Below are 55289 nucleotides of genomic sequence, written 5' to 3' on the forward strand. Positions count from 1 at the left end.
TTAAAAGCCTTCGTAAATTTGACCATAAAAACACCCCATAAAAGTTGGATTTTTATGTCCAACTTTTATGGGGCAGTTCAATCAGGGCTTTTTGTCATCCAATCAATAGTTTTTCTTTCGGGTAGCGAATCTTGCGGTCGAGTTGGCGCGCGACGGTGAACAAAATCGTGAGCGATCCGACACGACCAAGCAACATCATGAACATAATGAGCTCTTTTCCGCTGTTGTTCAACTCAGCGGTGATCCCGAGCGACAGTCCGACCGTCCCGAACGCGGAAACGACTTCAAACAAGATAGCCGTCGCCGGCAAATGGCCGTTCGTCAAGATCGTCAGCGCGGTAATAAATAAAATAAAGAAGAAACTCGTGATGGCGACCATGTACGCCTTTTTAATCTGGAACACGTCAATCGTGCGTTCCATAATGACCGTTTCTTTTTTGCCGAGCAAAAACGCCCACATGTCGGCCAAGATAACAGCCACGGTCGTCACTTTAATTCCCGACCCTGTCGATGCGGCCCCGGCCCCGATATACATGAGAATCAATATGAGACCGATCGAGACCGGCGCCATCGTCGCGACGTCGATCGTATTGAAGCCGGCCGTCCGCGTCGTAATGGCTTGGAAGAACGTCGCATGAAGCGCTTCGCCGAGCGGACGCCCGTATAGTGCTCCTTCAATCGACACCCATTCGAACAACATAAGGGCGAACCAGGCGATGCCGTTGATGACGAGTAGCGACGCGATCATGATTTTCGAATGGAGAGCGAGCCGTTTCCAACGTCTCACCTCGGTCGCATCGGCAATCGTCGTGAAGCCGAGTCCGCCAATCATGATCAGTATGGAAATCGTGACGACGATGGACGTGTTCTGTTCAAACTTCATGAGGCTATCGGGCCATAAGGAGAACCCAGCGTTATTGAACGCCGAGACGGCGTGGAAGAAGCCGTAGTACAAGGCCTCACCGAACGAGTAGTCGCCGGTGCCATACAGTTCTGCCGTCAAAAAGCAGAGACCGACCACTTGGACGATGACCGTCGTGAAGACGATGTTTCGGACGAGTCGCACCGTTCCGCCCGGTCCTGATAAATTGAGAGACTCTTGGAGCAAGATACGCTGCTTCAAACCGATTTTACGCCCGAGCACGCTTAAAAGCATGAGGGCGACCGTCATGAAGCCGAGCCCCCCGATTTGAATCAACGCGACGATGACAAGCTCGCCGAACGTCGTGAACGACGTTCCGATGTCGACTGTCGAAAGCCCCGTCACCGTCCCGGCCGATGTCGCAATGAAAAGACAGTCGATCCAAGACACCGGTTCACTTTGCGCAAACGGCATATAAAGGAGCGTTGCCCCAATAAAAATCACGAGTAAAAATCCGCTGGCAATAAAGCGGGCCGGCTTCTCGAACACGATTCGGTATAACGCCTCGATTCGTTTCAACCGCCGTTCCCGTATCGATAATGGATGTCGCATCCTCATATCTCCTTCACTGTTTCTAAGCCACATATTACGCCTCGTCATCGAAATTGCCAACTAGAAAAATGTCACGCTAACTCTTTCGTCGTTTTTTTGGTAATATGATAGATAGACTTTATAAACGTTGAGGAGGTTGAATGAAACCGTGGACCCTAGTACGGTAGATCATTCGCTAAAGGATGTCTCGCGAAGGTTGGAGCGTCAGTCACAGTACATGCCCGCCCATCTTTATTTCCAGCTCGAAGAATTGCTACAATGGTCGCTCGATCAACAAGTTGTGAATCAATTGTACGCATTGTTAAAAAAATACGATGTATTAACCGATATAGAGCGTGAAGAACGAAATATCAGCATCCAACTGCTGATTGACGAAAACGGCGCTTAACCATCGGGAACGCATTATGCGGGAGACGAGTTGCGTCTCTCGCTTTTTTTTGATTCCTGTTCATTTAGAAAGGTGGAAAACATAGACATGGATGTCGTCACTTTAGTAGGATTATTACTCGGTTTCTTCACGTTGATTGGCGGGATGATTCTGAAAGGCGCAGGTGTGGCCCCGCTCATCAACCCGGCCGCACTTGTCATCATTTTTGTCGGGACGGCCGCTGCGGTCAGTATCGCCGTCTCAAAAGAGCAACTTCAAAACGTACCGAAGCTGTTCAAAATCTTATTCACAAAACAGAACTTACCTAGCAAGTCTGGGATGTTGACTCAATTCGTCGATTTATCGACACAAGCTCGTAAAGAAGGTCTATTGTCACTTGAGACCGCTTTAGAACAAGTCGAAGAGCCGTTTTTGAAACAAGGCATGATGATGGTCATCGATGGACAACCGTCTGAATATATCGCCGAAGTCATGTCGCGTGATATCGAGAACATGGAAATCCGACATAAAGCGAACGCTGACGTGTTCACACAAGCCGGTACGTACGCACCGACACTTGGCGTACTCGGAGCCGTCATCGGACTCGTCGCCGCCTTGAAAGACTTGTCCGACATCGAAAAGCTCGGCTATGCGATTTCGGCCGCATTCGTCGCGACACTGTTCGGGATTTTCTCGGGATATGTGCTTTGGTTCCCGTTCGCCAATAAGCTGAAACAATACTCAAAGAGCGAGGTGCTCATCAAGGAAATGATGATCGAAGGCATCCTCTCGATTCAAGGCGGCGAATCGCCGAAGACGTTAGAAGATAAGTTGTCTGTGTATTTGTCTCCAAAGGAGCGAGCCGACTATGAAGCGCAAAAAGAAGCATGACCATGAAGAACATATCCCTGAAGGTTGGCTCATCCCTTATGCGGATTTACTGACGCTGCTCCTCGCGCTCTTCATCGTTTTGTTCGCATCGAGTAACGTCGACCAGACGAAGCTCGAGAAGATGTCACGATCGTTCAATCAAGTGTTCTCTGGCGGGACGAGCGTCTTTCAAGCATCGACGGCCTCGAACAGTGATATCAACCGGACGAACAACACCGACACGACGGCGAATCCGCGAACGTATGAACTCGCGAAGCTCGACGAGTTGAAAGAACAAGTGACTCAATATATCGAAGAGAAGGGACTCCAAGACCAGATTGAGGCGACGATCAACTCGAGCGGACTCGTCCTGACGATTCAAGATCGGGCGCTGTTCAGCATGGGCGAGGCGACGCTCGATGCCGAGGCACGTGACGTCGCCCGCTCGATCAGCGGCATTCTCGAGCAGGCCGGCAATCGAGAGATCGTCGTGTCCGGCCATACGGACAACGTCCCGATCAACACGGCTCGCTTTCCGTCGAACTGGGAGCTCAGTTCAGCGCGGGCGACCGCGTTCATGCGCGGCTTGTTGACGAATGATTCCTTAAATCCGAGCCAGTTCACACTCGCGAGCTACGGCGAGTATAAACCGATTGCGACGAACGACACGGATGCCGGCCGCGCTAAGAACCGGCGCGTCGAAGTGTTAATCAAACCGCTCGTCGATTTATCGGAAGGTTCCCCTAAAATGATTGAAACGATCATCTTGCCACAGTAAAAGCCCACTCTGCCGAGTGGGCTTTTGTCATGTTCATCGTGTCCATTCAAAATACTTGCGTGCTAGTTCTGTGAGCGGGCTGTTGAACAGACGTTTGCGCCAGTAAAGGTCGGCCGCTTTTTTGACGGCTTCACTTCGAGACGGATACGGGTAGATCATGCGCGATAACTTCCCGATCTTATCGCCGCGTTGCATCGCGTAGACGACGATTTGCATCCAATCGCCCGCCGTCATCCCGACCGCATGTCCCCCGATGATTTTGCCGTTCTTCCGTGTGATGATTTTGACGAAACCGGTCTCTTGGCGGTCAGCGACAAACCGGTCGACTTCCGACAGCTTCGCTTCAAAGATGTCGACGTCTTCACCGTACTGCTTCCGCGCCTCGGCCTCGGTCAAGCCGACATGAAACACTTCCGGGTCCGTGAAAGTGATCCATGGCATCTTCTTATAATCAACTTTGTTCCACAGGCCGAACAAGGCGTTCGCGACGACCGCTTTGCCTTCTTCACCGGCCGCATGCGTGAACGGGAGCGTGTTGATCGTATCCCCGATCGCAAAGATGTGGGGTTGTGACGTCCGGTACGTCGAAGAGACGTCGACATAGCCATCTTTGACGTGGACGTGGGCCCGATCAAGTCGAAGCGCATCGATACGCGGTTTTCTTCCCGTTGCCATGAGCAGTTTATCCGCCTCGTAGTGGACAGTCTCCCCATCGATTTCAGCGTCGACGCGAATCTTTCCGTTCACCTCTGAAACTTGTTTGACGTCCACCCCAATTTTCAGGCGCATCGCCATCTCGAGTTGCGTGCGTAAAAGCGTCTGCACCGACTCGTCTTCTTTCGGCAAGAACGTATCGAGCGCCTCGAGTACCGTTACTTGGCTGCCGAGACGTGCGAACGATTGGGCGAGTTCGAGACCAATCGTGCCGGCGCCGATGACGATGATACTTTCCGGTAGCGTCTCCTCATGGAAGACGTCTTCGTTCGTTAAATACGACACCGTGTCGAGCCCGTCAATCGGCGGGACCGTCGGTTTCGAACCTGTCGCGATGACGAACTTCTTCCCGATCAAGAGATCGTCCCCGACTTTTAATTCGTAAGGGCTTTGGAACGATGCTTCCCCGATATAGACGTCGACGCCTAATTTTGTGAAGCGCTCCGTACCGTCGTGCTCTTGGATGATCTCGCGGGCCCGGTCGATCCGTGCTTTCGTTGTCTGATAATGCTCGCGCCCGTCAAACTCGGTGCCGAGTACACGAGCGGCCTGCATCATCGAGCTCGCTTCTTTTGAAGCGGCGATGAGCGCCTTGGACGGGATACATCCGACGTGAAGGCAATCCCCGCCGAGATGCTTTTTCTTCTCGACGAGTGCGACTTTCGCGCCAAGGTTGGCGGCTCCGGCCGCGACCGTCATACCGGCCGCGCCTCCCCCGATGACAATCAACTGATAATCCTTCATTTCATCAACCTCCGATATCGTTCACTCACATCTTCCATCCGTCTCCGGTTCACACCAAAATCGGAATGTCCGAGTCGTGCGGCCGAACGAAACTCAATTTGTCTTGTCTCATCGTCAAATAAAAATTCGACGTCGTCTTTAAAACGCATCACTCTCGTCGAGACGACATAACGAAGCATGTCGCTCGTTTCCTCGACAAGTTCGGTCCGAGGCATCTGACCCATGACCATTTTCATCGTCTCGATCGTATGGGCACGGTCGCGTCCATACGGGAGCGGATCCATCTTGAGCGCCGTGATCGACGTTTGAGTCGATACAGCGTTCGGTGTTCCTTTGATCGGTTTCAATGATTTCGTCGCCACGCAAAAACCTCCCTTATTCTACATACAATTACATGTATCCTGAATCAAGGAGGTTTAACCCTCTTAATGTAATTCGCTCGGGTCGAGCGGCAGAAGAACGGTCACCGTTGTCCCTTGGCCGACTTCACTTTCAATGACGAGCTTCCCTTCGTGCGCTTCAATCAATTCCTTGGCAATGGCGAGCCCTAACCCGCTGCTCCCTTTCGTCACTTGTGCCTGGTAGAACATCTCGGTGATGCGCTGTAAATGTTCCTTCGAGATACCAGGCCCCTCGTCGATAATCGAGATGAAGGCGACACGTTCCGACTGGACGAATCGAACCGTCAACGTTCCCCCATCTGGAGAAAATCGAATCGCATTCTCAAGCAAGTTCAGAAAAACTTGCTTCAAACGGTTCTCATCGAACAGTCCGATCGATTTTTGGGGATAGCGTTCGACCAACGTGATCTGTTTATCTTCGAGCGACTGCTTCAATTGCACTGATACTTTTCGCAGCAATGAGACGAGATCGAGCTCTTGGCGGTATAACACAAGCCGGCTCTCCTCGATTTTTGTGTAATCGAGAAGCTGTTCGACGAGGCCGATCATCCGCTCGGTCTCGGAATGGATGATCCCGAGGCCAAGCTCAGTCTCTTCTGACAATTTCTCATTCCCGCCTCGAATCGTCTCGGTCCATCCTTTAATGGATGTCAACGGTGTTCTAAGCTCATGTGACACGTTCGATAAAAATTCGTTCCGTGTCGATTGATGCTGTTGGACTTTCGCCCCTAAATACGTCAGCGTCCGGGCGAGCGCGCCGAGTTCATGTTTTTCATTCGAATACACTTCCACGTCGAAGTCTCCCTGCGCCATCTCATCTGCCGTCTCGATGATGTCACGAATCGGACGGACGAAACGGTCGGCGATGCGGATGACCGCATAGAGCGCAAGCAACCAGATGAGGACACCAATCAAGATGACCGCCATCCATATTTCCCGGATGAGTGTATCCAAGTCTTCTAACGGCCGAGTGAAACTGATGGCAAGTTCGCTCGTCTCACCGGTCATAATCGGGCTCGTCACGGACAGGAAGTGCTCATCCTTGACGTCATAGTCTTGGACGACGGATTCCCCTCTCGCAAGTTGCTCGAGTTGCCGTTCACTGAACAGCGCCTGATGGTCGCGTTGCCCGGTCGTCTTCACAATCTCACCGAAACGATTGACGATCGTCAAATCCGTTCCCGGGTAGCCGAACGTCCGCACGAGAACAGAGAACGCGCTCGGGGTCTCGAATCCGACTTGCGCCTGCGGATACAAGTACGCACTCGTCGTCGCATGGCTGAGAAGTGCTTCAGATTCATATTCATAGTAATAGCGATACGTCCCGTAAGATAGTACGCTCACGAGTAGAATCAAAACGAGCGTCATAACAATCATGATGCGGATGACGAGCTGTTGCTTCATCCGTCATGTCTCCGCCACTTATACCCATGTCCCCACAGCGTCTCAATGAACGCCGGATGGCTCGGGTCGTCTTCAATCTTTTGTCGCAACCGCCGGATGTTGACGTCGACCGTCTTCCGGTCGCCGAAGTAATTGACACCCCACACCGCGTCTAATAAAGCGTCGCGCGACAAGACGACTTCCTCGTTTTGGACGAGATGGCAAATCAAGTCGTACTCGGTTGGTGTCAAATCGATCGGTTGGCCATATTTCGTTACTTGCTTCGCTGCCAAGTCAATGGCGAACGGTCCCGATTTCAAGCGTTTCTTCTCTTTGCGCTTCACTTTTTCAACACGACGGAGCAGCGCTTGAATCCGAGCGACAAGTTCACCCGGGCTGAACGGCTTGGCAATATAATCGTCTGCCCCTCTCCCGAGTCCTTCAATTTTATCTTCTTCAAGTGTCCGGGCCGTCAACATGATGATGCCGACATTCTCATCTAAATCGCGGATGGCCGCACATGCCTCAAACCCATCCATCTCCGGCATCATGACGTCGAGCAAGACGACATCGAACGGTTGACGGTCAAACGCCGTCACGGCTTCGCGCCCATTCGACGCCTCAAAGACATCAAACCCGGCGCGCTTTAAATTTACGATGATGAAGCTGCGAATCGCATGCTCATCTTCGGCTACTAATATCCGATTCATGTTTCCACCTCTTCTGGAGTTCACTTCTCTACATTATAGTTACGTTTTTGCGACAAGGTTGTCAATTGACCTCAAATCGTATTAGGATGGAGTCATTAGATTCCGAAGGAGGACTCATTCCGATTATGAGTTATAAAATGATTGTTTTAGATATGGACGATACGTTGTTGACGAGTGACCATACGATTTCCCCGAAGACGAAGGCTGCGCTTCTTGACGCCCAAGAGCGCGGGCATAAAGTCGTCCTCGCGAGCGGTCGCCCGACATATGCGATGTGGGAAGCTGCCCGTGAACTCGAGCTCGCCAAGTACGGAAGCTTCATCTTATCATTTAACGGTGCTTCCATTATCGATTGTGAGACAGATGAAGAAATCTTCTCGAGCACACTGACGCCCGAGACGGTCGCATACCTCCATGATATCAGTGTCCGGGAGGAAATCGCGATTCATACGTACATCGGTAACGAAATCGTAACCGATCAGCCGAACCCATATACCGATATCGAAGGCGAATTGACAGGCATGCCGGTCGTCCATGTCAATGACTTCAAAGAGACGGTGACGAGTCCGGTCGTCAAATGCCTCATGCTCGCTGACGGGGATACGCTTGCCCCGATCGAGACGAAATTGCAAGTCGAGCTTGAAGGCGAGCTCGCCGTCGCCCGTTCGAAGCCGTTCTTCCTCGAGTTCACCGAGGCCGGTGTGACGAAAGGGACGAGCCTTGCGTTCTTGGCCAAGCACGTCGGTATCGAGCAAGCACATGTCATCGCCTGCGGCGACGGCAACAACGACTTGACGATGATTGAATGGGCCGGTCTTGGTGTCGCGATGGGCAACGCCAATGCGACGGTCAAAGGAAAGGCCGATTTCATCACAAAATCAAATAACGAGGATGGCATCGCGCATGTCATCGAAACGTTCATGAGTGATGTGCTCATTGATCAGTAAATCGTGAAGTAACGCTTCACAAAGGAGGAAGTATGATGAATAAAGGATTGAAACGAGCGGGACTCGGACTCGTCGGGACGGCCGTCGCCGGAGCCGCGTACGTGTTCTTGTCCCCGAAACCGACGTCCCGCCTCGTCAAAACCTCATTTTCCGGTGGGAACGAAGTCGCGATGAAAGGATTTGACGAAGTCGTTCAAAAGACGTCGGTCCGAAAGGACATCGACTATCATTCGTCTTATGAGAACGGGACGTTTGATTTGATTCGCTATGAGGGCGACAAGCAAGTGCCAACCATCTTTTGGGTGCACGGCGGCTCGTTCGTCGGTGGAGACAAAGCAGACGTGTTCAAATATGCCACATCGATCGCGAGCAACGGCTACAACGTCGTCAGCATCAACTACGCGCTCGCACCAGACGTGACGTATCCCGTCCCGCTCCAACAAATCGAAGAGGCGTACGCGTATATCGTCGAGAACAACGACCGCTTCCGGCTCGACCTCGACCGCGTCTTCTTCGCCGGGGACTCGAACGGAGCCCAACTCGTCGCCCAATTCATTGGCATTCAACTGAACGAGAACTACGCCCCGTCAGCTGACGTGCATCAAGTCGTCCCGAAAGAGTCGATTCTCGGTGCGATTCTCTTCTCCGGCCCGTATGATTTGAAACGGACGATTGTCGAGTCTTCGAAAGCGGTCAACCGTTTCTTGTTCAAGCGCATCGGTTGGGCGTACTTCGGGACGTATAATTGGGAGAGCCTCCCTGTCGTCTCCGAGGCGTCCCCGCTCGTCAATGTTCCGGCGACGTTCGTGCCGACATTCATTACGGATGGCAACACCGGCTCGTTCGAGACACAAGCGAAAGAATTCGCGACAATCTTGTCGGGTCGCACTGATGTGACGCGTGTCTTTTATGATCAATCCGAACATGAGCTCGGCCACGGCTATCATTTCGAGATGGACAAGCCGGCCGCAAGCGCGACATATCGCCGACTCATTGCGTTTTTACGTGAGACGTCTGCCACTCGATCACTTTGAACCGAAAACACGACCACCCCTCAATCATGAAGGGGTGGTCGTGTTTTTTATGTCTCTCGTTCAGACGTTCAAAAGCCCGAACGCCCGTCCGATCAGTTCGTTCCGTGACGGGGATGTCGCACGTAACTGTTGGAGCCGTTCAATCAACGCCTGCTTCAACGTCTCGGATTCGACGAGTTCGAGACACTCGATTTGAAGCAACCAGGCGTCCGCGTGCTCTTCGAGGATCGTCGGGACGAGCTCATCGATGGAGGCTCCTTGTTCGCGCAAGTTACGAACACGGTTGAACATCGGGTCGTCATTCGTCCAAACGCGAGCGTCCCGCTCGACGACGACCGGTTTCTCGATGAGGACGAGCTCCTCGACATCGGTACCCGGGAAGACCGATGGGATCGAATCTTGACGGACTTCAAGTGTCGCCAGTTCGATCCGGCGCCCTTCCAGCTCAATGACGACATTTTCTAAACGCAACTCGTCTGCCGTCTCGTTGACGACCTGTCCATCGAGTCGAATCGCTGCCGTCGCCAACACGTCTTGAATCGGGCCGTCGAGAATGAGTAAACCGTGGTTCTCGAGGTTCGTTAATTGTCCGTTGTCGACTTTCACGCAGTCGTTCCATTGGACGAGCGCGCGTCCTCCGCTCCGGGTCAAATGACGGACGACGCCGACCCGGTCCGTCCCGTCCTCGAGACGGACGGTCGCCTGGCTGCCCGAGGCGAGCGCCTTCTCGATTGAGGCGACGCCGCCCTGATGCACGGCCATCCGGCTCTCGAGCTCGTCAAGCGCCTCGGTCAAGGCATCAAAGTCCGGTATGACGAACAGTTCGCGTTGCATATTCGTCACGTCTTGCTTCGTCTCAAGCGCGTGCTCCAAGTTGAACGGGTGTTTCGTGACCGCGTCCGTCAAACAGTGCCGGCTCTCGCCGACTGATGACAACAGCCCGGCTCCGTAAATGAGTGGGTTGTCGACGTCACCGATGAGACCGAACTCGACCGTCCACCAAAAGATACGAGCCACTTGCTGCGCTTCCGAGAATCCGGTCACTTGCGCTTTCGCCGCATGGACGGCCGCTTCAGCCGCAGCGACCTCTTCGTCCGTCGAGTTGGCGTTCTCTTTCACGACGGTCAATCGCTTTAACGCCGCGAACGAGGCGTGTTCCTCACGGTTCATGAACGCTTTCGCCCCGAGCTGTCCGAACCGTTTGACGATGTTTGAGAAATCAGGGTCCATCAACATCGGCGCGTGACCGGCCGCTTCGTGGATGATGTCCGGTGCCGGGCTGTATAAGATGTTTTCGACTTTCCGGATGTCGGTCGCGACCGGGAGCATACCGTTCCCTTGGAAATCGAAGAAAGCAACGCCTGGGATCAGTCCATCGACGGCGACCGTCGACCAACCGGCCGAACGCATCTCTTCGGTCATCGCCTCGACGTTCGGCAAGCGCTCCGGGCCCATTCCTGTCTTCTTCAACCCTTCGATGTAAAACGGATGGGCCTTTCCTTCAAGCGTGTGCAAGTTGAGCCGTAAGACGAAGCGCCAGACGGCATGATCGGTCGGCGTGTACTCGTCGTAGAATTGCGGTGAGATATGTGGGGCCAAGTGGCGTGGGATGAGTTGTGTCAACATGTTGGTTCCTCCTTTTGTGTTTGAAACGGCAAAAAGTCCCTATCGAATCACTCGATAGGGACGACGATTGCCGCGGTACCACCCTGATTACTAGACAGACGCCTAGTCACTTCATTCCGATAACGGGGGACCGCTCAATCATTGAGAGCTCGCAAACTGTAATTCGATTCATCTTTTGGGCGTGTTCACAGCACCACACGCTCTCTGGGCCAGGGAAGATGTCTCTACTTCGGTTTGGTCATCACTTGTCACTGTTATGCAGTTATGCTTTTATGCACATTCGCTTTTAAGCATTAAAGCATCTTGTTGCTAGTAACAATAACAGACCTTTTTTACGACGTCAACCAAAAAACAGTCCGCATGTGCGAACTGTCATAAACACCAATCGATTTCTTCGACGCCCCATTCACTGAGCTTCGTATTCACTTGCGAGAATGGCTTTGAGCCGAAAAATCCCCTATGCGCCGAGAGCGGGCTCGGGTGGACCGATGTCAAGATAGTGTGGTGGTCACCGATGAGCCGTTGCTTCTTCTTCGCGTCGTTGCCCCATAAAATAAACACAATCGGCTCCTCACGTTTCCCTAGCTCCTCGATGACAGCGTCGGTGAACGTCTCCCACCCTTTCCCACGGTGTGAGGCGGCTTTTCCTGCTTCGACCGTCAGTGCCGTGTTGAGCAGCAGCACGCCTTGGCGGGCCCACTTCTCAAGATTGCCGCTCGTCGGCATGTCACAGCCGATATCGTCTTGTAACTCTTGAAAAATATTACGAAGCGACGGCGGGAAACGCACACCGTCTTGGACGGAAAAGCTGAGTCCATGCGCTTGATTCGGTCCATGATACGGGTCTTGTCCGAGGATGACACATTTGACGTCTTTCAATTTCGTATAGACGAACGCGTTCCAAATATCTTGTCGAGCCGGATATACGGTCGAGGTCGCGTACGCCTCATCGATAAACGTGGCCAACTCATTGAAGTACGGTCGTCCCATCTCGCTCTCGATCATATCGCTCCAATCGCCGAGCAAGCGGTCAGATAACTGTTCTCCCATTCCACTCTCCCCTTTCGGTCTTATCATACCCGAATCGATGACACACAAAAAGACGAGCCCATCAGGACCCGCCTTGATCGTTATACAGTTACCGCGCCTGCGACTTCTTTCGCGAGCGTTTCTGCTTTCGCTTTCGCGTCAGCGACGATTTCTTCAATCTTGTCAGGGAATTGGTTCATCCCTTCAACCGCAAGCGTCGTCACGTCTGTCACACCGACGAACGCGAGCGCTTGACGAAGGTAAGCGTCAGCAAAGTTGAGGTCTGTGCCTGTGTAGATGCCGCCTGTTCCTTGGATGTGGATCGCTTGTTTGTTCTCGAGAAGACCGACCGGCCCTTGCTCTGTGTAACGGAACGTCTTACCAGCAGTCAACACGCTGTCGAGGAACATTTTCATGCGCGCCGGGAAGAAGAAGTTCCACATCGGTGTCGCGAACACGTACACGTCCGCTGCCATGAACTTCTCGAGCATACCGTTCATCGTCGCAACTTTAGCCGCTTCGACGTCAGTAAGTGCTTCGCCTGAAGCGAATTTGCCCCATGCGCTAAGGACATCGCCATCGATTTCTTGGACATCGACGTCGTATAGTTCGATCGCTTCGATGTCGAGTGACGCGTTCTCTTCTTTGAGCGTCGTCATGAACGTCTCAGCAACTTGTTTGCTGTATGACAATTCAGTCGGTTTCGGGTTTGCAGATACGTAAAGTACTTTTTTCATGATGAGTTCCTCCATATATTAAAATCTCTATTTTTATATCAACAGTTTGTACTATATCATCTGTATATCTCATCGTCAATTATTTCGAATTCAAGATATATGTTAAAAAAACACGACAGGCGTCATTTGCCTGCCGCGTTATAACCGACGCGTTTCAATAACTCGATGAGCGTCTCGGTCTCCGCTTCACTGAGCGGGCCGTAAATATCTTTAAAGATTTCAATGTGTTCCGGGTAGACGACGTCCATCAACTGTTTACCTGTTTCCGTCAACGAGGCGTACGTGACGCGTCGGTCTGACGGACAAGCGACACGCTCGATGAGCCCCCGTTTCTCGAGCTTATCGATTACGTACGTCACACTGCCGCTCGTAATCAAAATTTGATCTCCGATTTGTTGCAACGGGGTATCCCCTCGTTTGTACAACACGGATAAAACACCGAACTCTGTTGAATTCAATTGGTGGCGTCGAAGATCTTCTTTCACACGGTCACTGATCGCGTCCATCGTCCGTGCCAAGACGACCCATGCCTTCAACTCAAGCGATTCAATCATGTCGGTCTCACCTCAATTCGTTCATCATTTACTTTTAGTATAGCAGGACATGAGCAGTATACGGGGGGAAAAACACTTCGTCAAGAAACTTCTTCATTGTCGCCCATCGACGAAACGTTTAGAATGGAATTATTGTGATTTTTAGAAAGGATGGACGGCATGCGTGAATATTACGAGATTTCATTGACGATCAAGCAACATTATTTGGATTCGGTCATCGAGTTGTTGAACCGGGAAGGGATTGCCCCTGATTATGCGCTAAGAAAAGAAGGCGCGGTCTTTTTGTTGTTCAATCACTTGCCTTGGTCAAACGTCACACGCGAACCGCACGCGGTTGAACGGTTTCTATTGACGCTTCCGCGGGAAGACTACTTGTTCGTCAAAACGAAGCGCAAGTCCCCCGTCCCTGACCATGAACCGGTCGCCTGTATGGGTGCGTTCGACTCGCCGTTTCATGAACATTTGAAAATCGAACTCGCCGTCGACGAGTCCGAAGCGAGCCACCTCGATATGTCGGCGTTCCGCCACTACTGAGCAACGGATGACCGTTGCTTTTTTTGATGACTAGCTTTCTTGATGGACGGGAATATAGCACAGTATCTAAACGTAAAAGGGGAATGTCTGAATGGAACCTGTCATGTTGATCGTCAACCCGTCATCAGGAAAAGAGTTAGGAAAAGAACATGCACCTCACGCTGAAGCGGTACTGAAAGAACGATACGGCAACGTGGACGTTCGCTTCACCGAGAAAGCAGACGATGCGACCCACTTCGCCCGTGAGGCGGCACAGAAGCGTTATCGCGCCGTCATCGCCATGGGCGGGGACGGGACGCTAAACGAAACGGTCGCTGGACTCGCCGAAGCACCTTACCGGCCCGACTTCGGGATTATCCCGCTCGGCACAGTGAACGACTTGGCTCGCGCGCTCGGCGTGCCGAGCGATCCAGAAGAAGCGATTGACGCGCTCAAAACAGCAGAGCCGACACCGATGGATATCGGCAAATACGAGAACGGCTACTTCATGAACGTCATCGCCATCGGTTTAATTGCCGAAGCGGTCGATGAGGTGAGTGTCGAGGAGAAGACGAAATGGGGACCGTTCGCCTATCTCATTGAAGGAGTGAAGGCGTTCCGAGAGCATAGTCCTTACTCACTCTCTGTCCAGGCCGAAGAAGAGACGTTCGACGGGAACGCATACCTCGTCGTCATCGCGCTCACGAACTCGGTCGGCGGCTTCGAGAACTTTGAGCCCGACGCCGAGTTGAACGACGGATTGTTGCACGTCTATTTATTTGAAAGCCTCGGTTTCAAAGATGCGCTTCAACTCGCCCCGGCCCTGTTCACCGGTAAATTGAAGGAGACGGACAGCGTCACATCGTTCAAGACGAAACGTGTCCATGTCGACTCACCAGAGTCGCTTCCCGTCAACGCGGACGGTGACACAGGTGGGAAACTCCCGCTCACGTTCGAGGTGCTGCCGAGTCATTTGAACGTGTTGAAACCGTTGGCGTGACGACAGGAGTTTTTCGTTTAGTCTAGAATAGATAGTGCGAGAAAGGAGTGGATGGGATGACAATCTCGCTCGTTCCTTTGAAAGAATCGTCCGTTGACATCGTCGAGACATTCAACCGCTGGAACAACGACCCTGCCATCGTTCATTTGATTCGCCCGGTCCGTTCGGAAGAAGAACTTACTGTCGAACAAAACTTGACGGTCGAATCGTTAGCAGAACGACTTCAGACGCACGACATCTTCTTGATTTACGCGGACGACCACCTCGTCGGAGAGGTGAACGTCATGTATGATGCGGCGCACTTGTATCGCCAAGAGCCAGGCAGCGCGTGGCTTGGACTCGTCATCGGTGAGACGAAAGGACGCGGAAGAGGCGTCGGCACGACAGCGTTGAACTTGCTTGAAGAACGGATCCGGCAGCAAGGGACACCACGCATCGAATTAGGTGTTTTCGCCTTCAATGAAGCAGCGCACCGTCTATACGAGAAACTCGGCTATGAGGAAATTGCCCGTATCGAGGCGTTCACATACTGGAACGGACAATTTTGGGCAGACATCCGGATGGAAAAACGGTTGACATGAGAAAGACCTCCTTCACGTGAAGGAGGTCTTATCTCAGTTGTTCAAATTCTCGACTTCGACGACGCGGAACCCTTTTTGTTCAAGTTTTGCGACAATCTTGTCTTTTTTCGGTTCGTCACAGTCCGGCGGCAGCGTGATCAACACACGCCGCAACACTTTGCTCTTCGCATCGAGCGTCATAAGGCTTGCGATCGATGAGTAGCGGCTGACGATTTTCGTAATCTTTTCAAGCGCCCCCGCCTGTTCGCTCAAAGCGATCGTGACGACGTAACTTCCCGTGTCACGGCTCCACGCCTCTTCGAGCATACCGAGCATTTTACCGTGTGGCAAGATGCCGTAAAATTCATTGCTCTCATCTTTCAACACGGCGATGTATGGCAATTCTTTGATTGAGAAGAACACTTGGAAAAAACCGTCCGACTCGTGGACGTATTTTTGCGTGTTCTTAATGAGCGTCATGACGTTATCGTCTAAGCTCCCCTCGTTCATACCGTGACGATAAATGTGCATTTTATAAATGTTACCGCGGAAAAACGTTCCTGTCTCGTCGAGAACAGGGACGCAACGGTATCCTGTTTTCTCAAGCGTGTCGAGCGCTTCCCGTAACGTCGCTTTTTCACTGATGGTCACGACGTCTTTCTTCGGAATGCATAAGCTGTGCACTAACATGCGATTTTCCTCCTGCCCAATTGAAAGTGGTCTACACCCTATTCATTACTATTCCCCAAATATGATTGAAATCCTGCCAACTTATAATGAAAAGTTGATGCGGACCTTTCTTGGTCATGGGATTTGTCGTAACGCCAAAAAGTCGTTATAGTGAAACTATCCAAACAGACAAAGGGGATTGAACGACTATGACGATGAAAAAAGCATTAACGATTGCTGGATCGGATACGAGCGGCGGTGCTGGTATTCAAGCTGACTTGAAAACGATGGAAGAGCTCGGTGTGTACGGCATGACGGCCCTCACGGTCATCGTGGCGCAAGACCCGCACAACGCCTGGCACCATGAAGTGTTCCCAATCGATACGACGTTGATCGAGAAGCAAATCGACACCGTCCTCGCCGGAATCGGTGTCGACGCCGTCAAGACAGGCATGCTCCCGACGCCTGAAATCATCGAACTGGCAGCTCGTAAAATTAAAGAGTACGGCATCGAAAACGCCGTCGTCGACCCGGTCATGGCTTGTAAAGGCGCTGATGAGATTTTGAACCCGGACGTCGCCATCGCCATGCGCAAGCACCTCGTCCCAGTTGCCAAAATCATCACGCCGAACTTGTTCGAGGCGCGCATGCTCGCCGGTCTCGACAAGACACCTTCGACGATGGATGAGATCAAAGAAGCCGCCCGCTTGATCCACGAGCTCGGTGCAGACATCGTCATCGTCAAAGTCGGCGGCAAGCTCGGCTTCGATACGGCGTTCGATGTGCTCTATGATGGAAACGAATATCGTCTCCTCGAGAGCGAGAAAATCGAGCCAGCCTTCACACACGGTGGTGGCTGCACGTTCTCATCTGCGATCGCGGCGTCACTCGCGAACGGCCATTCGGTCGACGAGGCCATCGAGATCGGTAAAGCGTTCATCACGGAAGCGGTACGCCACTCGTTCCGACTCAATCAGTATGTCGGGCCGACGAACCATACGGGCTACCGTAAAAAGTTGGCAACACAATCATAAACGGATGACCCGAGGCGCACGCTTCGGGTCATCGTTTCCATTGGAGGAGAGAAGTGTGAACACGATTCAACCTGAAGTGATTCAAGCTTATTTAGACAAACACGTGACGACCCCGCTCTATGCACACGTCGAGACGACGAACGGGGCGTACGCCACCCATAACGATCCGGATTTCCATAACGCCGGCATGTTCATCCGAAATGTCGTCATCGAATATAGCATCGGACAAATCAAAGGACAAGGACCATATCGCGTCGGATTAAAACTCGATCACGGGTGGCTCTATGTCGAAGGATTGACCGACTTCGAACAGCACGGCGATCAGTTATTGCTCGCCGGGCACGACCGGCTCGGGCGTCTCGCCTGTGCGCTCCATCTAGACATAAAACCGCTCCCGCAAGGAGCCACGGAGGTGGAAAGCCAATGACTGGACCGTTGCTTGTCATTTTCCCGCATCCCGACGATGAAGCGTTCAGCTCCGCCGGAACGATCATCCAACATCAAAAGAACGGCTTCCCTGTCACGTACGTCTGCTTGACGCTCGGTGAAATGGGACGAAACATGGGATCTCCGATTTTCACGACACGTGAAGAACTGCCAAAAATTCGAAAGCATGAGCTCGAAGCCGCCTGTGCGATTATGGGTATCGATGATCTCCGCATGTGGGGCCTCCGGGACAAGACTGTCGAATTCGAAGACGAGGTCGAACTCGCCGATCGCTTCAGCAAGTTGATCGCGGAAGTGAGACCGGCCCGGGTCATCTCATTTTACCCAGGATACGCCGTCCATCCGGACCATGAAGCGACCGCCCGTGCCGTCGTCCGTGCCCTTCAAGGCATTGATGCGTCTAAGCGTCCTGAGTTTTTAGGTGTCGCCTTTGATCACCGCACCGAGTCTGAGCTCGGCAAACCGCACGTCATCATCGAAGTCGGGGCCGAGAGTATCACGAAGCGGGAAGCACTCCTTGCCCACCGTTCGCAGACAGAAGGACTCCTACGTGCCATCGACAACGCAGAAAACGCCCACGTCATGGAGTTACTCCAACGTGAGCGCTTTTATCACTATCCGTTCTCATGATTCATATGCGAGACGCGTCATGTACAGCAATGTTCCGACCGTCCCAAGACCGATCAACGTTCCTAATACGACAACGATATGTTCCATGTTCTCACCTCTACTTGGTTTTACGAACTAACTGAACAATAGGTTTCAACGGCGCGTGCATAAGCACGCGTTTTTTTTAGAAATACAACAAGTAAATGACAGCCGCCAACACGATCCGATAAATCGCGAACGGCGTCAGTTTCACTTTGTTGATCAACTTCAAGAAGAATTGAATCGACAGCAGCGCGAATAAGAAAGCGCTGACGAAACCGACAAGGAATACCGGTAACGTCTCCATCGTGAAGTAGCTCCACTTGCTGTAAAGCGATAACGCACTCGCCCCGAACATGATCGGCACGGCCATGATGAACGTGAAGTCCGCTGCTGCGCGGTGACTCATCCCGAGGAGGACGCCGCCTGAAATCGTCGAGCCCGACCGTGAAAAGCCCGGCCAAAGTGAAAAGCATTGAATCAATCCTACACCGAGCGCTTGTTTGTACGAAATCTCATCGAGCGTCGCCGTCGTCTGACGCTTCACGCCGGACAAATCAGCCGCAATCATGAAGAATGCCCCGATGACAAGCCCGATTAATACCGTCTTGACCGAAAAGAGATGCGTATCGATATAGTCTTCAAACATGAGGCCGAGCACCGTTGCCGGCAACAGGCCAATCAAGATATGTAGCAGATTCAACTTGTCGGTCTGACCGCGTCGGAACGAGACCAACTCCCTCGGATTCAATAACTGTATAAACCGATTCCGAAACACGACGATGACCGCTAAAATCGAGCCAAGTTGAATCACAATCTTGAACGTGTTCGCGACTTCCTGTCCTAAAAATGCGCTCGAATTGAGCCACAGGTCATCGACGACAATCATATGTCCCGTAGACGACACCGGTGCGAATTCGGTCAACCCTTCGACGACACCTAACAAAAAACCGATGAACAACTCATACCATGACATAATCTGTCTCCTGCTTCTGTATTGTGTCTAATCATACATCGGGATGAGTCGTCCCGCCCTCGGTCTTAAGACGTAAAAAAGAGGGCGTTACGCCCCCTTTCCCCTTGTTTTAAAAAAACAAGCGGTTCAATGTGCTGTTTGATTTATCAATGTTTCATTCATCTGGATGTTTGAAAAAGAGACAGGCAAGTCTTTCCTTATTTCTAATCTCATAAAAAAAGCCACGGAACGTGTCCGTGGCCGAGTAATTATTTTAAAAGGTTGAGCATCTCACGATTAAACGCCGGGATGTCATCCGGTTGACGGCTCGTCACGAGCTGCTCTTGGCAGACGACGACTTCCTTGTCGGCGTACTTCGCACCGGCATACTCCATGTCGACTTTAATCGACTTGTAGCCCGTTGCGTCGCGTCCTTCAAGCGTCTTCGCCGTAATCAACAGTTGCGGTCCGTGACAGATCGCGAACACCGGTTTTTTCGCATCCATGAACGCCTTCGCGAACTGGACGAAACGGTCGTCTTCACGAAGCAAGTCCGGCGAGAAACCGCCTGGTAAGAGTAAGGCATCGAAATCTTCCGGCGAGACGTCATCGATCGCTTTGTCGATCGTCACTTTCGACTCACCTTGTTTGCCTTCGACCGTGTTTCCTGCCGATTTTTCAATCGTGACGACTTCGTGGCCCGCTTCCACCAATGCGTCGCGTGGCGCTGTGAACTCTACATCTTCAAACATATCTGTAATGAGCGTTGCTACTTTTGCCATATTGAAACACTCCTTCAATTTGTTTTTTCACACATAGGGAGTGTTCCACTCGACGTTCACCGTTAAACCTTCAGCGATACTTTGAGACGTACGGGTTCGTCCGTTCAAAGAAACGATACGGGTAATCCCGCGCCTCCCCGGTATTCGGGATACCGACGCGAGGTCCGGCCTCGACATCGGTGATTGGTTCGCCTTCCACGATAAAGAGCGGCTCGTGCTGGAGCGAATGTCCGTATAAGTCCATCGTGATGCCGAGCGCTTTCGTCAACTTACCTGGCCCGTTCGTCTGGTCGACAGGTCTCAAGCCGGGACGGTGCTGGTCAATTAGCGCCTGCCCTTGAACCGGTTCGACCGCGCGAATCAATACGGCCTCCGGTGTCCCGACTGGTCCGCTGACGACGTTCAAGAGCGTATGCGTGTGCATTTGATACGTGTAGACGTGACCCGGCAGGCCGAACATCACCTCGGTCCGATTCGTCCGTCTGCCGCCGAAGCTGTGCGCCGCCCGGTCGATGGCACCGAGATACGCCTCGGTCTCGACAATCTTGGCGATGATTTCGCCTGTCGCATGCTGATGGACGAGATAGTGCCCGAGTAGCGAACGGGCGAGTTCCAGTGTCGGCTGTTCATAAAAATCTTTAGGCAGTCGTTTCATCGTCATCCCTCCTCGGTCTCATTTTCTCAAATGAGGACGAGGTGCACAAAGAAGATGCCCTGTTTCACAAACTGGTCGAGATGAATGACGGGGAGAGTCTAGACCTTCATTTTTTTACGAAGGACTCGCTCCCACTTCAGATTGAAAAAAGGGCGAACGCGCTCCTCGAACAGTTCGGACATACGTTGTGGGAACTTGAGAGCTCGTATAAGCCAATTGGCTAAACGACACGATAAACGGAAAACGATCCAGGACCTCGATTGGTCCTGGATCGTTTTGTGTGCTTACGATGCGAGCTTCATCGCATCACGTTGCTTTCCCAACTTCACGTAGCCGAGAATGACCGAGAAGATTGGACTGAGCCAGAGGAAGAACGCGAACGGTGCGTATTCGAGCACCGGTACACCGAGTGTCGCGGCGAAGAACGCGCCCGACACACCCCATGGGATGAGCGGGTTGATGACCGTTCCGCCGTCTTCAAGCGCACGTGACAAGTAACGCGGATCGATGCCACGGTCGACGAACCCTTGTTTGAACGCTTGCCCTGGTAGCAAGATCGACAAGTACTGTTCTCCGGCGAGCAAGTTGACGCCAATCGAGCTCAAGACGACCGACAACACCGAGCTGCCCGGTGACTTCAAACGGCGAAGCAACGCATCGACGATCGCTTGGAACACACCGAGCTCTCGGAGCAGACCGCCGAACGCGAGCGCGATCAAGACGAGACTGACCGACCAGAGCATCGACTCGAGACCACCGCGGTCGAGCACGGCCGCGATTGTTTCGTTTTCAACACCTGACTGGAAGCCGCCTTGCATGACGCCGAACCAGTTCGAGATGTTCCAGTTACCTTGCACGAACCCAGCCGTCAACACACCGGCAAACATCCCGACGAGCATCGTCGGCAACACCGGCATGCGGCGGAACGCAAGCACGGCGACGAGAAGTGGCGCGAGAAGCGTCACCCATGACAAATTGAACCGGCCTGCGAGCGCTGCTTGCGCTTCGGCAATTTGAGCCGTGTCGGCCGCTTGACCGCTCCGTCCGAGAATTGTGAACAAAACGAGCGTGATCAAAAAGGCTGGTACCGTCGTCCCCATCATGAAACGAATATGGTCGAACAGTTTGACGCCGGCGACGGCCGGGGCGAAGTTCGTCGTATCCGAGAGCGGACTCATCTTGTCACCAAAAAGTGCCCCAGAGACGATGGCTCCGGCGGCGAGCGCCGGTGAGATGCCAAGCGCCATCCCGATTCCGAACAAGGCGACCCCGACAGTACCGACCGTCGTGAACGCGCTTCCTGTGAACGTCGAGACGATCATCGTGATGAGCAAGACGCTCGGCAAGAACCACTGTGCTGAAATTGTATTTAAACCGATGGAGAGAATCGTCGCCACCGTGCCGGACATCTGCCATACGCCAATCAGCATGCCAATCAATAATAAGATCATAACCGGCATGATGGCTTCGCGAATCCCGTTAATCATCGCCGTCTCGATTGTCTTGAAGTCACGCGTGCGATAGTATGCGTACACCCCTACTAGTACCATTGTGCCAAAGATCGCCATATGTGGCGTCGCTTTGGCCAAAAACATCAGTGCGAGCAAGGAAATCCCGCTCAACAGCACGACGAATACAGCCTCTTTTCCTTTCATCTGCATCGACGTCCCCTCCTTTCAGTTCCATCTTTTTATTTTGCCTAACCGCTTAAACGCTTTTATGCACGAAAGCATGTCAGTGATGTTCTTTACTATACCTGCTTCTCTTTACCCTGTCAAACAACTTTTTATGGTAAAGTAAACGCTCGAGGGTGACCTCCGGAGTTCGTAACCTCCTCCGACATCAAAACTAGCGAAAAAGGAAGTGTGCATCATGCAACACGAAAAAGCATTGGTCGTCTTCAGTGGCGGTCAAGATTCAACCACTTGCCTATTCTGGGCAAAACAACAATTCTCTCACGTGGAAGCCGTGACGTTCGCCTACGGGCAACGACACGATGCGGAAATCGAGGTCGCAAAAGAGATTGCGGCCGAACTCGATGTGCCGCACCACATCCTCGACTTGTCCCTACTCGGGCAACTCACCTCAAACGCGTTGACGAGACACGACCTCGACATCGACAATGCCGACGTTCCAAACACGTTCGTCGATGGACGCAACCATCTTTTCTTGTCGTTCGCAGCCGTCATGGCGAAACAGCTCGGCATGCACCACATCGTGACCGGTGTGTGTGAGACCGACTTTTCAGGCTACCCGGACTGCCGCGACCAATTTATCAAATCACTCAACGTGACACTCAACTTAGCGATGGACTATCCGTTCGTCATCGACACGCCGCTCATGTGGCTCGATAAGAAACAGACGTGGGAACTTGCCGACCGTCTCGGTGCGTTCGACTACGTCAAAGAGCGGACGCTCACGTGTTACAACGGTATCCTCGGCTCAGGCTGTGGGGAGTGCCCGGCGTGTGTCCTTCGTCAAAACGGCCTCGAGGCATATGAGGGGGTGCGCGTATGAAGCACGCCCCATTCCTCGCCCCGACGAGCGTCGAAGCGAAACAAGACGGCTCGCTCATCTATTGTAAGCACCGCGTCCAAATCGTCAAAGAAGTGACGTTTGACGCCGCCCACCACTTGTTCGATTATGACGGCAAGTGCCGTGCGCTCCATGGCCATACGTATAAACTGCAAATGGGCATTAGCGGCTTTTTAGACAACCGCGGGATGACGCTCGACTTCGGTGACTTGAAAGCCATCTTCAAAGAAGAGCTCGAACCGTATCTCGACCATCGCTATTTGAACGAATCGTTGCCCTATATGAATACGACTGCTGAAAACATGTGCTATTGGATTTTCGAGCAACTCGCCACACACTTGCCTGACGAGCGCGACGTCCGTGTCGAATTCGTCAAATTGTACGAGACGCCGACCTCGTACGCCGAGTTCCGCCGTGAATGGTTGGTGGACTGATGAAAATCCCTGTCCTCGAAGTATTCGGCCCGACGTTTCAAGGGGAAGGCCGCGCCATCGGACAGAAGACGATGTTCGTCCGGACCGCCGGTTGCGATTATCGCTGTTCGTGGTGCGACTCCGCCTTCACATGGGACGGCTCGGAGAAACCGGACATGCTGTCGGCCGATGCCATCATCGAACGGCTTGACGCACTCGGCACGTACGACTACGTCACGATCTCTGGCGGCAACCCGCTCCTCATCGCCGGCATGAAAGATTTAGTGGATAAGCTGAAGGCACGCGGCGTCAAGCTCGCCGTCGAGACGCAAGGGAGCCGCTATCAAGACTGGCTCACGCAAATCGACGACGTGACACTCAGCCCGAAACCGCCGTCGTCCGGCATGTCGACCGATTGGGAGAAACTCGACGCCATCGTCGAACGACTCCGCCCGGAACAGACGACGTTCAAAGTCGCCGTTTTCGATGAAGTCGATCTCGCTTACGCGAAACAAGTCCAGACGCGCTATACGCCGGACGTCATGTATTTGTCAGCAGGTAACCCAGAGCCTGGTGCGGACGGTGACATCACCGACGCCCAGCTCCGTCGCTTAAAACAATTATGGGAAGACGTCGCGCGCGACCCGTCGTGGCAAAGCGTCCGTGTCTTGCCACAGTTACACACATTACTGTACGCCAACGAACGTGGCGTCTAAGGAGAATGAATATGAGACCAGAAGACTTACAAGACTTGTCGCTCCTCGGACAGAAGAGCGTCCCATACATTTTTGAATACGCACCGGACGTCCTCGAGGCGTTCCCGAACCGTCATCCGGAGAACGACTACTTCGTGAAGTTCAACGCACCGGAGTTCACATCACTTTGCCCAATCACGAACCAACCGGACTTCGCGACGATTTACATCTCATACATCCCGGACGAGAAGCTCGTCGAGTCGAAATCGCTCAAACTGTACTTGTTCAGCTTCCGTAACCACGGCGACTTCCACGAGAACTGCATCAACGTCATCGGGAAAGACCTCGTCAAGTTGATGGAGCCGCGCTACCTCGAAGTGTGGGGCAAGTTCACGCCACGCGGCGGCATCTCGATCGATCCATACTACAACTACGGGAAGCCAGGCACGAAATACGAAAAAATGGCGGAACATCGCCTCTTCAACCACGATTTATACCCGGAGACGGTCGACAACCGTTAAGTCAAAAAGTAGACGTTCCTTCACGGGAGCGTCTACTTCTTTTTATAGCGGTTGATTTGTTGTTTGATTGGTTCCCGGAACACGGTCGCGACGAGCGTCAGCACGACGAAGACGGCCAGGGCGAGGATGACCATCTTCAAGTCACCGCTCGCGATGCTGCTGCCGAGAAAGTTGTTCGCGAACGCACCAGGGATCATGCCGACCATGGTCGCGACTACGTAAGCCGGGAGCCTCACTTTCGCGAGCCCTGAGGCGTAACTGACCAAGTCAAAGTTGACGAGCGGAATCAACCGTAAAATCAACACGTAAAAGAACCCGTCCTCTTCGATTTTACGTTGGATTTTCTCATAGTCGCTCGTTTCAAAATGTCGCACAAAGCGGTCCCCGAAGTGAATCGCCACATAATACGCGACGAGCGCGCTGAGCGTGGCGCCGATGACCGTATAGACGACACCCGGCAACGTCCCGAACGCCAGTCCGCCCGCGACGGACAAGACGGACGTCGGAAATAAGATCAATGGACGAACGGTGAACAGGACGATATAAACGACCGGGGCGAGCCAGCCGAATTGGACGATGTAATCTCGAATCTCTCCAGGCCGCAAGTCGATCCACTGATAGAGGAGCGTCGCTGTACCGAATATGATCAAGACAATCGCAATCATCCACTGCGTTTTCCATTTGTTCATCGGTCCGCCCCCTCTCTTTCTTTCATCATATCGCCTCGTCTTTAAAAAGTAACGCCTTCCTTTTTTTAGGAATCGTATTATGGTACGGTTAGAAAAAGCAGAAGGAGGAATCCCTATGTATTTGGCAGATGCCATAAAACTGAAACAACTGCTGTTGAAGCAGATCGATAAGTTGCTCGAAGAAGTCGAGCGCGTCGCGTTCATCGAGCTCGAGAAAGACGAACCGCTCCCGACGATCCAGTCGCGTTCGCTCGAGGACATCGAGGTCGAGCTCGAGTCGATCCGCTGTGACATGCGCCGCCTCGACCGCCTCGTTTGTGAAGCGAACCTGCATACCGTCGTCGAGACGAATGACGGACCGCTCCCGCTCGTCGAAGCGATGGAGTTCGCCATTCAATTGAAGGCCCAGGCCCGCATGTATCAAGACTTGGCCGAGCGACCGAAACGCGAGTTCCGAACCGGTCACGGGGAAGGGACAACTGTCATCAAGCACGCCCTCTATGACCCGGAGCTTTATCGCTTAAAAGCGCGCGACGTCGAGAAACGGTCCAACCGGATCGCGAGCGCCATCGAAGCGGCCAATCACCGGACCGAAATCGAGTTTGACGCGAGCCGCTATATGTAACAAAAACGCGTCGGGCAAACCCCGACGCGTTTTACATGTGGTGATTGTTGTGATGATTATGATGGTCGTGATGGTGCGAGCTTGAACGGTTCCGCGGTGCCGGCTCATCGGCGAACTTCTCCCCGTCCAAAATGCCGAGCCGCTTGTATTGGCGGCCGACCCGCTCCTTCGTCTCATCGTTCACGTACGGTGACTCCATGACCAACTGATAGCTGCCGAGCGCGACCCGGAACGGCTCCATCTGCGTCCGTTCGACCGGGAACGACGTCACGTCACGCAAATAATCAGCGAGTCGGTTCGCCGTTTCCTCACTTGGATCATCAGCCAAGTCGGAAGCAAACTGTTGCATATCTTTCAAGAGACTGTTCGTTTTCACTTGCTTACCGATCCCTGTAATAACGGCAAATACGATGATACCGATAATCAAGAAAAAGAAAATCGGGAACATGATTGGCACCCCACTAAAAAACGAGTCCCCCATCCCTGTCGAATCGACCCATACCTCTTCCCCAAATGCGAACGTGTTGACCATGACGTCTCCCCCTTTTTTCCTAATATACGGACGCCGCTTCATTTGGTTTCAAGCCCACGAAAAAAGCCGCGGCACTCGCCACGGCTCAATCATCAGTTCAATTGTTTCTCCATCATGATGCGTGGTTCGTGATCTTCCGTATACGCCCCCATGATGTCGTAGCCACACAACAAGTTCAAGATGATGACACCCTTGTTCGTGTTGCGCGCTTTCGTCCGAATCGAATGGAACCCTTGCGCTTTCACCCATTCGAGTTGCGTGTCCATCAGCTTGCGTCCGATGCCATGCTTTTGAAACTCGGGGTGGACACCGCCGGCCCAGCTATAAAAACGATACGGCTCGGCCTCGTAGCCGATTTTGAAACCGACGAGACGCTCGTCCGAGAACGCGAGCAACACGAGCGGGTTCGCATGGCGGTACAGTCGCTCTTTAAAACGAAGTTGATCGATGTCCCCGTATAACGTGCGGTACAGGTTAAAGAATTCCTCTTCAAAGTCTTTGAAATTCGTCGTCACATCTTTCACGATAAATGAACTGGTCGTACTCATCTTTCCATCCCCTTTCGAAATATGGACAAGTGGTTCGTACGCCTGTACCTTTCGCCGTTTACTCCGTTTTTCCTGTCTCGCGCGCAAAAGCGGTCAAACCTTTTTGTTTATACACGCCGAGCGAACGCTTCGGGAGGCTCTTCACCATCCAATTTTTTAAGATACGTTGCTTCTCTTCCGCCCGTAGTCCGTATCCGTCTGTCACGACATGGCGCGCCCGTGTCGTCACATCATACAGCGAAATGGCGGCAGCGACCGAGATATTCAAACTTTGGACGTACCCCTGCATCGGGATCAAGTAATTCCCGTCCGCCTTGGCGAGCGCCGTTTCTGAGACACCATGATGTTCATTCCCAAACAAGAGCACGGTCGGTTTTGACACATCGATATCCTCGAGCGGGACCGCCTCTTCGCTGAGTGCCGTCGCGAGCACTTGATAGCCGTCCGCCTTCAATCGATCAATCGCGTCTTCGATTGATCGGTGTTCGACCACATCGACCCAACGATCGGCGCTTTTCGCGATAATCGAGTTCGGTTTGAATTTGGCCCGGCCCTCGACGACGTGCAACGTCTGGACACCGAACGCGTCGGCCGAACGAAGCACGGCCGACTGGTTGTGAGGATCATCGACCCCTTCCGTCAAAATCGTGATATGGTTCGTCCGTAAATCCAATACTTCCTGCATACGCTTGACGCGGTCCGGCATCAGCATGCTATACAGCAGCCGGTCCTCTTCTAATAGAAGGCCTGACTGTAACAATTCTTCAAGCAATGCTGCTTGCTCTTCTTTTGATAACGCCGATGTCGTCTGTCTCCATCCCATTTGTCTCACCCCTTTCAACCTTTAGTATTGTAGCGAGATTCGTTCCGACTGACAAGCGACTGATGAAACGAATCGAATCTGTTTCAATGATGAAAATCTATGAAAATTAGGAAAACGGTTGCACAACTCTATGCAATCGATTACAATCATTAATGCAAGCGATTGCATAGACAGTCGCCACAAACAGATAAAAAGTTCCGCACAGGAAGGAAGCGTATAGCATGAAACAACTCATCTCGTTCGATTTTTGGCAGAAACTCGGTAAGGCTTTGATGGTCGTCATCGCCGTCATGCCAGCTGCCGGTCTTATGATTTCGATCGGCAAACTCATCGGTATGTCTGCCGGAGACGTCGGCATCTTGCTGACGACAGCTCGTATCATTGAAGACTTAGGGTGGGGAATTATCGTTAACCTACATATCTTGTTCGCGGTCGCCATCGGTGGCTCGTGGGCAAAAGACAAAGCGGGCGGTGCCTTTGCCGCGCTCATCGCTTTCATCTTGATCAACCGCGTCACAGGCGCCATCTTCAACGTCAACGGCGCTATGCTTCAAGATTCGACAGCGACCGTTAAGTCGCTCTTTGGAGCCGACCTTGTCGTCGCCGACTACTTCACGTCTGTTCTCGGTTCACCTGCCCTCAACATGGGTGTGTTCGTCGGAATCATCGCCGGTTTCCTCGGTGGTGCGCTCTACAACAAGTTCTACAACTTCAACAAATTGCCGAACGCCCTCTCGTTCTTTAACGGAAAGCGTTTCGTCCCATTCGTCGTCATCCTCGGTTCAGTCGTCGCGGCCATCGCGCTCTCAATCGTCTGGCCGACGATTCAAGGAGCACTCAACAGCTTCGGTGAATGGATCGCGACGTCACGCAACACGGCACCAGTCCTCGCGCCGTTCATCTACGGGGCACTCGAGCGTTTGCTCTTGCCGTTCGGTTTGCACCACATGCTCACCGTACCAATGAACTATACGGAGCTCGGCGGCACGTACACGATTTTGACAGGTGCGACAGCCGGCTCGGTCGTCGCCGGACAAGATCCGCTCTGGTTGGCATGGGTGACGGACCTCGTCAACCTTCGTGCCGCTGGTGATACAGCTGCTTACAACGCACTCCTCGCGGACGTCGTCCCGGCCCGTTTCAAAGTCGGACAAGTGCTCTTGTCGTTCGCCGCGCTCATCGGTGCCGCCTACGCGATGTACCGTAACGTCGACGCTGACAAGAAAGCACAATACAAGCCGATGTTCTTATCGGCCGGTCTCGCTGTCTTCTTGACAGGTGTCACAGAACCGATCGAGTTCATGTTCATGTTTGTCGCGCCAGTGCTCTACGTCGTTTATGCGCTTATGGCCGGTGCCGCCTTCGCCTTGGCGGACATCATCGACCTGCGTGTTCACGCGTTCGGTGCCATCGAGTTGCTCACGCGCATCCCGATGATCGTCAAAGCGGGTCTCCTTCAAGACTTGATCAACTTCTTCCTCGTCGCCATCGCGTTCTTCTTCATCAACTTCGGTGTGTTCAACTTCTTCATCAAGAAGATGAACTTGCCGACGCCAGGACGTAACGGCAACTACATGGAAGAAGTCAGCGAGAAATCGACTGTTACCGGCAACGAGCAGGTCATGGGGATTATCGCCCTTCTCGGTGGGGAAGAAAATATTGAAGACGTCGACGCGTGCATGACACGTCTGCGCGTCACGGTTAAAGATATGTCACTCGTCTCGGAAGAGAGCGAATGGAAAAAGAACGGCGCCATGGGTCTCATCTTGAAAGACCGCGGTGTCCAAGCAATCTACGGCCCGAAAGCCGACGTATTGAAGTCAGACATTCAAGACGTCATCGGAGCATAATCAACAGGCCAGCTCGCTCGAGTTGGCCTGTTTTTTCTAAAGGAGGACTATCGTGAACATTTTGACGCTCAACTGCCACGCCTGGTTAGAAGACCGCCAACAAGAAAAAATCGATTTCATCGTCGAACGGATTGCGAGCGAGGAGTATGATATCATCGCGCTCCAAGAGGTGAATCAACATAAAGAGGCCCCGATCGTCGACGGAATCGTCCGTGAGAACAACTTCGCCCACGTGCTCGTCGAACGCTTGAAAGAAGTCGGCGTGACGTATCACATGACGTGGGACTTCGCCCACTACGGCTACGACGTCTATGAAGAAGGCGTCGCCATTCTCTCGCGCACCCCGTTTTTATCGACCGAGTCGTTCTTCGTCTCGAAGACGACCGATTCGAACAACTACAAGTCTCGGAAGATCGTCAAAGCGATGGTCGATGGATTTGATGCGCCGACGGCCGTCTACTCTTGTCATCTCGGTTGGTGGCACGACGAAGAAGAACCTGTCCGTCATCAGCTCGATGAATTGTTGCGTCGTGTCGAGGATGATGACCGCGCCCTTCTCCTCGGTGACTTCAACAACGACGCCTTCATCCGCGGGGAAGGTTACGATTATTTGATGGATCACGGTCTACAGGACCTGTTCACGCTCGCGACGGAACGTGAAGGTGACGCGACCGTCCAAGGTAAGATCGCCGGATGGGACGAGAACAAGCAGGCGCTTCGGATCGACTTGATGTTGACGAACGCGCCGATCCACGTGTCTCGACATGCCGTCGTCTTTGACGGTGAGAACGGCCCCATCGTCTCCGACCATGCCGGTGTCGAAGCGACCGCGTTTTGGCGTTAACTTGACCCTTTTCTTTCACACGGTGAGAGAAAAGGGTTTTGCTTTTGGCGAAAGTTCGGTATCGTTGGAGACGACTGAAGTCTAACAACCTTGAACGAAAGAAGTGATTTTATTTTGACGACTACCTCATCGCTCAGTCGCACGGACTGGACGCTTATCTTATCGCTCGCCCTCTTAACGTTCGTGCTCGGGACGAGCGAGTTCGTCATCGTCGGGATTTTGCCCGACATCGCCGATGGGCTATCCATCTCGATTGCGACGGCCGGTACGCTCGTATCGGCGTTCGCCATCACGTTCGCCATCGGGACACCGCTCACGATGTCATTCACGAGCCATTTACCGAAACGAAAGCTCATGCTCACGCTGACGGCCCTCTTTATCGTCTTCAACTTGTTCAGCAGCCTCGCGCCGACGTACGCCATCTTGCTCACACTTCGGATGTTGACCGCTGTCGTGACCGGTGTCCTCATCTCGCTCGCCATGCTCGTCGCGAGCGAATCGGTACCACCTGGAAAGCGCGGCATCGCCATCTCGTTCATCTTCGGTGGGTTCACGATGGCGAACGTGTTCGGTGTCCCACTCGGCACGTTAATCGGGCAACGGAGCGGTTGGGAGACGACGTTCATCTTGACGACCGTCTTAGGTGTCGTCTCATTCATCGCCGTCTACCGTGTCGTCCCGAGCCAGTTGACAAGCGCGAAGACCTCGATTGCCGATCAATTGCGCCTGTTGACGAACCCTCGGATTTTAATCGCGTTCTTCATCCCGGCTTTCGGCTTCGGTGCGACGTATGTCGTCTACACGTACCTCGTCCCGATTTTAAAAGACGTGCTCGGTGTGCCGGTCGCTTGGGTCAGCCCGATTCTGTTAGCTTACGGGTTCATCTCGATCTTCAGCAACATGGCGGCTGGAAAGATTGCGAGCCACAATCCGATCGGCCGTCTGCGTTTCGTCTTTCTCATCCAGGCGTTCGTCTTGGCGGCCCTGTACGTGACGACGTCGAATGTGACGCTCGGTCTCATCAATATCGCGCTCATGTCATTCATGGCCATCCTGCTCACGACGTCGACGCAACTGTATTTAATCGATTTGGCCGAGAAGTTCAATCCGGACGCGAAAGGACTCGCTTCGTCACTCATGCCAGTGGCAAGCAATGTCGGGATTGGGATGGGCTCTGCGCTCGGCGGACTCGTCTACGCGAACGCACCCGTCATGACACTCGCCCTCGTCGCCGGTGCCGTCGCTCTCGTGACCGCCTTACTCACCACGGTCAGCTATACGCTCGACCGACGTTAAAACAGCGTGCCCACCTCGGGCACGCTGTTTTCATAACCAATCCAATATGTGTTCAATCGTTTCGTCGAGCTGTTGTTTCGCACTGAGCGGACTGTCATTATCCCCGTCTTGCGGCCCATACATGCCAAAGTTGGCATGGTTGCCACCTTCGATTTGATGGAACGTGGCATCCCTCGGGACGTTGTCACGGCTCGCCTCGATATCAGCCGGCGTCGCCAACCCATCGAATTCACCTGAGATGGACAACACACGCAGCTCGCTCTCCGCCATCGAGCTGATCGGATACGATGCGAGGAAGATGACCCCATCGACGCGTTCTTCGTTCTCGAGCGCGAAGCCGGAGGCGGCCGACCCGCCGAGCGAGTGTCCGGCGACGATCCAACGTTCGACGTTTGGATGGGCATCGATGATTGTCTCTGCCGCATCGATGTCTAGTATTCCTAAATTTAAGCGAAGTGACGGGATCGCCACAAAAATTCCTTCTTCCGCCAATCGGGATCCGTAGTAAGCGTACGCCTCTTTGTCGACTTTCGCACCCGGATACAGGATGATTCCGACTTCACTTTCCGGGTCACCAAATTCGAGTCGATTGTCCACTTCCGTCGCCTCAGCCGCGTAACCGAGCGCTTCCTCAGTCGGTCCGTACGTCAGTTGCGTCCACACAAGAAACCCGATGACGGCGACTAAAATGAGTCCAAGTAGACCAAGGCCAATCCATTTCATTTTTTTCTTCATTATATTACCTCCATTTGCATCCGTTTCAAGGTCACGGTACACTTATAGAAAAAAGGGAAATACCAGGGGGACACCATGACCAAGAGTTCTGTAACCACGACGATTCAGTGGTTCATTTTTATTTTAGCTACAAATATTGTACCACCGCTTTCGATTGCCGCCTTATTTGAACTGTCGCCAGCCGACACGATGACGTTCATTTCACGCTCATTGTTCGTCTTCGCACTGTTCAGCATCATCCAGACGCTCCTCGGCCACCGCTTACCGATTTTAGAAGGACCAGCCGGCATTTGGTGGGGCGTGTTCACGCTCTACGCCTCCATCGGTCCCGCGCTCTACGGCAGCGGGCAAGAGACGCTCCAGGCGCTCGGGTTCATGTTGTTCTTGAGCGGTGTGCTCGGTGTGCTCATGACCGTTACCGGGATTTTACGTCGTATGCTGTCGCTCTTTACGCCACAAGTGCTCGGCGTCTATATGATTCTCCTCGTCCTGCAGTTGTCAGGTGCCGTCATCAAAGGCGGATTCGGCGTGAGCGAGAACGGCATCAATACGATTCAGGCTGTCGCGACGGCCGGTCTCGTCTTGTTCGCCCTCACGCTCGAACGGAGCCGCTTCAAACAGTACGGTCTTGTCATGACGTTGCTCGTCGGATTCGGGTTGTTCAATCTGCTCGGGCTCGGCAATCCGATCGTCCGGTCGGAGTCGTTCTTCCTCGTCCCTGAGTTGTTCCCGTTTGGTGCTTGGGTATGGGATTGGAACTTGCTCCCGACTGCATTCGTCATCACACTTTTGCTCATGACGAACGTGCTTGCCAATATCAAGTTGATTGAGCGCATCGTCAGTTCGCGGACGAAACAACAAGTCGAAGGCAACGTCCCGGCATCGGGTGTCGTCAGCGGTTTCAGTCAAATCGTCGCCGGTTTGTTCGGGACACCGGGACCCGTCGCTATTTCTGGGACAGCCGGCTTCTTATCGTCGACAGAAAGTGTCCATCGTGCCCCTCATCTCGTCGCCCATGCCTTGATGATGGTGCTCGCCTTGATCGGACCGTTCGTGTCACTCATCGCCAGCATCCCGGCCGCGGTCGGATACGCCATCGTCACTCCACTCATCGCGACGATGATTATCATTGGGATCAATGAAGCGGCGTTTGAATTGAACCAGAAGACGGCGTCGCTCACCGTCGGCCTGCCGCTCGTCATCGGCGCCGGCGCCATGCTCTTACCGCCTGGTGCGATGAACGACTTACCGCCGCTCTTGGCGACCGTCTTCTCGAACGGACTCGTCCTCGGGACCGTCGTTGCTTTGACGACAGCCATCCTCAGTCGGATTAAAGACTAAAAAAACTGACCGCGAGCGGTCAGTTTTTTTCGATTACACGCATATGGAACGCCGCATCATGCGGTAAGACGGCACCTGCTTCCGCTTCGAAGTGAGAACGGTCTTTGAAGTAAGCAGCAATCGAGAGCGTATCGCGGTGAAGCGCACGTTTGAACGCTTGTTCGGCCGTGACCGGGGTCCCGTCATCGTTCTTTAGTTCGAGACCCATGAGCTTATAGCCGATCGTTTGGCCGCCCCGTCTCATTTGACACGCCTCGAGGGCGTAAGACACGAGCGTCGGGGTGATGACGGCATGAACGAACTCACTCTTCACTTTCTTTCGGACGAGTTGTTCGACGCCATAACTGACGAGTCCGGCGATGACGCTGTCGATCAAGACGGCTTGCGTCCGTTTTTTCGTCAACGGTCTCATCGGCTGATCCTCTGCATCATCCCGGACGTCAACACTTCTGTGCCTTGGCCTTCTTCTGAAGCGATAATCAACGCGCGCGCCACATGGAGCGCTTGGATCGGAGCCGCATCTGGCATTTTTTCGAGCAACAGCGTTTGGAACGGACGGCTCAATACTTCCGCCGTCTTCTCCCCGAGCCGGAACGAGTCCCGCTCTCCGAGAAGAAGCGACGGGCGGGCGATAACAACGTGTTCGAAACCGAATACTTTCAGTCCGTTCTCGAGTTCCCCCTTGACCCGATTGTAGAAGAACGGCGATCGTAGTGATGCCCCTTGTGCCGAGACGACGGCGTAGCGTGTGGCACCGTGTTGTCTCGCGACGCGTGCGACTTCGAGTGGCAACTCGAGATCGACGTGCTTGAACGCCTCTTGTGACCCTGCAACGGCAATCGTCGTTCCAAGAGCGCAGTACACGTCATCGATGTGCGGGAGCGCCTCATCCATGTTCTCGAAGCCGACGACCTCATGCAACTTCGGATGACTCCACCGTTTCGTGCGGCGGACGACAATCCATACCGCGTCGTACCGTTCTTCCTCTAGTAACTGTTCGACGAGTTCACGCCCGATCAGACCGGTCGCGCCGACCACGAGTGCTGTTTTTCCCATGCTTGTTCCCCCTTGCTACGTAGTTGCTTTCAGTCTAGCTGACTTGCCGTTCCTCGGCAACGACCGCGACCGGACGGAACCGATCGACAAGACGGAAGAAACCGTTCAAGAACAGGGCAGTGAACGAACCGGCGACGATGGCGCTGTCAGTGAACAATTGAATCGATTCCGGCATATTGGCCACAATGGCGGGATTAGCGGTGATGCCGAGCCCGATGCCGATCGACAGCGCAATCGTGATCAAGTTCTCGTTTTTCGAGAAATCGACTTGGCTGAGGATGCGGATGCCTGACGCGGCGACCGTACCGAACATGACGAGCATCGCCCCGCCGAGCACTGGTTTCGGAATGAGCGTCGTGAACGTCGCGACTTTCGGCAAGAAACCGAGTAAAATTAGCAGTCCGCTCGTCCAGAAGATGACACGGCGCGATTTCACGCCGGATAGTTGAACGAGCCCGACGTTTTGACTGAACGTCGTGTACGGGAAGCTGTTGAAGATTCCGCCGAGAATCGTCGCGACCCCTTCAGCCCGGTACCCTTTCGTCAATTCGTTCGACCCGATCGGTTTTTTCGTGATATCGCTAAGCGCGAAAAATACCCCCGTCGATTCAATCATCGAGATGATGGCGACGAGCGTCATGACGATGATGGCCGAGACGTCAAACGTCGGCATCCCAAAGTAGAACGGCTGCACCATTTGGAACCAACCGGCCTCACGGACAGGACTGAAGTCAACGAGTCCAAGAAATGCCGCGACAGCAGTCCCGATCAAGACGGCGAATAGAACGGCCGCAGCTCGGGTGAACACCGTTCCAACCCGGTTCAAGACGATGATGAGTGCGATCGTGAGCCCGCCGAGCGCCAAGTTTTGCATCGAAGCGAAGCCAGGTTCACCCGGTGTCCCGCCTCCGATATCGTTGATGGCGACCGGGATGAGCGACAACCCGATGATCGTCACGACCGAACCTAAGACGACGGGCGGGAAGAACCGCGCTAGTTTCCCGACGAAACCGGAAATTAAAATGACGATGATTCCGCTGGCGATCAGTGCGCCGTAAATGGCCGTGATCCCGTTCGAACTGCCGATGGCGATCATCGGACCGACAGCGGTGAACGTGCAGCCGAGCACGACCGGGAGGCCGACACCGGTGAAGCGTGTCGTCCACACTTGTAAGAGTGTCGCCACCCCACACATGAACAAATCGATGGCGACAAGGTACGCGAGCTCGGTCGGACCGAGTCCGATAGCGCCGCCGACGATGAGTGGGACGATGGCCGCCCCTGTGTACATGGCAAGTAAATGTTGGAAGCCGAGGCTGGCGGTTTTGAACGTATTCATCGCACGGCCTCCACGAACGAGATGGCACCCGCTTCAAGCTTTTCGATGCGAGCGAGCGACTCGACGCGGTAGCCTTGCGCGATCAACTTCTCCCGCCCCGGTTGGAATGACTTCTCGATGACGATCCCGACACCAATGACCGTCGCCCCAGCTGATTCGACGAGTTGCGTCAAACCGAGCGCGGCTTCCCCGTTCGCGAGGAAGTCGTCGATGACGAGTACACGGTCTCCCGGATTGACGAAACGACGGCTCAAGCTGATTCGGTTCGTCTCTTGTTTCGTGAACGAATAGACGTCTGCTTCGACGAGGTCGTCTTGCAGCGTGAGCGATTTACGTTTGCGGGCGAACACGAACGGGATTCCAAGTTCGAGTGCCGTCATCATCGCCGGGGCGATTCCGCTCGACTCAAGCGTGACGATCCGATCGATTCTGGCGTCACGGAATCGGTCCGCGAACTCTCGTCCGATCGCCTGCATCAACATGGGATCGACTTGATGGTTCAAGAACGCATCGACTTTCAATACGTGTTCGGACAACGCTTGTCCTTCATCTCTGATTTTGTCTTGTAACTGCTTCATTGTTTTTCCCTCCAACAAAAAAATGCGATTCGTCACCCCAACTCGGGAGGCAACGAACCGCATGGAGACACAACGAATACACACGACTAGCGCCACCCGTAGTCGAACCATTTACGGTGGTTCGGTAGAGACTTGTGAGCCATATTCTCACGGATATACGAGTGCGAATCTTTTATTTATAAGATAGAACTTATTGTAGACGATATATTTGGAAAAGCAACACTTTCTGAATAAACGGTCAAAAGTTCGATTTTTCTGAAACTGCTGTATACTGATAGTACTGGAAAAACGAGAGGAGCTAGTTGTGTATGAAGCTATTCGTTCTTGGTGCCACCGGACGGACCGGTCATCAGTTTGTCGATCAAGCCATCGAGCACGGCCATGACGTGACGGCCTTCGTCCGTGAACAGAAAAAATTGATCCCAACACCCCAACTTGAAATTATCGAAGGTGACGTGACAGACAGTGCCGCCTTGACCGAGGCCCTCACCGGCCATGACGCTGTGGTCAGCTGTCTCGGGACCGATTTGAGCGATCCCGATTTCTTGGCAAGCGTGACCGACGCGCTCGTCCCCGCCATGAAAGCAAACGGCGTGTCGCGCATCGTCTACCTCGCGTCTGCCGGGATCGACAAAGAGATTCCGGGCATCGCCGGTACGGTCGTGACGTTCATGCTCCGGAAGCCGCTCCGTGACCACCGGGCCGCGGTCGATTTGTGGCGGAACTCGTCGTTCGACTACACGATCGTGCGGCCGATGCAACTGACGGACGGTCCCCGGACGTCGGTGTATCGCACGTCCGTCGACAGCATTCCAGACAACGGGAAACAAATCTCGCGGGCCGACGTCGCCCAGTTCATGCTGGACGCCATTGAAGAACAGCACTCCATCCGCCAATCGGTCGGACTGGCGTACTAATTTTTTTAAATTCGTGCTACAATATCGGATAGTCAAATTTGAAGGGAACGAATAAGAAATATGAGTATATTAACGGTACAAAACTTGAGCCACGGTTTCGGTGACCGGGCTATTTTGAACGACGTATCATTCCGTTTACTAAAAGGTGAACACATCGGCCTCATCGGAGCGAACGGTGAAGGAAAATCAACGTTCATGAACATCATCACGCGCAAACTGCAACCGGACGAAGGGAAAATCGAATGGGCGAAAAACGTCCGTGTCGGCTATCTCGACCAGCACGCGGTCCTCGAGCGCGGCATGACCATCCGGGACGTCTTGAAGAGCGCGTTCCAATACTTGATCGACATGGAGACACGCATCGGCAAACTTTACATGGAGATGGGCGACGCGACACCGGAACAGATGGAAGACATGCTCGCAGAAGTCGGTGAGCTCCAAGAGACGCTCGACTCGAACGACTTTTATATCATCGACGCGAAAGTTGAAGAAGTCGCCCGCGGACTCGGTATTTTAGACGTCGGACTCGACCGTGACGTCGCCGACCTTTCAGGTGGGCAACGGACGAAAGTGTTGCTCGCGAAGTTGCTCCTCGAGAAACCGGACATCCTTCTCCTCGATGAGCCGACGAACTATTTGGACGAGATTCACATCGAGTGGTTGAAGCGGTATCTCCAAAACTACGACAACGCGTTCATCTTGATCTCCCACGATATCCCGTTCTTGAACAGCGTCATCAACTTGGTCTACCACATGGAGAACCAAGACTTGTCGCGCTATGTCGGCGACTATGACAAGTTCATGGAAGTGTACGAGATGAAACGCTCGCAGCTCGAGTCGGCCTATAAACGCCAACAAGCGGAAATCGCCGACTTGAAAGACTTCGTCGCCCGTAACAAGGCACGTGTGTCGACCCGCAACATGGCGATGTCACGCCAGAAGAAACTCGATAAGATGGACGTCATCGAACTGAGTGCGGAACGTCCGAAACCGGAATTCCGCTTCTTACAGGCACGCACGTCAGGCCGCCTCATTTTCGATGCCAAAGGCCTCGTCATCGGATACGATGAGCCGCTCTCACGTCCGCTCGATCTTCAAATGGAGCGTGGTCAGAAAATCGCCCTCGTCGGTGCGAACGGCATCGGGAAGACGACGCTGTTGAAGAGTCTGCTCGGCATGATCAATCCGCTCGAAGGAACGGTCGAACGCGGCGAGTTCTTAGAGATCGGCTACTTCGAACAAGAAGCGGCCGTCAGCAACAACACGTGCATCGAAGAAATCTGGAGTGAGTTCCCGTCGCTCAACCAGCAACAAGTCCGTGCCATGCTCGCGAAGTGCGGTCTCATGACGAAGCATATCGAGAGTAAAATCGCGGTGCTCAGCGGTGGCGAAAAGGCGAAAGTCCGCCTCTGTAAGCTTCAAAACAATGAATCGAACTTGCTTCTCCTCGATGAGCCGACGAACCACTTGGACGTCGACGCGAAAGAAGAGTTGAAGCGCGCGTTGAAAGAATATAAAGGCAGTATCCTACTCATCAGTCACGAGCCGGAGTTCTATCAAGACATCGTCACAGACGTCTGGAACTGCGAATCATGGACGACGAAAGTATTCTAACTTGTAAAGGAAGTGTCGCATGACAGGCCCGATCCAACTAAACGAACGCATCGTGCTGTACGATATCATTCGAGGTTTTGCCCTCTGCGGCATCTTCCTCGTCAATATCCCGAGCATGCTCGGGAGTGACTGGATGTTTGGTCGCCCCGACTATTTCGGGAGTGACTTAGTCGTCCGGACGCTGTTCGACATGTTCGTCCAGACGAAGTTTTATACGATTTTCTCGCTGTTGTTCGGCATCGGCTTCTCGATTTTCCTCGAGCGTTCCTACGCCCGGGGCGAGTCGGCGAGCCGTTACGTGCGCCGCATCGTCATTCTATTTTTATTCGGACTCGCTCACCTGGTCATCTGGTCAGGTGACATCTTACATACGTATGCGATGTGGGGCTTACTGCTCCCGCTGTTTTACCGTTTGAGCAACCGGGCCATCCTGACGTGGGCGTGGAGCTTATTGCTCGGGAGTTTCTTTTTGCTTTACGTCTCATCTGCGCTCATGGAATGGCAGAACGGCGGATCGTTCAATCCTGGTCTTCCGTTCCCGACCGTCTTTAATGACGGGTTTAGTGTTTGGTTCGATTATCGTCTGAACGTCGAGATCTTTGCTGCCATCTCAAACTCCCTTCTCGTCGGGATTGAAATTTTAAGCATCTTCTTGTTCGGACTCTATATCGGACGAGAGCGAAAACTGCTTACGTGGACCGTTCAAGGACTGACACGGACGGCTATCCTCTGCGCCGTGCTCGCATTGCCGTTCTTCGGTGTCATCTTATGGCACCATTACGGTGGCGGCGACGCCTATTATTGGGTGAACTTGATTGCCGTCCTCGTCTCTGGGAAGTTGCTTGCGACGACGTACGTCTGTCTATTCACGATCGCCGTCCGCAACGGGCGCGCATTCCGTCCGCTCCAAGCGCTCGGCCGCATGGCGCTGACGAACTATTTGACGCACACGCTCGTCGTCGTTATTCCGGTCATCGCCCTCGGCTACTACGGTCGCCTGTCGTTGACGGAAGGTTTGTTCTTGAGCATCGCGATTTTGATTGCCCAAGCGTTCTTCTCGATGTGGTGGCTGAAATCGCATCGATACGGCCCGTTCGAGAAGTTGTGGCGCATCGGGACGTATGGGTTGCAACGAAAATCTTAACAAGCATCATAAAGGGCTCGAAGCAGACGCTTCGAGCCCTTTTTCCGTTCAACGGTCCGACTGTGACGTTAAGTTCAGCAACATCAACGCGATGCCGATCCATAGCGTCAATCCGACATACATGAAGAACGTGTTCACGTTGAACAGCTGGTTGTTCATATAGATGGAAAAGACATCGCTCGTGATGCTGTTCGCGTAGTCCAAGCCTCCACGACCTGCCTGATTCATGACAATGTCCGTCACATACGTCCGGTACCGGTGAAATTCATTCACCTGATATTGATAAGGCGCAACAAGCAGCACCGGGATAAACAGGAAGCCGCCCCATAGCCAGCGTGGGCGTACGTTCACCATCAGTTCCATCCAGCCGAGCATGAAAAGCAGTATGAAAAAGAAAAGGAGAAACAGCCCGATGAGCGCCGGATTCCCATTTCCGGATATGTCCTCCGGTTGAACGGTCATCAAGTTCCCCAAATAGAAAATACCGGCACATACCCCGAAACCGAGTCCCATCATCCATCCGATTCGCTTCTTGTTCATCCGTGCTCCCCATTCATCGTTCGATTCATAATACAATCTTCCTCTTTCAGTATAAGGCTACTTTTTCCAATTCCCCAAAAAAATGAACATCCCGTTTCCAGGATGTTCATTCACACGTTAGTTCGTTGCCGTCTCTGTTAACACAGGGACGATTTGTTTTTTGCGTGAGACGACACCTGGAAGCGTCGCCAAACCGTCTTGAAGTTCAACGTTGAACGCTTTCTCGAACAAGTCTGTCTTCTCACCGACGACGAGCGCCTCCGAGTCGTTCGTCAAGATGTTCGTGATGGCGAGGACGAACAAGTCGAGCTCTTTGTCCAACAACTTCACAGCCATCGCCGCTTCGACGTCGGCTTTACGGTTCAACACGTCGTTCGCATCGACCGTGTTCACTTGTGCGATTTCAACACGGTAGTCGCCCATCGCGAACTCTTTTGAGTCGAGTGTGATCAGTTCAGGTACCGTCTTCTGGCTAAGGTCGGCACCGGCTTTTAACATCTCAAGACCGTACGTCTCAACGTCCGTTCCAGAGATTTCAGCAAGCTCTTTCGCCGCTTTCACATCTTCATCCGTGCATGTTGGCGACTTGAAGAGGAGCGAGTCTGAGACGATCGCCGAAAGCATCAATCCGGCCATGTCCGGTGCGATCTCGATGCCGTGCTCTTTATAGAGTTTGAGCAAGATCGTCGCCGTGCAACCGACCGGCTCGGCCCGGTAGTAGAGCGGGTCTGCCGTTTGGAAGTTGCTGATGCGGTGGTGGTCAATGACTTCAAGGATACGGACGTCTGCGATATCGACGGCGCTCTGTTGGAACTCGTTATGGTCGACCAAGATGACCGCGTTCGCTTCGTCTGAGACGCGTTCGACAAGACGTGGCGCTTTGACGCGGAAATGATCGAGTGCATACTGTGTCTCGTTGCTCACTTCACCGAGACGGACCGCCTCTGCGTCCATCCCTAATTTCTTCTTCAGCTCTGCGTAAGCGAGCGCCGAACAAATCGTGTCCGTGTCCGGGTTTTTGTGTCCGAAGACAAGTACTGTACTCATAGTTCATTCTCCTCACTAAATTAGTTTTCCCTCATTCATTATAACGTCTATGCCCGTTCTTTCAATTGCAAAACAAAAAGAGCCCGCGGGCTCTTTATGATTGTTCGTCTTCGTCCGTCTCTTCAAGGTCCGAATGGTCCCCTTTTGAGTCTTCCTCGTGTGAGATGTCGGGTTGATCGCGTTTCAACTTCTCACGTTCTTCTTGTTCGCGTTTGTCTTTGTCTGACATGCGTCTTCACCCTTTCGGTTTTGTCATGTCGTAGACTGTTCCCCGCGGATGTTGGATTCAAACAGATGTCACCCATCTGTTATCGAATTGTGATGTTACGCCTGCACGAACACGACTTCGTCGCCGCGAATCTCGACGTTGACGTCTTGCCCTTGGAATAACCACTCGTCTTGTTCGGCCACGACGAAGCGAATCCCGTCCGCCTCGGTCTCAACGGCCGCGTTGTCGATGTCTTCCGTGATGACGCCAACCGAGAAACCGTGCGTCAAATCGGTCGAACCCCCATACTTCGCGAACAAACGCACCGTCTGGCCTGACTCCACTTCCATCTCGTCTTTAAAGAATTGTAGTGCTTCTTCTGTCACGTTGATTTTCATCTGACATCCTCCTCTCGACTTCTGTCTTCATTCTAATCGTTTCGAAATTGTCGAGCGAGGAAGTTGCCTAGAGCGTCGTTCCCGACATGTATGTGACCGTCAAGCTTTTCTGGACGACCGACCCGCCCGTCATCTCTTGAAACGCGGCATCAAATAGTGCGCGCCCGATGTCTTCGTTCGGTGAATGCATCGTCGATAAACCGAACGCCTGCCCGATCGGATGACCGTCAAATCCGAGCACGGCGACGTCATGCGGCACCCCGAGGCCGCGCCGGGCCGCTTCCCCTAAAAAGCCGAGCGCGACATAGTCAGACGAGAAAAAGAGCGCACGAGGGCGCTCCTGTTCAGAGAGGAAAGCCGAGACCAAGTTCTTTCCGTCCTCGCTCGTCAAGTATCCGCTAAAGACCCATCGCTCACGCGCGGACGAGACTTCATCGAAGTATGCCCGCTGACGCGCGATGGAGCTTGGACTGTTCGGCCTCGATAAGACGATGCCGACGTCTTTATAGCCTGCCTCTGTTATGACACGGAGACCGGCTTGAAAAGCGGTGTAATGATCGACATGCACAGACGAGATCGTCTTCGGCGCCCCGACCGTCGCGACAGAGATCGGACCATAGACTCGATACGTCTCCATCTCCTCGAACGTCATCGTATGCGACAACACGATCGCACCGTCAACTTCCCGATGCTTCAACAAGTCGAGCGCTTGGCGTTCTTGATCGAGTCGATATTCGGTCTGCCACATGACGAGCCGGTAGTCTTTCCCGAGCGCGGCTTTCGCCAACCCGTTGACGAACAGGCCATAGTACGGATGGTCCATGTACGGTAAGACGACGACGAACCGCTGTGTCCGACCGGTCGAGAGCGTCAACGCTTGCTGATTCCGTAAATAGCCGAGCTCTTTCATCGCGCGCTGCACCCGCTCCCGTTTCTCATCTGACACGTACGGATGCGCATTGATGACGCGCGATACCGTCGTCACGGACACGTCTGCATGTTTCGCGATATCTCGAATGTTCGCCAACTCGTCTCACCTCAGTTTGTCAGTCTTTGCATATAGTGTACCCAGTTTGCATCCGGACTGCCACCCTTGTCGATCACCTGTACACGAATCGCTTGCACGAGACGGAACCGTTCCTCGATTGGCAACTGAAGGAACTCATCTTGGAAATGGCTACACAACATTTTTCCGAACGGCGTGTACAACTGATTGATCACCAGTTCATAGACGATCCCGCTGCAAAACGTCTTCCATGTTGATCCATTCATCGGACTTCCCCTCCTTTGATTCAAGCGTACAGGCTGAAACGCGTTTCAGAGCAAGCTTTATTTTTATTCCATCTATTTCCGAACAATATATGAATAATTCGAACGTTTTTTAGTTTTTTCATTCGAAATGATTGACGACTCAACCTCATTTTTGTATAGTCATCAAGTTGATAGCGTTTATTTCTGATTAACCGAACCATTAATGTTCGGAAATTCATCATCATAAGGAGTCTTATTCATGAACTTATTTCGTTTACAGCAACATGGAACGAACGTTAAACAAGAAGTGACCGCCGGCGTCACAACGTTCGTCACGATGGCTTACATCTCGGTCGTCAACCCGGCGATTTTGTCGGATGCCGGCATCCCGTTCGCGCAGGCGTTCACAGCGACGATTATCGCTATTTTAATCGGGACCGGGTTAATGGCGCTTTACGCCAACCTCCCGATCGCCGTCGCACCAGGGATGGGCTTGAACGCCTTCTTCGCCTACACGCTCGTCGCCCAACAGCAAATCGCCCCGTCGACCGCGCTCGGTGTCGTCTTCGTCTCGTCCGTCTTTTTCTTGATCTTATCGTTGTCCCCAATTCGGACGAAACTGATTCAAGCGATTCCGGCGTCACTGAAACATGCCATCACGACCGGAATCGGGTTGTTCATCGCTTCGCTCGGATTGAAACTGTCAGGACTCATCGTCGCAGACGAGGCGAACCTCGTCCGTCTTGGTGATTTGTCGTCCCCGAGCGTCTTGCTCGTTCTCGGCGGTTTGATCGTCTCGGCGCTTCTGTTCTCCCGGAACGTGCCGGGCTCACTCCTCATCGGAATGGTGATCACGGGCATCGTGGCCTATTTCATGGGCTTGTTAAAAATCGACGGTGTGACGGCGATGCCGACGTTGCCGGAAGGTCTCATGGTCAATCCGGTCACGGCGTTCACCGACGTCATCCAATACGGGCTGTTCGGCGCCGTATTGTCATTCTTCCTCGTCACGCTGTTCGATACGACCGGCACGCTAGTCGGTGTCGGCAAACAAGCGGGCCTCATGAAAAAGGATGGCACGATCGAGAATGGACATCGAGCCTTGTTCGCTGACTCACTCGCGACGATGGGCGGTTCGCTCGTCGGGACGAGCCCATCGACGGCGTATATCGAGTCGGCTGCCGGCGTCGCCCAAGGCGGACGGACCGGTTTGACGACCGCTGTCGTCGCGGCGCTATTTGGACTCACGCTCTTCTTCAGCCCGCTTATCGGCGCCATCTCAGGTGTCGCCGCCATCACAGCTCCGGCGCTCATCATCGTCGGTGCCCTCATGTTGACGAACGTCCGCTACATTGACTGGTCGGACTTCAGCGAATACTTCCCGGCGTTCATGACGATTCTGATCATGCCGCTCTCAGGCAGCATCGAGCGTGGGATCGCATTCGGTTTCATCCTCTATCCGATCTTTAAGGCGATGAACAAAGAGACGGTCCACCCACTCATCTATTTGTTCGCGGGATTATTCATTTTGGAAATGTTCTTCCTATAATATTTAATTTGACCCTCGTCGCAAGACGAGGGTTTTTCTGTTATTAATCAGGGAATCACTGTCGTATAGCAGAAAAGTTGTGAATACACGTTCATTATCATCCCGTTCTCAATTAGACAGGATTTTACAGTTTTTTGTGAGAATCGCCCCATTTTTCTTTATTCTCGTCGCTCTGTTATGGAATAATGGCGTTGAAACCGTTTACGAATATCACTATTTACAGGAAAGAAGGAATGAACATGCCTAAAGTGGCGCTGTTCGTCACTTGTCTCTCCGATACGTTGTTCCCATCGGTAGGACAAGCGACGGTCGAACTATTAGAACATCTCGGTTGTGACGTCAGTTTCCCGTTCGAGCAGACGTGTTGCGGTCAACCCGCCTATAACAGCGGTTACCATGAAGAGACGAAAAAAGTGGCCAAACACATGATTGAAACGTTCGAGAAAGCCGATGCCGATTACATCGTCGGGCCGTCGGGTTCTTGCGTCATGATGATGCGTGATTATCCACACTTATTCAAAGACGACCCAGCGTGGAAAGCGCGGGCCGAGGCGCATGCGGCGAAGACGTTCGAGTTGACACAATTCATCGTCGACGTGCTCGAAGTGAAAGACGTCGGGGCGAAGTTTCCGGCCAAAGCGACGTATCACGCCTCGTGCCATATGACGCGTCTCCTCGGGATTGAGGCGGCACCGGGACAACTGCTCAAACATGTTGACGGCTTGACGATGCTTCCGCTCGATGGTGTCCATAACTGCTGTGGTTTCGGGGGGACGTTCTCGGTCAAGATGCCGGACGTATCGGTTCAGATGGTCGACGAGAAAGTGGAGTCAATCTTAAACTCAGGAGCGGACATCTTGATCGGTGCGGACGCCTCATGTCTAATGAATATCGGCGGACGCCTACATAAACAAGGGCATCCGATCAAAGTGATGCATATCGCGGAAGTGTTGAACGAAGGGGTGAAACAAGCATGAGTATGGGGATTCGGCTAGATGAAAAGTTTCAAGCACGTCGCAAAGAGGGGATCGACAACCCGTTCATGCGCCAAGCTGTCAGCTCGGCTCAAAACCGGCTTCGTGACGGTCGGCTGAACGCTGCCGGCGAACTCGGGGACTGGGAAGCGTTCCGTGACCATTCGGAAGAGATTCGCCAGCACGTGCTCGAACATCTCGACTATTACTTATATCAGCTAAGTGAGAACATCTCGAAACGCGGCGGCAACGTCTTCTTCGCGGAGACACCGGAAGAAGCGAACCGATACATCCGTGAAGTCGTCCGCTCAAAAGAGGCGAAACACGTCGTCAAATCGAAATCGATGGTGACCGAGGAAATCGGTTTGAACGAGGCACTCCATGAGGAGGGTTGTACGGTCGTCGAGTCGGACCTCGGGGAATGGATCCTTCAACTCGACAACGATCCACCGTCCCATATCGTCGCCCCCGCGCTCCATAAAGATCGAAACGCCGTCCATGAGACGTTCACGGCCCACGGGTACGTCGGAACGAACGACCCGACCGAACTCGGCCGTTACGCTCGTCGCGAGCTGCGGAAAGATTTCTTGAAAGCGGAAGTCGGGATCACCGGATGTAACTTCGCCATCGCCGAGAGCGGTGCCGTCGGTCTCGTCACGAACGAAGGGAACGGCCGCATGGTCACATCGCTCCCGGATACCGTCATCTCCGTCATGGGGATGGAACGGATCGTGCCGTCATACGAAGAGTTCGAAGTGCTCGTCAACATGTTGTGCCGAAGCGCCGTCGGGCAACGTCTCACGTCGTACATCACGACGTTCGCCGGCACGAGAGGCGCCGGTGAAGTCGATGGTCCTGAAGAGTTCCATCTCGTCATCGTCGACAACAAGCGATCTGGGATTCTCGGCACCCAGTTCCAATCGGTGTTGCAATGCATCCGCTGCGCCGCCTGCATCAACGTCTGTCCCGTGTATCGTCATATTGGCGGTCACGCCTACGGCTCGATCTATCCTGGCCCGATCGGCGCCGTGCTCGCACCGCTCCTTGACGGTTACGAGAATTATAAAGAATTGCCTTACGCCTCGAGTTTATGCGGTGCCTGTACGGAAGCGTGCCCGGTCAAGATTCCGCTCCATGAGCTGTTGATCGAGCATCGCCGCGTCATCGTCGAAGAAAAGAAGCAGTCACCGTTCGTCGAACGCATCGCCATGAAAGGTTTCGCCGTCACATCATCGAGCCCGTTCTTATTCGAGGCGGCCGAACAGATGGCGCCGTTCGCCACATCCCCGTTCACAAAGGCGGGCCAAATTGATAAAGGCTTACCGGCTTGGACCGACTCGAAAGATATGCCGCAACCGGCTAAACAGACCGTACGGGACTGGTTTAAGAAACGGGGGAATGCACAGTGAATCCAGGAACAATCACGAATCGGGAAGACTTTTTGAATCGTATCGCCAAACAACTCGGACGTGACGTCGACTTGACCCCGCCCAAACGTGTGTACAAGCACCGCCCGCAAGACGAGGTGTTGAAAGACGCGTCTGAAGAGGAGCTCCTTGAGACGTTTCGCATGGTTGCGATGCGCATCCATACGGACGTCGTCGAGTGCGATTCAGCTCACCTCGACGATACGCTCCGTCTTTTAATTGAACGCTATGAAGGATCCGCCATCATCGCCGAGCAAGACGAACGAATCAAATCGTGGGCACCAAAGACGAGCGAATCGTTCGATTGGTGGAACGCAGAACGTCCGGATGAAAGTCGGGCGTTAGCCGTCAAAGCCGATATCGGCATCACGATCGCCGACGAGGCGCTCGCCGAGAGCGCGACGATCGTTCAATATGCGAAGCCTGGAAAGTCGCGGACGATTAGTTTGTTGCCGCAAGATCATATCGCCATCATCCCAAAATCGGTGCTTGTCCCCCGGATGACGCAAGCAGCGAAGCGGCTCAGTGATTTGGACCGAGATGGGGACCTCGCGTCACCGAACGGCGTCAATTTCATCTCCGGCCCATCGAACTCGGCCGATATCGAGATGAACTTGATCGTCGGGGTGCACGGACCGGTCCGTGTCGCTTATGTGCTCGTTCATGACCTTTAAACAAAAAGACTCGCGCGTGAGTTATTCACGCGCGAGTCTTTTTTCATGCTTGTTCGACGGTAATGCTCCCGTTCGAACTCGCCAGTCTAAGTTCGACCGAACCGTCCCCATACGTCCGCTCGTTCGCCCGGTCCCCGAACAACTCGACTTTGCCGTTGTTCGTTTTCGCACGGATGACGGCGTCATGGGGCTCACGTTTCAGACGAACGTCGATGCGTCCATTATTCGTCTTCAGGCGGACCGGGTGCTCGAGCGCATCAATCGCATAGTCGATCCGACCGTTCGAGGTCTTCGCCTCGACAGTGCCTCGTACGTCATGGATATCGAGACGTCCGTTCGAGGAGTGGACCTCTAATCGATCGACGCTCGAGGTGCCTACTTCCACGCGCCCGTTCGATGAATGGGCATGTAACGCCTGACCGCTCATCGCCGTGAGACTGACTTTCCCGTTCGAGGAGCGGAAAGAGCCGCGCTTCGCATTCACGGTGTGAACCGTGATGCTTCCGTTCTCGCTCTCGACTTCGACCGATGCCGCATCTAGGTTCCGCACGTCGCACGAGCCGTGACGATTTTTCAAGACGACTTGTTCATACGCATGACGGGGCAGCTCGACGTGGAGCACCGGGGCCTTCGTCACCGCCCAGGCGAACAAGTTCGATAGACCGAAGCGACGCTCGGATTCGATTCGAATTTCCAAGGTGTCCCCGACGATATTCATCGTCACCCCGTGGTCTCGTTCCGTCTCGAGCGTGGCGTAGGCAAAACCGTCATGCGACGGGGCGACGCGGACCTGCGCTTGCAGGACGTCGATCGAGACGTTTTGGAACGCCACGTTCTGGCTTTTGACGACGGTCGGCTCTTTACGACTAACTTCAGAAGATGAGTCGGCCGAACCGAGCAGTTCACCGGCTAACGTCTCCGGCCGTCCAAGCTCTTCAATCATCGCCTCGTCCGTCTTTCCGTCTGCCCTTCCGTTCGCAAAATACTCGGACACGTCACGCAACATATCGACCCGTTCGATGACGCTCACCCCGGCAAGCAATCGTTCAAGCTCTCCCAAATACTGTTCTTCTGTCATACGTCGTCTCCCCCTTTGATCAATTCGTTGACGCCTGTCGTGAACAATTCCCACTCATTCCGTAACGCCTCTAGATGCATCTTCCCTTGGTCCGTGATCGTGTAATACTTTCGTGGCGGCCCTTCCGCCGACTCTTTTAAATATGTCGTGAAGTACCCGTCAGACGTTAACCGCCGGAGGAGCGGATAGACCGCCCCTTCCGAGATGGACACTTTCGCCGAAATGGCTTGGACGAGCTCGTAGCCGTAACGATCACCTTGTTCGACGAGCGCGAGCACGCATAGATTGAGCACGCCCTTTTTAAATTGAGGATTCATCATCCCGCCTCCTCTACTATACATTGAACAATAGCCCAACGTTCACTATTAGTCAATGAATACTAGTGGATTTCCTGATTTTTCTTGATTGTTGGTAACGGCTGAATGAAATCTGTACAATGGAGGGACGAACTAGTCAGGATTTTTGTCACAGATGGAATGTACGCAGTTCCAGGAAGGAACGGTCTATATGAAAGCATGGATTGACCAGCGGATCGGAAGGCAGTTTTTATTCGTCTTCTACTTATTCATCGGACTGATCCTCCTTACCTCGCTTGCCGTATACGTGTTTACGGAAAATCGCATCGAACAGACGACGACCTCGCTCGAGAATGTCAGCGAACGCAGAACGAATGCGACTGAGCTATTCGAGACATGGCAATCAATGCAATACGAGATGCGCGGATACGTCATCCTCGGTGACGAGGAGATGCTCACCCGCGTCAAAGATAAACAGGCGTTGATTGAGACGCAGACCGCTTGGTTCGAAGCGAACGCGGTCACTGAAAAAGAGAAACTATACGCTAGCGACGCTCGCACGCTCTTCTCGGCCTATCAAGAGCGGGTCATGCCGAGCCTCGAACGATATGTCGTGGCGAAACGAGCCGGTACGGTGACGGAGCCGTTCCTCCAGATGCCGACACTTGGAAAAGTGACGCCACAGGCGGAACCACCGGCGGACCGAAAGTTTAAAATCAACTCGAAAAGCGCTGCCGATATGAGCGCGAGCATCGTCGACATGGAGTCCGTATTCACCGAATATCGAAACTCCTTGAACGAAGAAGAGAATCAACTACGTGAGCAACTCGCGACACATACGAAGTGGGCGCAAGTGCTTTGGTTACTATCACTGCTAGGCGTCTTGCTCGTTCTCTTCATCGCGGCCCGTCCGTATGTGCAGCGATTGACGGGTCAACTTCAAGACTTGATCGTCAACAGCGGTCGGCTCGCGCACGAACAAGTCGTACCGGCGCAGTGGGGCTCGTCCCGAAACGAGGTTGGCCAATTGACCGACTCGTTCCGTCAGATGGCGTCCTCGCTCGCGACGCAACGTCATCAAGTCGAAGAGGAACGGGAAAAGACGGCCCGTCTGCTTCACTCGATTCGGGACGCCGTCATTTACGTCGAACATACGACGAATGACAAGATGGCGAACCAGGCACTATTCGTCATGTTCAATCAAGCCGTCACGAAACGAAACGAGATGGACTTGTATCGTCTCGACGCCGACTTAGAAGCACTCGGCCTCCAAGTCGACCAAAAAGACGCATTCTTCTCGTTCATGCGGCGTGCTTTCGAAGGTGAGAGCATGGAAGAGAGCGTGACGTTCTCGATGAACCAAGAAGAGCGCTTCATTCAGATGTATGCGGAGAAGATTCATTTACGGGGCACGCGACACGGGACGATGCTCGTCTTCCGTGACGTGACACAAGAGACAGAAGTCGATCGCTTGAAGACCGAACTCGTCTCGACGGTATCTCATGAGTTGCGCACCCCGCTAACGAGCATCATCGGCTTCACGGAGCTCTTGCGCTATCGGAGCTTACAGCCAGAACGCGTCGATCAATATTTAGGCATGATTCACCAAGAGACGCTTCGTCTCGAGGACTTGATTTCCAACCTCCTCGACGTCCAGCGCATGGAGTCTGGTCAACAGGCTTACGACAATAAGCCTGAACGTCTACATGACATCTTGGCGGAGACGATTGCGATGCACCAAGGCTCGAGCCTACATCACAATCTCACGCTCGAATGTGGTACGAACCTCCTCGTTTACGGGGATCGCGATCGGTTGAGCCAACTGTTCACGAACTTGCTTCACAACGCGATTAAATATTCGCCGGAAGGTGGAAAAGTCGCCGTCTGTGTCACGCACGACCAGGCGGACACGATTGAGATTTCGGTTCAAGACAAAGGCATCGGAATCCCCGAATCGGCGATCTCCAAACTGTTCGACAAGTTTTATCGCGTCGACAACTCGGCCAGCCGTAAAATCGGCGGCACCGGTCTTGGCCTCGCCATCTGTAAAGAGATCGCGGAAGGCCATGGCGGATCGATCCATGTCGATTCAAGCGTCGGTGAAGGATCGACCTTCACCATCACGTTACCGAAATATGTAGCCGAAGATAAGATGAGTAGTTAATAAAGAAAGGGGCCGCATCGCGCGGACCCCTGTTTTTTATTGGACTTTGTTCTCTGGACCGAACGCCGGATAGAGCGAAAGGCCACCGTCCGCAAAGATTGTCGTACCGGTCACGTACGACGACTCATCTGATGCGAGCCATGCGGCGACCGCCGATATTTGTTCGGGACGACCGATCTCATGCGTCGGGATGAGCGCCTCGAGCCCTTTCTTCTCTTCCGGGTCTTGCATCGTCTCTTCGTTGATTGGTGTATCAATCGCACCTGGTGCGATCGCGTTCACGCGAATCTTGTTCGGTGCGTATTCGAGCGCGACCGATTTTGTGAACATCTTGACGCCGCCTTTACTCGCCGCGTAGTGGGTATAACCCGGACGCGGGATGACTTCATGCACCGACGACATGTTGATGATATTCCCTTGAATCTCGTGTTCGACGAAATATTTCAAAGCGGCCCGCACACCTAGGAACGTGCCCGTCAAGTTCGTATCGATGATTTTCTTCCAGTTATCGAGCTCCATCTCATGTGTCTTCGCCTCGACTTGGACACCCGCATTGTTGACGAAGATGTCCATCTTTCCAAATTCTGAGACGGCTTTTTCAATCATCTTCTCGGCGAGCCCTTCTTCCGCGACGTCCCCTTTGACCGCGACCGCTTTTCCGCCACTCGCTTCGATGCCGCGAATGACCTCATTCATCTCGTCTTCACTGCTGCGATAGTTCAAGACGACGCTAACGCCTTCCTTCGCATAACGTTCAGCAACAGCACGTCCGATTCCTTTCGAACTCCCGGTGATGACCGCGACTTTTCCTTTTAACTCTGGATAGTTTGCCATGTCGTTTCCTCCTTCAGCTTCTCGTTTTGTAGTTCCCTCATTCCCTTCTTATTGAAACCTTTTGGCCTCTATTTTGAATATTTATGGCAAATCTACTATACTGAAACCAACTATTCGTTCTCAGGAATCGTCTGAACGACATACAATCTTATTTTATGGAGGTGACTCCCCGATTTTTGGGGGAATTTTTGGACAGTCCCACGTTACTCAGTTTATTCATCGTTGCCCTGCTCATCTTCTTGACCGCTTTTTTCGTCGCGGCCGAATTTTCAATTGTCAAAGTACGCAGTGCGAGACTCGACCAGCTTGTGCTTGAAGGGAACAGACGGGCAGTCGTCGCAAAAAAAGTGATCGAAAATTTAGATGACTCACTTTCCGCTTCACAATTTGGCATCACGCTTGCGGCACTTGGACTCGGTTGGATTGGTGCCGATCAAATCGAAGGGATGATGGAACCGCTCGTCAACTTGTTGAACGTTTCGCCGACGGTCTCCACTGTCCTCTCGTTCTTACTCGCCTTTTTGCTGATCGCCTTCTTGCACGTCGTCATCGGCGAACTCGTGCCGAAAACGCTTGCCGTGCATGAAGCGGAAAAACTGACGCTTCTCGTCGCCAGACCGCTGTTCGCGTTCACGAGATTGATGTATCCGTTCATTCGCGTGCTGAACAGCCTGGCCCGCCTCACGCTTCGCCTGTTCGGTGTACAGACGACGGCGCAAGAGACAGCACATTCGGAAGAAGAGCTGAAAATCATCATGACGGAGAGTTTCAAAAGCGGAGAAATTAACGAGAATGAGCTCGCGTACGTTCAAAACATCTTTTCATTCGATGAACGGATCGCCAAAGATGCGATGGTACCTCGGATGAATATGGTGACGATTGATGAGGAAGATTCGATTGAATCGATTATCGCAACCGTCCAAGAACACCAGTATACGCGCTACCCGGTCACACGTGACGGTGATCGCGATGACGTGCTCGGCTTCGTCAACGCCAAGCAGTTATTCACGGCACAGCTTACGAACAGTGACGCCCCGTTCGAATCGTTCATCCATCAGTTACCGCTCGTCACCGAGTTCACACCGCTCCAAGAGGCGATGGTGAAAATGCAGAATGCGCGCACGATGATGTGTCTTGTCATCGATGAGTACGGGGGCACAGCCGGCCTGCTCACGATCGAAGACATTCTCGAAGAGATCGTCGGTGAGATTCGTGACGAGTTTGACCGTGATGAACAAGCCGAGATCACGGAAGTCGCCCCGGGCCATTATCGCCTGTCGGGTCTCGTCCTTACGCAAGAGATAGAAGAGCGTTTCGGTATCGAGATCGAAGACGATGTCGATACGATCGGCGGCTTTGTGTTGTCACAAAAAGCGAATGCTCGGACCGGCGAACGCTTCATCTTACAAGGTGACCACGAGTTGATCGTCCGCGAGGTGGACAATCATCGTATCGTTTTCGTCGACTTGATCCTGGCCCATAAAGATGAAATTCAGAACGAAGTCGACTGACCGACTCCTCTAGCCTGCCCCTCTCAATCGAGGCAGGCTTTTCTTATGTGCTCAGAACTGTCGCTATATTTTCAAGCCTTGTCGTGATATACTGCACATATGTTGCTTATTTGAGTGCGTGTCACTCATTGACACAACATCACCGAACTATTCAAGATTGTTCGGTCCAACAACTACAGAAAGAAGGTTACGCATGGAACGTAAACTATTTTTAATTGACGGTAACTCCATGCTGGCCAGTGCCTATTACGGTGCCGCCGCGAGCCGAACGAAAAAAGGACGCGAGGTATCTAAAAACGATCGGAGTGCCGTCATCGGAATGACTGGCCTCATCCGGACGATTCTACGCAGACATCGTCCATCCCATTTTGTCGTCGTGTGGGACGTCTCACGTGAAACATTATGGCGTCGAGAGCTATATCCAGGCTATAAACGCCGTCGTCGCCAAACCCCACCCGAGCTGAAGGCTCAAATGGAACTTATGCGCCAACTACTTGAAGAGAGCGGCATCCCGCAATATCAAGTCGAAGGGTATGAAGGTGAAGATTTGATCGCCCACATCGCTCGGAAGTTCAGCTGTAGCGCTCCTGTCGTCATCATGACGAAGGACAA

General features: G+C 53.2%; 62 protein-coding genes, 1 riboswitch and 1 other annotated feature (1 of these 64 running past the window's edge). Of the genes, 30 read left to right on the top strand and 32 right to left on the bottom strand.

The window, feature by feature from the left end; genetic code table 11:
- Nucleotides 1-94: 94 nt before the first annotated feature.
- Nucleotides 95-1474, bottom strand: coding sequence for a TrkH family potassium uptake protein (locus L971_RS07195; protein WP_052200328.1), 1380 nt, complete (start codon nt 1472-1474; stop codon nt 95-97).
- A 136-nt stretch (nt 1475-1610) separates the two neighbouring features.
- On the opposite strand from L971_RS07195, the gene L971_RS07200 reads away from it, so the two are divergent.
- The 3 genes from L971_RS07200 to L971_RS07210 all read left to right on the top strand — a co-directional run bounded on the left by L971_RS07200 (nt 1611) and on the right by L971_RS07210 (nt 3489).
- Nucleotides 1611-1862 carry a hypothetical protein gene (locus L971_RS07200; protein ID WP_231557577.1) on the top strand — a complete coding sequence of 84 codons (252 nt, stop codon included), beginning with the start codon at nt 1611-1613 and terminating at the stop codon, nt 1860-1862.
- A gap of 87 nt (nt 1863-1949) precedes the next feature.
- Nucleotides 1950-2732, top strand: coding sequence for a flagellar motor stator protein MotA (gene motA / locus L971_RS07205; protein WP_024372149.1), 783 nt, complete (start codon nt 1950-1952; stop codon nt 2730-2732).
- The gene (locus L971_RS07210; RefSeq protein WP_024372150.1) at nt 2710-3489 is read left to right on the top strand and encodes a flagellar motor protein MotB; all 780 of its coding nucleotides are present in this window, start codon (nt 2710-2712) and stop codon (nt 3487-3489) included. Before motA ends, L971_RS07210 begins: the two co-directional genes overlap by 23 nt.
- A gap of 33 nt (nt 3490-3522) precedes the next feature.
- Here the strand turns inward: L971_RS07210 and L971_RS07215 are convergent, their stop codons facing one another.
- The 4 genes from L971_RS07215 to L971_RS07230 form a co-directional block, all read right to left on the bottom strand.
- Nucleotides 3523-4947, bottom strand: a complete 1425-nt coding sequence (locus L971_RS07215; protein WP_024372151.1) for an NAD(P)/FAD-dependent oxidoreductase — start codon at nt 4945-4947, stop codon at nt 3523-3525.
- Nucleotides 4944-5309: a DUF1499 domain-containing protein gene (locus L971_RS07220; protein ID WP_047375223.1), complete on the bottom strand. Its 366-nt coding sequence runs from the start codon at nt 5307-5309 to the stop codon at nt 4944-4946. Before L971_RS07220 ends, L971_RS07215 begins: the two co-directional genes overlap by 4 nt.
- A gap of 63 nt (nt 5310-5372) precedes the next feature.
- The gene (locus tag L971_RS07225) at nt 5373-6752 is read right to left on the bottom strand and encodes a cell wall metabolism sensor histidine kinase WalK (RefSeq protein ID WP_024372153.1); all 1380 of its coding nucleotides are present in this window, start codon (nt 6750-6752) and stop codon (nt 5373-5375) included.
- Nucleotides 6749-7441: a response regulator transcription factor gene (locus L971_RS07230; protein WP_024372154.1), complete on the bottom strand. Its 693-nt coding sequence runs from the start codon at nt 7439-7441 to the stop codon at nt 6749-6751. Before L971_RS07230 ends, L971_RS07225 begins: the two co-directional genes overlap by 4 nt.
- Before the next feature lie 125 nt (nt 7442-7566).
- Here L971_RS07230 and L971_RS07235 point away from each other — a divergent pair, with 125 nt between their 5' ends.
- Together L971_RS07235 and L971_RS07240 are read left to right on the top strand one after the other, a co-directional pair.
- Nucleotides 7567-8388, top strand: coding sequence for a Cof-type HAD-IIB family hydrolase (locus L971_RS07235; RefSeq protein ID WP_024372155.1), 822 nt, complete (start codon nt 7567-7569; stop codon nt 8386-8388).
- Nucleotides 8389-8423: 35 nt separating this feature from the next.
- Entirely contained in the window at nt 8424-9422 is a 999-nt protein-coding gene (locus L971_RS07240; protein ID WP_024372156.1) for an alpha/beta hydrolase, read from the top strand.
- A 60-nt stretch (nt 9423-9482) separates the two neighbouring features.
- Here L971_RS07240 and L971_RS07245 read toward each other — a convergent pair whose 3' ends face one another.
- The 4 genes from L971_RS07245 to L971_RS07260 all read right to left on the bottom strand — a co-directional run bounded on the left by L971_RS07245 (nt 9483) and on the right by L971_RS07260 (nt 13368).
- Nucleotides 9483-11048: an aromatic amino acid hydroxylase gene (locus tag L971_RS07245; protein WP_051638838.1), complete on the bottom strand. Its 1566-nt coding sequence runs from the start codon at nt 11046-11048 to the stop codon at nt 9483-9485.
- 53 nt (nt 11049-11101) lie between these two features.
- Nucleotides 11102-11299, bottom strand: a binding site (T-box leader).
- A 121-nt stretch (nt 11300-11420) separates the two neighbouring features.
- On the bottom strand, nt 11421-12098 hold the full coding sequence (locus L971_RS07250; RefSeq protein WP_024372477.1) for a uracil-DNA glycosylase: 678 nt from the start codon (nt 12096-12098) through the stop codon (nt 11421-11423).
- Between the two features lie 80 nt (nt 12099-12178).
- Nucleotides 12179-12814 (bottom strand): FMN-dependent NADH-azoreductase, encoded by a 636-nt coding sequence (locus tag L971_RS07255; RefSeq protein ID WP_024372478.1) that lies wholly within the window; start codon nt 12812-12814, stop codon nt 12179-12181.
- 122 nt (nt 12815-12936) lie between these two features.
- Entirely contained in the window at nt 12937-13368 is a 432-nt protein-coding gene (locus tag L971_RS07260) for a MarR family winged helix-turn-helix transcriptional regulator (RefSeq protein ID WP_024372479.1), read from the bottom strand.
- A 159-nt stretch (nt 13369-13527) separates the two neighbouring features.
- Here L971_RS07260 and L971_RS07265 point away from each other — a divergent pair, with 159 nt between their 5' ends.
- The 3 genes from L971_RS07265 (at nt 13528) to L971_RS07275 (ending at nt 15462) form a co-directional block, all read left to right on the top strand.
- Entirely contained in the window at nt 13528-13902 is a 375-nt protein-coding gene (locus L971_RS07265) for a hypothetical protein (RefSeq protein ID WP_024372480.1), read from the top strand.
- A 91-nt stretch (nt 13903-13993) separates the two neighbouring features.
- Nucleotides 13994-14881 carry a diacylglycerol kinase family protein gene (locus tag L971_RS07270; RefSeq protein ID WP_024372481.1) on the top strand — a complete coding sequence of 296 codons (888 nt, stop codon included), beginning with the start codon at nt 13994-13996 and terminating at the stop codon, nt 14879-14881.
- A gap of 56 nt (nt 14882-14937) precedes the next feature.
- Nucleotides 14938-15462 (top strand): GNAT family N-acetyltransferase, encoded by a 525-nt coding sequence (locus tag L971_RS07275; protein WP_047375225.1) that lies wholly within the window; start codon nt 14938-14940, stop codon nt 15460-15462.
- Nucleotides 15463-15495: 33 nt separating this feature from the next.
- Here the strand turns inward: L971_RS07275 and cbpA are convergent, their stop codons facing one another.
- Nucleotides 15496-16131 carry a cyclic di-AMP binding protein CbpA gene (gene cbpA / locus L971_RS07280; RefSeq protein ID WP_024372483.1) on the bottom strand — a complete coding sequence of 212 codons (636 nt, stop codon included), beginning with the start codon at nt 16129-16131 and terminating at the stop codon, nt 15496-15498.
- A gap of 188 nt (nt 16132-16319) precedes the next feature.
- Between cbpA and pdxK the strand changes: the two genes are divergently transcribed.
- Genes pdxK through bshB2 form a run of 3 tightly spaced genes read left to right on the top strand, consistent with a single transcriptional unit; the run spans nt 16320 to nt 18221 of the window.
- A complete protein-coding gene (gene pdxK, locus L971_RS07285; protein WP_024372484.1) occupies nt 16320-17144 on the top strand; it encodes a pyridoxine/pyridoxal/pyridoxamine kinase in 825 nt (274 codons plus the stop codon).
- A gap of 55 nt (nt 17145-17199) precedes the next feature.
- Nucleotides 17200-17571, top strand: coding sequence for a YojF family protein (locus L971_RS07290; RefSeq protein WP_024372485.1), 372 nt, complete (start codon nt 17200-17202; stop codon nt 17569-17571).
- Nucleotides 17568-18221 (top strand): bacillithiol biosynthesis deacetylase BshB2, encoded by a 654-nt coding sequence (gene bshB2 / locus L971_RS07295; RefSeq protein ID WP_029333806.1) that lies wholly within the window; start codon nt 17568-17570, stop codon nt 18219-18221. Before L971_RS07290 ends, bshB2 begins: the two co-directional genes overlap by 4 nt.
- 163 nt (nt 18222-18384) lie before the next feature.
- Here the strand turns inward: bshB2 and L971_RS07300 are convergent, their stop codons facing one another.
- From L971_RS07300 to nhaC, 4 genes are all read right to left on the bottom strand, one after another.
- Entirely contained in the window at nt 18385-19215 is an 831-nt protein-coding gene (locus L971_RS07300; RefSeq protein ID WP_024372487.1) for an undecaprenyl-diphosphate phosphatase, read from the bottom strand.
- A 248-nt stretch (nt 19216-19463) separates the two neighbouring features.
- On the bottom strand, nt 19464-19976 hold the full coding sequence (locus L971_RS07305; RefSeq protein ID WP_024372488.1) for a type 1 glutamine amidotransferase domain-containing protein: 513 nt from the start codon (nt 19974-19976) through the stop codon (nt 19464-19466).
- A gap of 70 nt (nt 19977-20046) precedes the next feature.
- Nucleotides 20047-20637, bottom strand: coding sequence for a DNA-3-methyladenine glycosylase (locus L971_RS07310; protein ID WP_024372489.1), 591 nt, complete (start codon nt 20635-20637; stop codon nt 20047-20049).
- A gap of 278 nt (nt 20638-20915) precedes the next feature.
- A complete protein-coding gene (gene nhaC, locus L971_RS07320) occupies nt 20916-22292 on the bottom strand; it encodes a Na+/H+ antiporter NhaC (RefSeq protein WP_024372491.1) in 1377 nt (458 codons plus the stop codon).
- A 211-nt stretch (nt 22293-22503) separates the two neighbouring features.
- On the opposite strand from nhaC, the gene queC reads away from it, so the two are divergent.
- The 4 genes from queC to queF are packed head-to-tail and all read left to right on the top strand — an operon-like array spanning nt 22504 to nt 24795.
- Nucleotides 22504-23148: a 7-cyano-7-deazaguanine synthase QueC gene (gene queC, locus L971_RS07325; RefSeq protein ID WP_024372492.1), complete on the top strand. Its 645-nt coding sequence runs from the start codon at nt 22504-22506 to the stop codon at nt 23146-23148.
- Nucleotides 23145-23600 carry a 6-carboxytetrahydropterin synthase QueD gene (gene queD / locus L971_RS07330; RefSeq protein WP_047375227.1) on the top strand — a complete coding sequence of 152 codons (456 nt, stop codon included), beginning with the start codon at nt 23145-23147 and terminating at the stop codon, nt 23598-23600. The genes queC and queD overlap by 4 nt, the downstream gene beginning before the upstream one ends.
- Nucleotides 23600-24295: a 7-carboxy-7-deazaguanine synthase QueE gene (queE, locus tag L971_RS07335; RefSeq protein ID WP_197053168.1), complete on the top strand. Its 696-nt coding sequence runs from the start codon at nt 23600-23602 to the stop codon at nt 24293-24295. Before queD ends, queE begins: the two co-directional genes overlap by 1 nt.
- A gap of 11 nt (nt 24296-24306) precedes the next feature.
- Nucleotides 24307-24795: a preQ(1) synthase gene (gene queF / locus L971_RS07340; RefSeq protein WP_029333812.1), complete on the top strand. Its 489-nt coding sequence runs from the start codon at nt 24307-24309 to the stop codon at nt 24793-24795.
- A 32-nt stretch (nt 24796-24827) separates the two neighbouring features.
- On the opposite strand, the gene L971_RS07345 is transcribed toward queF, so the two are convergent.
- Complete coding sequence (locus L971_RS07345) at nt 24828-25484, bottom strand: TVP38/TMEM64 family protein (RefSeq protein WP_047375229.1); 657 nt, start codon at nt 25482-25484, stop codon at nt 24828-24830.
- Nucleotides 25485-25599: 115 nt separating this feature from the next.
- Here L971_RS07345 and L971_RS07350 point away from each other — a divergent pair, with 115 nt between their 5' ends.
- Nucleotides 25600-26109 (top strand): hypothetical protein, encoded by a 510-nt coding sequence (locus L971_RS07350; RefSeq protein ID WP_029333814.1) that lies wholly within the window; start codon nt 25600-25602, stop codon nt 26107-26109.
- Between the two features lie 31 nt (nt 26110-26140).
- Here the strand turns inward: L971_RS07350 and L971_RS07355 are convergent, their stop codons facing one another.
- From L971_RS07355 to L971_RS07365, 3 genes are all read right to left on the bottom strand, one after another.
- On the bottom strand, nt 26141-26641 hold the full coding sequence (locus L971_RS07355; protein WP_047375231.1) for a hypothetical protein: 501 nt from the start codon (nt 26639-26641) through the stop codon (nt 26141-26143).
- A gap of 92 nt (nt 26642-26733) precedes the next feature.
- The gene (locus tag L971_RS07360) at nt 26734-27189 is read right to left on the bottom strand and encodes a GNAT family N-acetyltransferase (RefSeq protein ID WP_024372499.1); all 456 of its coding nucleotides are present in this window, start codon (nt 27187-27189) and stop codon (nt 26734-26736) included.
- 58 nt (nt 27190-27247) lie between these two features.
- Nucleotides 27248-28012 (bottom strand): RNA methyltransferase, encoded by a 765-nt coding sequence (locus L971_RS07365; RefSeq protein ID WP_024372500.1) that lies wholly within the window; start codon nt 28010-28012, stop codon nt 27248-27250.
- Nucleotides 28013-28233: 221 nt separating this feature from the next.
- Between L971_RS07365 and L971_RS07370 the strand changes: the two genes are divergently transcribed.
- From L971_RS07370 to L971_RS07380, 3 genes are all read left to right on the top strand, one after another.
- Nucleotides 28234-29862: a PTS transporter subunit IIBC gene (locus tag L971_RS07370; RefSeq protein WP_024372501.1), complete on the top strand. Its 1629-nt coding sequence runs from the start codon at nt 28234-28236 to the stop codon at nt 29860-29862.
- A 52-nt stretch (nt 29863-29914) separates the two neighbouring features.
- Nucleotides 29915-30706, top strand: a complete 792-nt coding sequence (locus L971_RS07375) for an endonuclease/exonuclease/phosphatase family protein (protein ID WP_047375235.1) — start codon at nt 29915-29917, stop codon at nt 30704-30706.
- 114 nt (nt 30707-30820) lie between these two features.
- Nucleotides 30821-32002 (top strand): MFS transporter, encoded by a 1182-nt coding sequence (locus L971_RS07380; protein ID WP_047375237.1) that lies wholly within the window; start codon nt 30821-30823, stop codon nt 32000-32002.
- A 30-nt stretch (nt 32003-32032) separates the two neighbouring features.
- On the opposite strand, the gene L971_RS07385 is transcribed toward L971_RS07380, so the two are convergent.
- Nucleotides 32033-32737 (bottom strand): alpha/beta hydrolase, encoded by a 705-nt coding sequence (locus L971_RS07385; RefSeq protein ID WP_047375238.1) that lies wholly within the window; start codon nt 32735-32737, stop codon nt 32033-32035.
- Between the two features lie 75 nt (nt 32738-32812).
- Here L971_RS07385 and L971_RS07390 point away from each other — a divergent pair, with 75 nt between their 5' ends.
- The gene (locus tag L971_RS07390; protein WP_024370884.1) at nt 32813-34078 is read left to right on the top strand and encodes a purine/pyrimidine permease; all 1266 of its coding nucleotides are present in this window, start codon (nt 32813-32815) and stop codon (nt 34076-34078) included.
- Between the two features lie 19 nt (nt 34079-34097).
- Here the strand turns inward: L971_RS07390 and L971_RS07395 are convergent, their stop codons facing one another.
- The 4 genes from L971_RS07395 to L971_RS07410 are packed head-to-tail and all read right to left on the bottom strand — an operon-like array spanning nt 34098 to nt 37051.
- Nucleotides 34098-34490, bottom strand: a complete 393-nt coding sequence (locus L971_RS07395; protein ID WP_024370885.1) for an RDD family protein — start codon at nt 34488-34490, stop codon at nt 34098-34100.
- A complete protein-coding gene (locus L971_RS07400) occupies nt 34487-35134 on the bottom strand; it encodes an NAD(P)H-binding protein (RefSeq protein WP_024370886.1) in 648 nt (215 codons plus the stop codon). Before L971_RS07400 ends, L971_RS07395 begins: the two co-directional genes overlap by 4 nt.
- A 34-nt stretch (nt 35135-35168) precedes the next feature.
- Entirely contained in the window at nt 35169-36473 is a 1305-nt protein-coding gene (locus tag L971_RS07405; protein ID WP_024370887.1) for a nucleobase:cation symporter-2 family protein, read from the bottom strand.
- A complete protein-coding gene (locus L971_RS07410) occupies nt 36470-37051 on the bottom strand; it encodes a xanthine phosphoribosyltransferase (protein ID WP_047375240.1) in 582 nt (193 codons plus the stop codon). Before L971_RS07410 ends, L971_RS07405 begins: the two co-directional genes overlap by 4 nt.
- Before the next feature lie 79 nt (nt 37052-37130).
- Nucleotides 37131-37232: riboswitch (purine riboswitch) on the bottom strand.
- Between the two features lie 127 nt (nt 37233-37359).
- Here L971_RS07410 and L971_RS07415 point away from each other — a divergent pair.
- From L971_RS07415 to L971_RS07425, 3 genes are read left to right on the top strand one after another with little or no spacing between them, the layout of a single operon-like run.
- The gene (locus L971_RS07415; RefSeq protein ID WP_024370889.1) at nt 37360-37968 is read left to right on the top strand and encodes an NAD(P)-dependent oxidoreductase; all 609 of its coding nucleotides are present in this window, start codon (nt 37360-37362) and stop codon (nt 37966-37968) included.
- 60 nt (nt 37969-38028) lie between these two features.
- Nucleotides 38029-39582, top strand: a complete 1554-nt coding sequence (locus L971_RS07420) for an ABC-F family ATP-binding cassette domain-containing protein (RefSeq protein WP_047375241.1) — start codon at nt 38029-38031, stop codon at nt 39580-39582.
- Between the two features lie 19 nt (nt 39583-39601).
- Nucleotides 39602-40726 (top strand): DUF418 domain-containing protein, encoded by a 1125-nt coding sequence (locus tag L971_RS07425; RefSeq protein ID WP_047375242.1) that lies wholly within the window; start codon nt 39602-39604, stop codon nt 40724-40726.
- Nucleotides 40727-40774: 48 nt separating this feature from the next.
- Here L971_RS07425 and L971_RS07430 read toward each other — a convergent pair whose 3' ends face one another.
- The 6 genes from L971_RS07430 to L971_RS07450 form a co-directional block, all read right to left on the bottom strand.
- Nucleotides 40775-41266 (bottom strand): hypothetical protein, encoded by a 492-nt coding sequence (locus L971_RS07430; RefSeq protein ID WP_156111509.1) that lies wholly within the window; start codon nt 41264-41266, stop codon nt 40775-40777.
- Between the two features lie 117 nt (nt 41267-41383).
- Nucleotides 41384-42313 carry a manganese-dependent inorganic pyrophosphatase gene (locus tag L971_RS07435; RefSeq protein WP_024370893.1) on the bottom strand — a complete coding sequence of 310 codons (930 nt, stop codon included), beginning with the start codon at nt 42311-42313 and terminating at the stop codon, nt 41384-41386.
- Nucleotides 42314-42407: 94 nt separating this feature from the next.
- Nucleotides 42408-42542 carry a hypothetical protein gene (locus L971_RS15255; RefSeq protein WP_255313313.1) on the bottom strand — a complete coding sequence of 45 codons (135 nt, stop codon included), beginning with the start codon at nt 42540-42542 and terminating at the stop codon, nt 42408-42410.
- Between the two features lie 95 nt (nt 42543-42637).
- Nucleotides 42638-42919, bottom strand: coding sequence for a HesB/YadR/YfhF family protein (locus L971_RS07440; RefSeq protein ID WP_047375247.1), 282 nt, complete (start codon nt 42917-42919; stop codon nt 42638-42640).
- Nucleotides 42920-42986: 67 nt separating this feature from the next.
- Complete coding sequence (locus L971_RS07445; protein WP_024370895.1) at nt 42987-43946, bottom strand: LacI family DNA-binding transcriptional regulator; 960 nt, start codon at nt 43944-43946, stop codon at nt 42987-42989.
- A gap of 11 nt (nt 43947-43957) precedes the next feature.
- Nucleotides 43958-44191 (bottom strand): hypothetical protein, encoded by a 234-nt coding sequence (locus L971_RS07450; protein WP_024370896.1) that lies wholly within the window; start codon nt 44189-44191, stop codon nt 43958-43960.
- A 238-nt stretch (nt 44192-44429) separates the two neighbouring features.
- Here L971_RS07450 and L971_RS07455 point away from each other — a divergent pair, with 238 nt between their 5' ends.
- From L971_RS07455 to L971_RS07470, 4 genes are all read left to right on the top strand, one after another.
- Nucleotides 44430-45719, top strand: a complete 1290-nt coding sequence (locus L971_RS07455; protein WP_024370897.1) for an NCS2 family permease — start codon at nt 44430-44432, stop codon at nt 45717-45719.
- 239 nt (nt 45720-45958) lie between these two features.
- Nucleotides 45959-46696, top strand: coding sequence for a (Fe-S)-binding protein (locus tag L971_RS07460; RefSeq protein WP_024370898.1), 738 nt, complete (start codon nt 45959-45961; stop codon nt 46694-46696).
- 2 nt (nt 46697-46698) lie between these two features.
- Entirely contained in the window at nt 46699-48102 is a 1404-nt protein-coding gene (locus L971_RS07465) for a LutB/LldF family L-lactate oxidation iron-sulfur protein (protein ID WP_047375266.1), read from the top strand.
- Nucleotides 48099-48794 (top strand): lactate utilization protein C, encoded by a 696-nt coding sequence (locus tag L971_RS07470; RefSeq protein WP_024370900.1) that lies wholly within the window; start codon nt 48099-48101, stop codon nt 48792-48794. The genes L971_RS07465 and L971_RS07470 overlap by 4 nt, the downstream gene beginning before the upstream one ends.
- Nucleotides 48795-48837: 43 nt before the next feature.
- Here L971_RS07470 and L971_RS07475 read toward each other — a convergent pair whose 3' ends face one another.
- Both L971_RS07475 and L971_RS07480 read right to left on the bottom strand, forming a co-directional pair.
- Nucleotides 48838-49872, bottom strand: coding sequence for a DUF4097 family beta strand repeat-containing protein (locus L971_RS07475; protein WP_024370901.1), 1035 nt, complete (start codon nt 49870-49872; stop codon nt 48838-48840).
- A complete protein-coding gene (locus L971_RS07480) occupies nt 49869-50189 on the bottom strand; it encodes a PadR family transcriptional regulator (RefSeq protein WP_024370902.1) in 321 nt (106 codons plus the stop codon). Before L971_RS07480 ends, L971_RS07475 begins: the two co-directional genes overlap by 4 nt.
- Before the next feature lie 190 nt (nt 50190-50379).
- On the opposite strand from L971_RS07480, the gene L971_RS07485 reads away from it, so the two are divergent.
- Entirely contained in the window at nt 50380-52332 is a 1953-nt protein-coding gene (locus tag L971_RS07485; RefSeq protein ID WP_047375268.1) for an ATP-binding protein, read from the top strand.
- Between the two features lie 36 nt (nt 52333-52368).
- Here the strand turns inward: L971_RS07485 and L971_RS07490 are convergent, their stop codons facing one another.
- A complete protein-coding gene (locus L971_RS07490) occupies nt 52369-53166 on the bottom strand; it encodes a glucose 1-dehydrogenase (RefSeq protein WP_024370904.1) in 798 nt (265 codons plus the stop codon).
- 188 nt (nt 53167-53354) lie between these two features.
- On the opposite strand from L971_RS07490, the gene L971_RS07495 reads away from it, so the two are divergent.
- Nucleotides 53355-54677, top strand: coding sequence for a hemolysin family protein (locus L971_RS07495; protein WP_024370905.1), 1323 nt, complete (start codon nt 53355-53357; stop codon nt 54675-54677).
- A gap of 193 nt (nt 54678-54870) precedes the next feature.
- On the top strand, nt 54871-55289 hold the start of the coding sequence (locus L971_RS07500) for a 5'-3' exonuclease H3TH domain-containing protein (protein ID WP_024370906.1). 574 nt of this gene lie beyond the right edge of the window; 419 of the gene's 993 nt are visible here — the first part of the coding sequence; its start codon is at nt 54871-54873; its stop codon lies off the right edge, out of view.

Origin of the sequence: Exiguobacterium sp. ZOR0005 (assembly GCF_000798975.1) — a bacterium.
Classification (GTDB): Bacteria; Bacillota; Bacilli; order Exiguobacteriales; family Exiguobacteriaceae; genus Exiguobacterium; species Exiguobacterium aurantiacum.

Excerpts from the sequence above, each read along its gene's own strand:
- L971_RS07195 (WP_052200328.1), bottom strand. The coding sequence starts at position 1,474 with ATGCGACATCCATTATCGATACGGGAACGGCGGTTGAAACGAATCGAG.
- motA (WP_024372149.1), top strand. The coding sequence starts at position 1,950 with ATGGATGTCGTCACTTTAGTAGGATTATTACTCGGTTTCTTCACGTTG.
- L971_RS07210 (WP_024372150.1), top strand. The coding sequence starts at position 2,710 with ATGAAGCGCAAAAAGAAGCATGACCATGAAGAACATATCCCTGAAGGT.
- L971_RS07215 (WP_024372151.1), bottom strand. The coding sequence starts at position 4,947 with ATGAAGGATTATCAGTTGATTGTCATCGGGGGAGGCGCGGCCGGTATG.
- L971_RS07225 (WP_024372153.1), bottom strand. The coding sequence starts at position 6,752 with ATGAAGCAACAGCTCGTCATCCGCATCATGATTGTTATGACGCTCGTT.
- L971_RS07230 (WP_024372154.1), bottom strand. The coding sequence starts at position 7,441 with ATGAATCGGATATTAGTAGCCGAAGATGAGCATGCGATTCGCAGCTTC.
- L971_RS07235 (WP_024372155.1), top strand. The coding sequence starts at position 7,567 with ATGAGTTATAAAATGATTGTTTTAGATATGGACGATACGTTGTTGACG.
- L971_RS07240 (WP_024372156.1), top strand. The coding sequence starts at position 8,424 with ATGAATAAAGGATTGAAACGAGCGGGACTCGGACTCGTCGGGACGGCC.
- L971_RS07245 (WP_051638838.1), bottom strand. The coding sequence starts at position 11,048 with ATGTTGACACAACTCATCCCACGCCACTTGGCCCCACATATCTCACCG.
- L971_RS07250 (WP_024372477.1), bottom strand. The coding sequence starts at position 12,098 with ATGGGAGAACAGTTATCTGACCGCTTGCTCGGCGATTGGAGCGATATG.
- L971_RS07255 (WP_024372478.1), bottom strand. The coding sequence starts at position 12,814 with ATGAAAAAAGTACTTTACGTATCTGCAAACCCGAAACCGACTGAATTG.
- L971_RS07260 (WP_024372479.1), bottom strand. The coding sequence starts at position 13,368 with ATGATTGAATCGCTTGAGTTGAAGGCATGGGTCGTCTTGGCACGGACG.
- L971_RS07265 (WP_024372480.1), top strand. The coding sequence starts at position 13,528 with ATGCGTGAATATTACGAGATTTCATTGACGATCAAGCAACATTATTTG.
- L971_RS07270 (WP_024372481.1), top strand. The coding sequence starts at position 13,994 with ATGGAACCTGTCATGTTGATCGTCAACCCGTCATCAGGAAAAGAGTTA.
- L971_RS07275 (WP_047375225.1), top strand. The coding sequence starts at position 14,938 with ATGACAATCTCGCTCGTTCCTTTGAAAGAATCGTCCGTTGACATCGTC.
- cbpA (WP_024372483.1), bottom strand. The coding sequence starts at position 16,131 with ATGTTAGTGCACAGCTTATGCATTCCGAAGAAAGACGTCGTGACCATC.
- pdxK (WP_024372484.1), top strand. The coding sequence starts at position 16,320 with ATGACGATGAAAAAAGCATTAACGATTGCTGGATCGGATACGAGCGGC.
- bshB2 (WP_029333806.1), top strand. The coding sequence starts at position 17,568 with ATGACTGGACCGTTGCTTGTCATTTTCCCGCATCCCGACGATGAAGCG.
- L971_RS07300 (WP_024372487.1), bottom strand. The coding sequence starts at position 19,215 with ATGTCATGGTATGAGTTGTTCATCGGTTTTTTGTTAGGTGTCGTCGAA.
- L971_RS07305 (WP_024372488.1), bottom strand. The coding sequence starts at position 19,976 with ATGGCAAAAGTAGCAACGCTCATTACAGATATGTTTGAAGATGTAGAG.
- L971_RS07310 (WP_024372489.1), bottom strand. The coding sequence starts at position 20,637 with ATGACGATGAAACGACTGCCTAAAGATTTTTATGAACAGCCGACACTG.
- nhaC (WP_024372491.1), bottom strand. The coding sequence starts at position 22,292 with ATGCAGATGAAAGGAAAAGAGGCTGTATTCGTCGTGCTGTTGAGCGGG.
- queC (WP_024372492.1), top strand. The coding sequence starts at position 22,504 with ATGCAACACGAAAAAGCATTGGTCGTCTTCAGTGGCGGTCAAGATTCA.
- queD (WP_047375227.1), top strand. The coding sequence starts at position 23,145 with ATGAAGCACGCCCCATTCCTCGCCCCGACGAGCGTCGAAGCGAAACAA.
- queE (WP_197053168.1), top strand. The coding sequence starts at position 23,600 with ATGAAAATCCCTGTCCTCGAAGTATTCGGCCCGACGTTTCAAGGGGAA.
- queF (WP_029333812.1), top strand. The coding sequence starts at position 24,307 with ATGAGACCAGAAGACTTACAAGACTTGTCGCTCCTCGGACAGAAGAGC.
- L971_RS07345 (WP_047375229.1), bottom strand. The coding sequence starts at position 25,484 with ATGAACAAATGGAAAACGCAGTGGATGATTGCGATTGTCTTGATCATA.
- L971_RS07350 (WP_029333814.1), top strand. The coding sequence starts at position 25,600 with ATGTATTTGGCAGATGCCATAAAACTGAAACAACTGCTGTTGAAGCAG.
- L971_RS07355 (WP_047375231.1), bottom strand. The coding sequence starts at position 26,641 with ATGGTCAACACGTTCGCATTTGGGGAAGAGGTATGGGTCGATTCGACA.
- L971_RS07360 (WP_024372499.1), bottom strand. The coding sequence starts at position 27,189 with ATGAGTACGACCAGTTCATTTATCGTGAAAGATGTGACGACGAATTTC.
- L971_RS07365 (WP_024372500.1), bottom strand. The coding sequence starts at position 28,012 with ATGGGATGGAGACAGACGACATCGGCGTTATCAAAAGAAGAGCAAGCA.
- L971_RS07370 (WP_024372501.1), top strand. The coding sequence starts at position 28,234 with ATGAAACAACTCATCTCGTTCGATTTTTGGCAGAAACTCGGTAAGGCT.
- L971_RS07385 (WP_047375238.1), bottom strand. The coding sequence starts at position 32,737 with ATGAAGAAAAAAATGAAATGGATTGGCCTTGGTCTACTTGGACTCATT.
- L971_RS07390 (WP_024370884.1), top strand. The coding sequence starts at position 32,813 with ATGACCAAGAGTTCTGTAACCACGACGATTCAGTGGTTCATTTTTATT.
- L971_RS07395 (WP_024370885.1), bottom strand. The coding sequence starts at position 34,490 with ATGAGACCGTTGACGAAAAAACGGACGCAAGCCGTCTTGATCGACAGC.
- L971_RS07400 (WP_024370886.1), bottom strand. The coding sequence starts at position 35,134 with ATGGGAAAAACAGCACTCGTGGTCGGCGCGACCGGTCTGATCGGGCGT.
- L971_RS07405 (WP_024370887.1), bottom strand. The coding sequence starts at position 36,473 with ATGAATACGTTCAAAACCGCCAGCCTCGGCTTCCAACATTTACTTGCC.
- L971_RS07410 (WP_047375240.1), bottom strand. The coding sequence starts at position 37,051 with ATGAAGCAGTTACAAGACAAAATCAGAGATGAAGGACAAGCGTTGTCC.
- L971_RS07415 (WP_024370889.1), top strand. The coding sequence starts at position 37,360 with ATGAAGCTATTCGTTCTTGGTGCCACCGGACGGACCGGTCATCAGTTT.
- L971_RS07420 (WP_047375241.1), top strand. The coding sequence starts at position 38,029 with ATGAGTATATTAACGGTACAAAACTTGAGCCACGGTTTCGGTGACCGG.
- L971_RS07425 (WP_047375242.1), top strand. The coding sequence starts at position 39,602 with ATGACAGGCCCGATCCAACTAAACGAACGCATCGTGCTGTACGATATC.
- L971_RS07430 (WP_156111509.1), bottom strand. The coding sequence starts at position 41,266 with ATGAACAAGAAGCGAATCGGATGGATGATGGGACTCGGTTTCGGGGTA.
- L971_RS07435 (WP_024370893.1), bottom strand. The coding sequence starts at position 42,313 with ATGAGTACAGTACTTGTCTTCGGACACAAAAACCCGGACACGGACACG.
- L971_RS15255 (WP_255313313.1), bottom strand. The coding sequence starts at position 42,542 with ATGTCAGACAAAGACAAACGCGAACAAGAAGAACGTGAGAAGTTGAAA.
- L971_RS07440 (WP_047375247.1), bottom strand. The coding sequence starts at position 42,919 with ATGAAAATCAACGTGACAGAAGAAGCACTACAATTCTTTAAAGACGAG.
- L971_RS07450 (WP_024370896.1), bottom strand. The coding sequence starts at position 44,191 with ATGAATGGATCAACATGGAAGACGTTTTGCAGCGGGATCGTCTATGAA.
- L971_RS07455 (WP_024370897.1), top strand. The coding sequence starts at position 44,430 with ATGAACTTATTTCGTTTACAGCAACATGGAACGAACGTTAAACAAGAA.
- L971_RS07460 (WP_024370898.1), top strand. The coding sequence starts at position 45,959 with ATGCCTAAAGTGGCGCTGTTCGTCACTTGTCTCTCCGATACGTTGTTC.
- L971_RS07465 (WP_047375266.1), top strand. The coding sequence starts at position 46,699 with ATGGGGATTCGGCTAGATGAAAAGTTTCAAGCACGTCGCAAAGAGGGG.
- L971_RS07475 (WP_024370901.1), bottom strand. The coding sequence starts at position 49,872 with ATGACAGAAGAACAGTATTTGGGAGAGCTTGAACGATTGCTTGCCGGG.
- L971_RS07480 (WP_024370902.1), bottom strand. The coding sequence starts at position 50,189 with ATGAATCCTCAATTTAAAAAGGGCGTGCTCAATCTATGCGTGCTCGCG.
- L971_RS07485 (WP_047375268.1), top strand. The coding sequence starts at position 50,380 with ATGAAAGCATGGATTGACCAGCGGATCGGAAGGCAGTTTTTATTCGTC.
- L971_RS07490 (WP_024370904.1), bottom strand. The coding sequence starts at position 53,166 with ATGGCAAACTATCCAGAGTTAAAAGGAAAAGTCGCGGTCATCACCGGG.